This window comes from Desulfoluna spongiiphila (assembly GCF_900101345.1).
In the GTDB taxonomy this organism is placed as follows: Bacteria; Desulfobacterota; Desulfobacteria; order Desulfobacterales; family Desulfolunaceae; genus Desulfoluna; species Desulfoluna spongiiphila.
In genome coordinates, this window is record NZ_FMUX01000011.1 from 141,835 (window position 1) to 199,505 (window position 57,671).

Annotated in this window: 37 protein-coding genes and 1 tRNA gene (1 of these 38 running past the window's edge); 23 read left to right on the top strand and 15 right to left on the bottom strand. The window is 59.2% G+C overall.

Annotated features, from left to right (window positions below; genetic code table 11):
* The 7 genes from BLQ12_RS15555 to BLQ12_RS15585 all read left to right on the top strand — a co-directional run.
* On the top strand, positions 1–3,051 hold a 3,051-nt coding region (locus tag BLQ12_RS15555), incomplete at its 5' end, for an SDR family oxidoreductase (protein ID WP_175469851.1).
* A 1,209-nt stretch (positions 3,052–4,260) separates the two neighbouring features.
* Positions 4,261–4,695, top strand: a complete 435-nt coding sequence (locus BLQ12_RS15560; RefSeq protein WP_092211683.1) for a hypothetical protein — start codon at positions 4,261–4,263, stop codon at positions 4,693–4,695.
* A gap of 162 nt (positions 4,696–4,857) precedes the next feature.
* Positions 4,858–5,985: a sodium ion-translocating decarboxylase subunit beta gene (locus BLQ12_RS15565; RefSeq protein WP_092211685.1), complete on the top strand. Its 1,128-nt coding sequence runs from the start codon at positions 4,858–4,860 to the stop codon at positions 5,983–5,985.
* A gap of 213 nt (positions 5,986–6,198) precedes the next feature.
* Positions 6,199–7,752 (top strand): acyl-CoA carboxylase subunit beta, encoded by a 1,554-nt coding sequence (locus tag BLQ12_RS15570; protein ID WP_092211687.1) that lies wholly within the window; start codon positions 6,199–6,201, stop codon positions 7,750–7,752.
* A gap of 9 nt (positions 7,753–7,761) precedes the next feature.
* Positions 7,762–7,962 carry a hypothetical protein gene (locus BLQ12_RS15575; RefSeq protein ID WP_092211689.1) on the top strand — a complete coding sequence of 67 codons (201 nt, stop codon included), beginning with the start codon at positions 7,762–7,764 and terminating at the stop codon, positions 7,960–7,962.
* Between the two features lie 145 nt (positions 7,963–8,107).
* Positions 8,108–10,048 carry a biotin/lipoyl-containing protein gene (locus BLQ12_RS15580; RefSeq protein WP_092211691.1) on the top strand — a complete coding sequence of 647 codons (1,941 nt, stop codon included), beginning with the start codon at positions 8,108–8,110 and terminating at the stop codon, positions 10,046–10,048.
* Positions 10,049–10,907: 859 nt separating this feature from the next.
* On the top strand, positions 10,908–11,087 hold the full coding sequence (locus BLQ12_RS15585; RefSeq protein WP_092211693.1) for a hypothetical protein: 180 nt from the start codon (positions 10,908–10,910) through the stop codon (positions 11,085–11,087).
* 510 nt (positions 11,088–11,597) lie between these two features.
* On the opposite strand, the gene BLQ12_RS15590 is transcribed toward BLQ12_RS15585, so the two are convergent.
* The 4 genes from BLQ12_RS15590 to BLQ12_RS15600 form a co-directional block, all read right to left on the bottom strand.
* A complete protein-coding gene (locus tag BLQ12_RS15590) occupies positions 11,598–12,437 on the bottom strand; it encodes a methylenetetrahydrofolate reductase (protein ID WP_092211695.1) in 840 nt (279 codons plus the stop codon).
* A gap of 65 nt (positions 12,438–12,502) precedes the next feature.
* Complete coding sequence (locus tag BLQ12_RS27490; RefSeq protein ID WP_175469852.1) at positions 12,503–12,643, bottom strand: hypothetical protein; 141 nt, start codon at positions 12,641–12,643, stop codon at positions 12,503–12,505.
* 12 nt (positions 12,644–12,655) lie between these two features.
* Positions 12,656–14,290 carry a long-chain-fatty-acid--CoA ligase gene (locus BLQ12_RS15595; RefSeq protein WP_092211697.1) on the bottom strand — a complete coding sequence of 545 codons (1,635 nt, stop codon included), beginning with the start codon at positions 14,288–14,290 and terminating at the stop codon, positions 12,656–12,658.
* 436 nt (positions 14,291–14,726) lie between these two features.
* Complete coding sequence (locus tag BLQ12_RS15600; protein ID WP_092211699.1) at positions 14,727–15,509, bottom strand: acyl-[acyl-carrier-protein] thioesterase; 783 nt, start codon at positions 15,507–15,509, stop codon at positions 14,727–14,729.
* Positions 15,510–15,986: 477 nt separating this feature from the next.
* Here BLQ12_RS15600 and BLQ12_RS15605 point away from each other — a divergent pair, with 477 nt between their 5' ends.
* Positions 15,987–17,705, top strand: a complete 1,719-nt coding sequence (locus BLQ12_RS15605) for a SulP family inorganic anion transporter (protein ID WP_092211701.1) — start codon at positions 15,987–15,989, stop codon at positions 17,703–17,705.
* A 459-nt stretch (positions 17,706–18,164) separates the two neighbouring features.
* On the opposite strand, the gene BLQ12_RS15610 is transcribed toward BLQ12_RS15605, so the two are convergent.
* Complete coding sequence (locus tag BLQ12_RS15610) at positions 18,165–19,790, bottom strand: FAD-binding protein (protein WP_092211703.1); 1,626 nt, start codon at positions 19,788–19,790, stop codon at positions 18,165–18,167.
* Positions 19,791–20,344: 554 nt separating this feature from the next.
* Positions 20,345–20,941 (bottom strand): TetR/AcrR family transcriptional regulator, encoded by a 597-nt coding sequence (locus tag BLQ12_RS15615; protein WP_175469853.1) that lies wholly within the window; start codon positions 20,939–20,941, stop codon positions 20,345–20,347.
* A 194-nt stretch (positions 20,942–21,135) separates the two neighbouring features.
* Between BLQ12_RS15615 and BLQ12_RS15620 the strand changes: the two genes are divergently transcribed.
* The 9 genes from BLQ12_RS15620 to BLQ12_RS15660 all read left to right on the top strand — a co-directional run bounded on the left by BLQ12_RS15620 (position 21,136) and on the right by BLQ12_RS15660 (position 34,786).
* Positions 21,136–21,315, top strand: coding sequence for a hypothetical protein (locus BLQ12_RS15620; RefSeq protein ID WP_092211707.1), 180 nt, complete (start codon positions 21,136–21,138; stop codon positions 21,313–21,315).
* Positions 21,316–21,533: 218 nt separating this feature from the next.
* The gene (locus BLQ12_RS15625) at positions 21,534–22,535 is read left to right on the top strand and encodes a biotin--[acetyl-CoA-carboxylase] ligase (RefSeq protein WP_092211709.1); all 1,002 of its coding nucleotides are present in this window, start codon (positions 21,534–21,536) and stop codon (positions 22,533–22,535) included.
* 460 nt (positions 22,536–22,995) lie between these two features.
* Complete coding sequence (locus tag BLQ12_RS15630; RefSeq protein WP_092211711.1) at positions 22,996–24,657, top strand: methyl-accepting chemotaxis protein; 1,662 nt, start codon at positions 22,996–22,998, stop codon at positions 24,655–24,657.
* Between the two features lie 188 nt (positions 24,658–24,845).
* On the top strand, positions 24,846–26,057 hold the full coding sequence (locus BLQ12_RS15635; RefSeq protein WP_092211713.1) for an exonuclease SbcCD subunit D C-terminal domain-containing protein: 1,212 nt from the start codon (positions 24,846–24,848) through the stop codon (positions 26,055–26,057).
* Positions 26,054–27,472 (top strand): AAA family ATPase, encoded by a 1,419-nt coding sequence (locus BLQ12_RS15640; RefSeq protein WP_092211715.1) that lies wholly within the window; start codon positions 26,054–26,056, stop codon positions 27,470–27,472. Before BLQ12_RS15635 ends, BLQ12_RS15640 begins: the two co-directional genes overlap by 4 nt.
* The gene (locus BLQ12_RS15645) at positions 27,456–29,513 is read left to right on the top strand and encodes an SbcC/MukB-like Walker B domain-containing protein (protein WP_092211717.1); all 2,058 of its coding nucleotides are present in this window, start codon (positions 27,456–27,458) and stop codon (positions 29,511–29,513) included. The genes BLQ12_RS15640 and BLQ12_RS15645 overlap by 17 nt, the downstream gene beginning before the upstream one ends.
* A gap of 723 nt (positions 29,514–30,236) precedes the next feature.
* Complete coding sequence (gene recD2, locus BLQ12_RS15650; RefSeq protein WP_092211811.1) at positions 30,237–32,402, top strand: SF1B family DNA helicase RecD2; 2,166 nt, start codon at positions 30,237–30,239, stop codon at positions 32,400–32,402.
* Positions 32,403–32,943: 541 nt separating this feature from the next.
* A complete protein-coding gene (locus BLQ12_RS15655) occupies positions 32,944–33,708 on the top strand; it encodes a hypothetical protein (RefSeq protein WP_092211719.1) in 765 nt (254 codons plus the stop codon).
* A 496-nt stretch (positions 33,709–34,204) separates the two neighbouring features.
* Entirely contained in the window at positions 34,205–34,786 is a 582-nt protein-coding gene (locus tag BLQ12_RS15660; RefSeq protein WP_092211721.1) for a GyrI-like domain-containing protein, read from the top strand.
* 45 nt (positions 34,787–34,831) lie between these two features.
* On the opposite strand, the gene BLQ12_RS15665 is transcribed toward BLQ12_RS15660, so the two are convergent.
* The 5 genes from BLQ12_RS15665 to BLQ12_RS15685 form a co-directional block, all read right to left on the bottom strand.
* Positions 34,832–34,907, bottom strand: a tRNA-Val gene (locus BLQ12_RS15665).
* Between the two features lie 142 nt (positions 34,908–35,049).
* Positions 35,050–36,255: a hypothetical protein gene (locus BLQ12_RS15670; protein ID WP_092211723.1), complete on the bottom strand. Its 1,206-nt coding sequence runs from the start codon at positions 36,253–36,255 to the stop codon at positions 35,050–35,052.
* Between the two features lie 16 nt (positions 36,256–36,271).
* On the bottom strand, positions 36,272–37,252 hold the full coding sequence (locus BLQ12_RS15675; RefSeq protein ID WP_092211725.1) for a polyprenyl synthetase family protein: 981 nt from the start codon (positions 37,250–37,252) through the stop codon (positions 36,272–36,274).
* On the bottom strand, positions 37,249–38,583 hold the full coding sequence (gene rimO / locus BLQ12_RS15680; RefSeq protein WP_092211727.1) for a 30S ribosomal protein S12 methylthiotransferase RimO: 1,335 nt from the start codon (positions 38,581–38,583) through the stop codon (positions 37,249–37,251). The genes BLQ12_RS15675 and rimO overlap by 4 nt, the downstream gene beginning before the upstream one ends.
* 126 nt (positions 38,584–38,709) lie before the next feature.
* Entirely contained in the window at positions 38,710–39,531 is an 822-nt protein-coding gene (locus BLQ12_RS15685; protein WP_092211729.1) for a crotonase/enoyl-CoA hydratase family protein, read from the bottom strand.
* A 454-nt stretch (positions 39,532–39,985) separates the two neighbouring features.
* Between BLQ12_RS15685 and BLQ12_RS15690 the strand changes: the two genes are divergently transcribed.
* Both BLQ12_RS15690 and BLQ12_RS15695 read left to right on the top strand, forming a co-directional pair.
* Positions 39,986–41,008: a tRNA dihydrouridine synthase gene (locus BLQ12_RS15690; protein WP_092211731.1), complete on the top strand. Its 1,023-nt coding sequence runs from the start codon at positions 39,986–39,988 to the stop codon at positions 41,006–41,008.
* A gap of 204 nt (positions 41,009–41,212) precedes the next feature.
* The gene (locus BLQ12_RS15695; RefSeq protein ID WP_092211733.1) at positions 41,213–42,493 is read left to right on the top strand and encodes an HD domain-containing phosphohydrolase; all 1,281 of its coding nucleotides are present in this window, start codon (positions 41,213–41,215) and stop codon (positions 42,491–42,493) included.
* Positions 42,494–42,818: 325 nt separating this feature from the next.
* On the opposite strand, the gene BLQ12_RS15700 is transcribed toward BLQ12_RS15695, so the two are convergent.
* The 3 genes from BLQ12_RS15700 to BLQ12_RS15710 all read right to left on the bottom strand — a co-directional run bounded on the left by BLQ12_RS15700 (position 42,819) and on the right by BLQ12_RS15710 (position 47,340).
* Positions 42,819–44,114, bottom strand: coding sequence for a (Fe-S)-binding protein (locus BLQ12_RS15700; protein WP_092211735.1), 1,296 nt, complete (start codon positions 44,112–44,114; stop codon positions 42,819–42,821).
* A gap of 3 nt (positions 44,115–44,117) precedes the next feature.
* The gene (locus BLQ12_RS15705) at positions 44,118–45,500 is read right to left on the bottom strand and encodes an FAD-binding oxidoreductase (protein ID WP_175469854.1); all 1,383 of its coding nucleotides are present in this window, start codon (positions 45,498–45,500) and stop codon (positions 44,118–44,120) included.
* A gap of 145 nt (positions 45,501–45,645) precedes the next feature.
* Positions 45,646–47,340 (bottom strand): L-lactate permease, encoded by a 1,695-nt coding sequence (locus tag BLQ12_RS15710; RefSeq protein ID WP_092211737.1) that lies wholly within the window; start codon positions 47,338–47,340, stop codon positions 45,646–45,648.
* 948 nt (positions 47,341–48,288) lie between these two features.
* On the opposite strand from BLQ12_RS15710, the gene BLQ12_RS15715 reads away from it, so the two are divergent.
* The 4 genes from BLQ12_RS15715 (at position 48,289) to BLQ12_RS15735 (ending at position 54,967) form a co-directional block, all read left to right on the top strand.
* Positions 48,289–51,609 carry a PAS domain S-box protein gene (locus BLQ12_RS15715; RefSeq protein WP_175469855.1) on the top strand — a complete coding sequence of 1,107 codons (3,321 nt, stop codon included), beginning with the start codon at positions 48,289–48,291 and terminating at the stop codon, positions 51,607–51,609.
* The gene (locus BLQ12_RS15720) at positions 51,606–53,060 is read left to right on the top strand and encodes a sigma-54-dependent transcriptional regulator (RefSeq protein WP_092211741.1); all 1,455 of its coding nucleotides are present in this window, start codon (positions 51,606–51,608) and stop codon (positions 53,058–53,060) included. Before BLQ12_RS15715 ends, BLQ12_RS15720 begins: the two co-directional genes overlap by 4 nt.
* Before the next feature lie 866 nt (positions 53,061–53,926).
* Positions 53,927–54,229, top strand: coding sequence for a Dabb family protein (locus BLQ12_RS15730; RefSeq protein WP_092211745.1), 303 nt, complete (start codon positions 53,927–53,929; stop codon positions 54,227–54,229).
* A gap of 468 nt (positions 54,230–54,697) precedes the next feature.
* Positions 54,698–54,967 (top strand): hypothetical protein, encoded by a 270-nt coding sequence (locus BLQ12_RS15735; protein WP_092211746.1) that lies wholly within the window; start codon positions 54,698–54,700, stop codon positions 54,965–54,967.
* Positions 54,968–55,097: 130 nt separating this feature from the next.
* Here BLQ12_RS15735 and nifJ read toward each other — a convergent pair whose 3' ends face one another.
* Positions 55,098–57,671 carry the 3' portion of a pyruvate:ferredoxin (flavodoxin) oxidoreductase gene (nifJ, locus tag BLQ12_RS15740; RefSeq protein ID WP_092211748.1) on the bottom strand. 966 nt of this gene lie beyond the right edge of the window, so only the last 2,574 of its 3,540 coding nucleotides appear in the window; the start codon falls outside the window, past its right edge; it ends in the stop codon at positions 55,098–55,100.

Consider the following 57,671-nt stretch of genomic DNA (forward strand, 5'->3'; position numbering starts at 1 on the left):
CTTGAGGCCGACCTCGGCATCGACACCGTCAAGCAGGTGGAGGTCTTCGGCAAGATCTCCGCGGAATTCGGACTCGATGTCCCCGAAGATCTTCAGCTGAGAGACTTAAACACCATCGCCAAGCTGGCGGGCTACATCGCAGCTCAGGGGGGCGCGTCTGCCCCTGCTGCAGAAACTGCCACCGCAACGGACACGGCTCCGGCTGCCGAAGCCGCGCCTGCCACGAAAGAGGCACCCTCAGCCACCACCGCCACGGCGGTTGTCTCCGCCATCAAGGGCCTCATCGCCGATGAAACCGGCTACACCGTGGACATGCTCGACGACGGCCTCGACCTTGAAGCCGACCTCGGCATCGACACCGTGAAGCAGGTGGAGATCTTCGGCAAAATCTCAGCCCACTTCGGCCTCGATGTTCCCGAAGACCTGCAGCTCAGGGACTTGAACTCCATCGACAGCCTCGCCGGCTACGTGACCCAAAGGGCCCACATCGCCACACCGGCCCCTTCCGCACCTGCTGCGGCCACCGGCGTCACCGACCTCGACGTTCCGGCCTTTGAAGAGGGGGGCGTCAACCGATACGCCATCCGCGTCAAGCAGCTGGGGGATCGCGCCGGTGTCCATGTGGACCTTTCTAAAAAAACAATCCTGGTCACCCGGGACCGTCACGGCTTCGCAGACCAGGTCAAACTGGTTGTGGAAGCCCGGGGCGGCCGCGTCATCACCATCGGCACCGGAGACAGCACCTACGCCTGTGACCTCGCGGATCACGAGGCGCTTGTGGCCACCCTGGCCGAGATGAAAAAACGGGAACCCTCCGTGGACGGCCTCCTGCACCTGTCCGCCATGGACGGGTACCTGGAAAGCTGCCCCAGTGGCGTTGCCACAGATGCCGAAGCCTCCATCAAAGGGCTCTTCCTCATCCTGAGGGAACTCCGAGACTCGTTGAACCGCGAAGGGGCCCTCATCGGCGCCCTCTCCGTGGGCTCTGTGGTCTTCCCATACGGTGACGCAGGCGGCGCAGCAAGCAACCCGGCCTTTGCCGGAATCGCCGGCATGTTCAAGACCGTCAACAAGGAATTTGAGCACGCCCTGGTCCGGGTCATCGACCTGGCCCCCGGCATCACCGCAGCAGATGCCCGCATGGCAGCCGCCGCCTTCATGGGCGAGCTGACCAGCGGCAGCCGCCGCGTGGAGACGGGCCTTGAAAACGGCAGGCGCTTAGGGCTCAGGCTGGTGGCCGAATCCTCAGCCAAGGGCACCCCGCTCATGAAAGCCGGGGACACCGTGGTGGTCACCGGCGGCGCCCGCGGCATCACCTACGACATCCTGAAAAAAGTCGTGGCCCACGCCCCCTGCAACCTCGTGATCCTGGGCCGATCGGACATCGACGGCCTGGCCCCTGAGTTTGCCACAGGCGACCTCTCCGAAGGGGCGGTCATGGCCAAGCTCCGCGCCACCATGAAAGGGGCCAAACCCCTGGAGCTGAAACGCGCAGCCGGTAAGATCGTTAAGATCCGCGAGACCCGGGACAACCTCGACACCCTGAGGCAGGCGGCACAAAGCGTTGCCTACCACGCCGTGGACGCGGCAGACACTCAGGCCGTCACCAAGGCCATGGCAGGCTACCCCGTCATCGACGGAGTCATCCATGCCGCAGGCCTTGAAGAGAGCGCCATGATCGAGAAGAAAGAGCTCGCCTCCTTCAACCGGGTCTTCAACACCAAAATCAAGGGCGCAGAGAACCTCTTTAAAGGCTTAACCGGAAAAAACCCGCGCTTTGTCATCACCTTCTCTTCGGTGACGGCCCGCTTCGGCAACGAAGCCCAGGTGGACTACACCTGCGCCAACGACATGCTGGGCCGCATGGTACAGCGATTCGGAGCGGAAAAAGGCTGCATCGCCAAGATCATGGACTGGACAGCCTGGAGCGGCAGCGGCATGGCCGCCACCAACGACACCGTAAAAAAGGTCCTCGAATCCCGGGGCCTCACCTTCCTCCCCCTTGACCGGGGCGTGGACTTCTTCATGGGCGAGCTGGCAGGAACCGAGAGCTGTGAAAGCCTCTTCACCGGTCCGGACATCGCCTTTGACCGGGACTTCATGTTCGAGGAGATGGACGCCGCCGAGTTCGACCGGCAGACCCCCTTCATCGACGAGGTCAAGGCACAAAGCAACGACAAGATGGTCTTCACCCGGGTCCTGGACCTGAAGCGGGACCTCTTCCTCAAAGACCACAGCATGAAGGATGTGCCCATCTTCCTGGGCGCCACCGGCATCGAGACCATGGCCGAGGCGGGCTCCCGTCTCTTTTCACGGCCCAATGGACGCCTCGAAAGCGTGACGGACTTTTCCATCCCCTACGGCATCAAGATCCTCAAGGAGCGCCCCAAGGAGCTGGAAATTGAAACGGAGAAGAGCGACAAGGGCGAGGACGCCCTCAACTGCCGCATCACCTCCACCTTCAAAAAAGGGAAGATCACCGGAAAGACCACCCTCCACTACGAAGGGACCTTCCACTTCACCGACAAGCCCGTTGAGGACCGATTCTTCGAGCTTCCCGAGTTCACAAAAGTGAAACTCGACGGCACCGTGGACGATCTGGTCTATCACCCGGAGCGCCTCTTCATGCACGGATCCTTCCGAACCATCCGGGACATCGCCTCCTTTGACGGCGAGACTCTGGTGACCAAGGTGATCCACAATGGTGAACGCGAATTCTTCAAGGGCGAAACCCGCCCCGAATTCTTCACCGACGTCATCATGGTGGACGCCATGTTCCAGACCGGCGGGCTCTTTGAGTTCTTCACCACCAGCGAGCTGGTGCTGCCCTACGGCCTGGACAAGTTCGAGTTCGTCCGTCCCGTGGAGCGCGGCAAGGAGTACTACTGCATCACCCGGCGCGTGGCATCCGACGATCGAACCAACACCTACCGCATGGTCCTCACCGACCTGGCCGGCAAGGTCTACCTCGATCTCACCAACTTCCGCATGGTGAAACTCTCCCGGCTCGACGACCAGCACAAAATCAGCGGCAAAGTCTCCGCCGCCTGATCGTAAGCACATACCCCGGGACCGCACCCTGCGGTACCGGGGCCCCTTTCGAACCGCCCTTTCCCACCGGAGAGGGCGGTTCGTTGCTTATGGTTAAAGTGGACAGAAAAAACCTGCCTCCGGCGGCCAGGGGTTGATCCCCTGGACCCCAGGATACGAATCATCGCACGACCCGCATCATAAAGCCCGGCAGTATCCCATAACCAACATGGATTCCCGCCTTCGTGGGAAAGACGGTACAGAGTGTGATGCCCTTCGCACCTCCTCGTCTTCCCCGGCTGCCCGGGAAAAGGGGCCGATTGTATCGTTTTGCTGTCCGGCTCTTGCCACCTTTCGTATCGTCAAGTGACCGGGGCCCCATGCCCGGAATTACATGTTCCGTCTGTAGTATGGCGACCAAAGGTAATTCGCGGTTTTTATGGTCCTGGCCGAAACGATGACTAAGGCCTTAAACTTTTTGTAATTGCTCAGCTCCAAAAAACAGCCTCCGGCGGCAAGCTGTGCCACCTTGAAATCAGGTTGCGGATGCGTTTTGCCCCTCGCTTGTCGCGCCGTAGCCTATTGACGTTAATCGAATGGTGACTCATACGCCATGGGCGAAGACGGATTAAAAGTTTAGCCCCGGCAGGGCCGCCGGAGGCAAGCGGCCTAAGTATCACGTTCGAATGTGTTGAGAGACGTGTGCGATCCTGGGACCCTGCACCAAGAACGTTGATGTTATCACCCACTTGCGAGTATACTATAGTCCTGTTCAAGACCTGTTGGCCAAAGCTGGCCCATAACGCGCCGGCAGACGCCGAATCGTTGCATGGCAGGTTGCCTCTCTCACGACTATTCTTCACCACCACCTCAAATCCGGCCCGTTTCCCCCGCACTGAAAGCGCCCCGGCACGGGCGCAGCCTGACGTTGCGCATCGTGGATGCCCAGCAGGCTTGCATCTCTTCGGCCCCACCCTTTTTTTACGGCACTCGGTTTTACATTGGCACATAATATGCTTACTTTTACCTGTGACCTCACAAACGGCCTGATCATCTCCAGGAAAACGGACGAACACCCTCAAAGATACATCACAGATACGGGATGTTACCCACAAGAGAGACCCGCCACGAGGTTTTTGCCCTTGGATTATACGCATCAACACCCGATGCACATCATGTGCTCTCATATGCATGAGGCGCCTCGGGACCAACATTTTCGGAGAGTAACCGATGCAGATTGCGACACTTATTGAACAGGTTTCTGCACACAACGGCTGGAACATGGCCCTGGCAGGCATCATTATCGTTTTTTCATGTCTCGTCATCCTGGCGCTGGCAATCTCCCGCATCCATAAAATCCTAGAGATTCTGGAAAACCGGGACCAACTGCGCCTCAACATACGTCAGTTCTTTATGGGCCGCGAAAAGGAGAAGCAGGTAGCTTCTCTTCTGACCCCCACCCTGGAACTGGAAGCGGCTCGCTACAAGCGCCTCACCCCTTTCCTCGGAGACAGTTTCAGCCTCAAGGGGCTGATTCGTTTTGCCGAAGGCCGGGGCATCACCAACCCCCCGCCGGAAAAAATGGTTCGCCAGTTCCTTGAAGTGGGGCTTCTCAAGAAAGAGGTACGAAACCTCTTCACCTGGGAAGAATCCGCGGCCAAATAGCCCGGGCCACGCAGGGCTGACGCCCGCACCGCCCGACCCGAGACCAATCCGGCAACGCTTTGCCCCCGGGCTCCGTTGCCTCAAAAGGGATGAGAACGCGCACAGCCCGAAAAGCCCGTCACGCCCCCGGGAAGCGCCGACTCATGAAGACATAGACATCTTATGGAAGATCTGTTTCTACAGTTTTTGAACAACACCGGTTTTGCCCTGGTGGATTACCGCCAGATCATCATGCTCTGCGTGGGGTCCCTCTTCATCTACCTCGGCATCGCAAAGCACTACGAACCCCTGCTCCTCGTGCCCATCGGCTTCGGCATCCTCATGGGAAACATCCCCGTCCTTCACGGCATGGGACTCAGCATATACGAAGAGGGCAGCGTCTTGAGCTACCTCTACTACGGGGTGACCAAGGGGATCTATCCCCCCTTGATCTTCATGGGCATCGGCGCCATGACGGACTTTTCCACCATGCTGGCCCGCCCCTCCCTCATGCTTCTGGGAGCCGCGGCCCAGGCGGGCATCTTCATCACCTTTCTGGGGGCCCTCATGCTCGGGTTCACCCCGGGTGAAGCGGCCTCCATCGGCATCATCGGCGGTGCGGACGGCCCCACGGCCATCTTCCTCACCTCCAAGCTGGCGCCCAAGCTCATCGGCCCCATCGCCATCGCGGCTTACTCCTACATGGCACTGGTTCCGGTGATCCAGCCCCCCATCATGAAGCTTCTGACCACCAAAAAAGAGCGCCTCGTGAAGATGCGGGAGCCCCGCAAGGTTTCCAAAAAAGAGCGCATCATCTTTCCCATCGTCGGACTGATCCTGAGCTGCCTGCTGGCCCCTGCGGCCCTTCCCCTTCTGGGCATGCTCTTCCTGGGCAACCTCCTGAAGGAAGCCACCGTCACCGAACGCCTGGCCGAAGCCGCCCGAAACACTGTCATCGACACGGTGACCATCCTGCTCGGCATCACCGTGGGCGCGAGCACCCAGGGGGACATCTTCCTCACCAAGGAGTCCATCGGCATCTTTGTCCTGGGGGCCCTCTCCTTTGCCGTGGCCACGGCCTGCGGCCTGGTCTTCGCCAAGGGCATGAACCTCTTTCTCAAAGAGAAGATCAACCCCCTCATCGGCGCCGCCGGTGTATCGGCCGTGCCCGACTCGGCCCGGGTGGTTCACACCGTGGCCCAGCAGGAGGACCCCACGAACTTTCTGCTCATGCACGCCATGGCACCCAACATCTCAGGGGTCATCGGCTCCGCCATCGGTGCCGGGGTTCTCTGGAGTTTTCTCAACTAAAAATTCGCCCCGGCGTCCTTGCCGGGGCCAAACGTTTGCTCAATCTTATAACTGGGTTTGACACACTGGTTTTACAGGCGTTTCGATCCGCCTGCCTTGTGTTGGCTAACCACCTGCTTTCGGTTTATCGAACCATCCGAATAGTTTTTTGCGGAGCTTTTTCCAAAAGCGACCCGCCGAAGGCATACTGCAAGGAGCGAAAGACGTTCAATCATGAAAAAAGTCAGCGAAAAGATCCTCGATCTGAAACAACGAAAGCACCTCATCATGCAGATGGGGGGAAAAAAGGCGGTGGAAGCCCACAAGAACAAGGGCAAATTCACGGCCCGGGAGCGCCTGGACCTCTTTTTCGACCGCAACACCTTCCGTGAGGTGGACATGTTCGCCACCCACCGCTGCACCAACTACGGCATGGAAGAGGTTGAAATCGCCAGCGACGGCGTGGTCTGCGGTTACGGTCTGGTGGATGGTCGCCCGGTCTACGCCTATGCCCAGGACTTCACCTCCAGGGCGGGAAGCTTAGGAGAAGTCCAGGCCCGGAAGATATGCAAGGTGATGGACATGGCCATGAAGTCCGGGGTGCCCATCGTGGGCATCAACGACTCAGGCGGTGCCCGCATCCAGGAGGGCATCGACGCCCTGGCCGGTTTCGGAGAGATCTTCTTCCGAAACTCCGCCGCCTCCGGCGTGATCCCCCAGATCTCCGCCATCATGGGGCCCTCGGCAGGCGGTGCCGTCTACTCGCCGGCCATGACCGACTTCATCTTCATGGTGAAAAAGACCAGCCACATGTTCATCACCGGCCCTGAAGTCATCAAGTCGGTCACCGGAGAAGACGTGGACTTCGAGACCCTGGGCGGTGCCGATACCCACGCCAGCAAAAGCGGGGTGTGCCACTTTGCCTGCGAAGACGAGACCGAGGCCATCAGCGACATCCGAAAGCTGCTCTCCTACCTGCCCGCCAACAACATGGAGGATCCCCCCCTGGTCAAGGGCGAGGATTCCGGGCGCCGCTACATCCCCGAACTGGACACCATCATCCCGGACTCTCCCTCAGCGCCCTACGACATGCGCTCGGTGATCCGCCACCTTGTGGACGAAGGGTCCATTTTTGAGCCCCACATGGCCTTCGCCCCCAACATCATCACCTGCTTTGCACACCTGGGCGGACGAAGCATCGGGATCATCGCCAGCCAGCCCAACGTCCTGGCCGGCTGCCTGGACATCAACGCCTCGGACAAAGCCGCCCGGTTTATCCGGTTCTGCGATGCCTTCAACATCCCCATCCTCACCATCGCGGACGTCCCGGGCTTTCTCCCGGGTACCCAGCAGGAGTGGGGCGGCATCATCCGCCACGGCGCCAAGATGCTCTGGAGCTACGCCGAGGCCACCGTGCCCAAGCTCCTGCTCATCACCAGAAAAGACTACGGGGGTGCCTACATCGCCATGAGCTCCAAGCACCTGGGCACGGACTTTGCCTTTGCCTGGCCCTCGGCGGAGATCGCGGTCATGGGTGCCGAAGGCGCGGCCAACATCATCCACCGCCGGGAGATCAAGGACGCCCTGGACCCCGACGAAAAACGCCAGGAGAAGGTGGAGGAGTACCAGGACCTCTTCTCCAACCCCTACGTGGCAGCACAACGGGGCTACGTGGACTCGGTCATCATCCCCTCGGAGAGCCGGGTTCGACTTATGGAAGCCCTGGAGATCTGCTCCACCAAACGCGAGATGCGGCCGCCCAAAAAACACGGCAACATCCCCCTTTAAGGAGCTGTCATGGAGACCCAAGCAAGAAAGATAGTCGACATCAGGAAAAAAGCGGCCATCAGCGCTGTCCTCGCCCTCCTGGCCACCGAACAGGCAGAAGAGCCAGAACCCGTGGCGGTGGAGCGGTCCAACACCTGGGGCCAGTCCGGGCGAAGCCAGACCATGGAGCTGAGAAACCTCATGCAGCTGCGCTCCTTAGGGCGCAGGTAGAGGGGCCTCACACCACCGTGATGCCGTACGTTACAGTCACTCGTCACCGCGGGCCACGCCCGCCAGCGAAACCGTCGCGAGCCCCGCGGCAAAGGGGGATGCAGCCCTTTGCCGCCGGAGGCAACCATAGGAGCACAACGATAAAATGAGTCAGTCAACCATTCGCATATACGACACCTCGTTCACCGCCGGACAGGAGAGCCTCCTCTCCGGCCTCATGCGCACCTCTGAAATGGAACGCATCGCCCCTTTTCTCAACCGAGCCGGTCTCTACGCCGTGGAGGCGACCCGGGGGTTCTCCTTTAAAAACACCCTGGCCGAACTCAATGAAAACCCCTTCGGGCGCATCCGGGCCATCAAGCGGGCCATGTCCGAAACCCCCGTTGCCATGACCCTCTCGGCCCTTCACATGGCCGGACGGGCCGCCGCGCCCCTGGACCTGGTGCGGGCCTACTTAAGCAGCGCCTTCGATGCCGGGGTCTCCATCTTCCGCATCTTCGATCCCTTGAACGACCTGAGAAACCTCACCGTGCCCGTGGAGACCGCCAAAGGCCTTGGCGCCACGGCCGTGGCGGCCATCCTCATTCCCACCTCGGGAAAACGGACGCCCTTTGACGCCATCGCCGAAACCGCCAAACGCATCCAGGAAATCGGGGCCGACGCCGTCTGCCTCATGGACACCGAAGGGTTCCTCTGCCCGGACAGCGCCAGGAAACTGGTGGCCCGCGTCACCGAAACAGTCTCCATCCCCGTACACCTCTCCATCGTCAACACCGCCATGTGCGGTACGGCAGCGGCCCACGCCGCCTTTGAGGCCGGAGCAGCCGTTGTGGAAGCGGCCCTGTCCCCCTTTGCCGACGGCGGGGTGACCATCCCGTCTGAAGGCCTCATCAACTCGCTGAACATGGCCCGGGAAGGCGCCCTGGAGCCCTTGTGCGAAGGCGCCGCCCTCTTTGAAGAAGAGATCCGCCCCCGGCACCTCAGCACCCTGATGAAGCGTTCCAACCTCCACCTGCGCAGCCTGGCCCTTAAGTACCGCATCCCGGTGACCACCCTGCGCGTGGCTGTAAACCAGCTGGCAGAGATCGACAAATCCGACCTTCTGGAAAGGGTGGTGTCTGAAATTCTCGCCGTGCGAAACGACCTGGGCGACATCGCCTTAAAGTTTCCCCTGGACGAGATGGTCGTCACCCAGTCCATCAACAACATCGTCTTCGACAACGTGGAGGCCCGCTACTCCATTGCCACCACAGCGGTCAAGGACCACTGCTACGGCATGAACGGCCGCACCGTCTCCGCCATCGACGAGGCGATTTTAAAAACCGTCCTCGAAGGCTACCCCAGGGGCGAGACGCCCACCACCGCCTTTCCCCCGGAACTGCTGCCCCCCGCCCTCAAGGGCGAAGAAGGCCGAAGCCCCCTGGTCAACGGCCTGGAGGACGAGGTGATCATGGCCCTTTTCCCCGTGGAAGGGAAACGCCACCTGGAATGGCAGAAAGGGGTCAAGCGCATCCCGGAAGAGGCCAAGTTCCTCTCCCTGGAAGAGGCCCTGGAGCGAGCATCCATCGCAGAGAAAATCCTCGACGGGGACATGGACGCCCTGGCCCGGAAAAACAACGCCCCCGACCAGAGCCCCTACGCCCGGACCTTCAATGTCTTTGTGGGCGGCGATCACTTTGAGGTGGCCGTGGATGAAGTGGGGGGGCCCACCGTCCTCAGCCACACCCCGGCGGCAGCACCCGCAGCTCCGGTTGCCCCCGCTCCCGCTCCGGTACAGCCCCCGGCCCCTGCAGCTGCGCCGAAACCCGCGGCACCGGCCCCCAAGCCCGCCGCGCCCAAACCCGCTGCGCCAGCTCCTGCAGCAGGCGGTGCCGGTGCCACCCTCACCGCCCCCATGCCCGGCGTTGTGCTCCGCTATGAAAAACAGCCCGGCGACAAAGTGGAAAAAGGCGACGTGGTCGTGGTCCTCGAAGCCATGAAGATGGAAAACGTCCTCTCCGCCCCGGCCTCCGGGACCGTCGGCGTGCTCCCCTGCCGCGAAGGAGACACCGTCTCCACCGGCGATGTCCTCTGCGTCATCGAGTAACAGCCAGACCGAACGATAAAAAGCCCCCTGGAGCGACACTTCAGGGGGCTTTTTTGTTTTCGGGGTTAAAATCAGGAAAAAACAAAAGCAATGCCTCCGGCGGCGAGGTGTGCCACCTCGAAAGCAGGTTGCGAATTGCGCTTTCCCCTTCGTTCCTCAGGGAAAATCACATTCGCTATTGATTTTGATTGGTCTGAATCTGTTTTTAAAGCCTGTTTATTAAACTTTTTAAAAGTTTAGCCCCCGGCAGGGCCGCCGGAGGCACCTTTAACGTGATTGCCTCCGGCGGCAAGGGTGGCGGCCGCACCGGAGTGCGGTGCTCCGTTTCGGTCGATCATTTGCGATTGTTTTGAAGGTCGCGGCCCGAACGTCAATCAAGAATGAATAACACTCACGGCAAAATGAGCCACCTTGCAGTCTTAGGTCGGATGCCCTCAGCCCTTTTCCACCCCACTTTTTAACACCCTGAACTCACAGAACATTCGCCATTCATTTTTATCCTTTTACCGTACATGCCCGTCACCGGGTGCACACGGCATGCCCCTGCCTCCACCATGACCTGTTTTGTATCCCATTGATATCAAAGCTTATTTGTTTTTTGAGACCCCTTTGGCACACCTTTTGAGTCTATCACACAACGAAAGCAAGTGCTTAAGGGACCGGACCAGAGATCATTCTCTCCATGTGAGGACCGAACGTCTGATTTCGCCAATGGCCCCGACACTCAACCAGGCTGCACATGTGCCCGGTTTCCCGACCCAGGATATCCGGATAAATAAGGCCCGGAAGGCGCGCCGGGTGTTTAAGCGTCCTGACCCTGCCCAGGAAACCGGTCCACACAAAAAAAAGGAGATTCGCCATGTACGATATCGAAATCGGCAACACCGACCTGACGGTCCTGAAGAAGTACCTTGCCGACCTGAAAAAACGAACCGCCCTTAAAACGCATCGAAAAACACTGGGCAAGGTCAGGCGTCAGCTTGAACTCATTTTCTCAACCAAAAACCCCACACGCCCTGCCATTCCCTGGGGCTACTGATTCCACCCGGCCCGAGTGCGTTCCCACGTAAACGGAAAAAGGCCCGGCATAAAACGGATTCCCCCGTCTTATTACCAGGCCTTCCCCCCACTCTCTGTACGTGAAACGCATTCGGGCCCTTTCAAGACCCAACCCATCGTTGCCTCCGGCGGCCCTGCCGGGGACTAAGCTCTTGAAAAATTTAACAAACAGGCTTTAAGGTATTTTGCCAAAAGGGATTCGTCACCCTCACCGCCGGAATGATTCCGGGTAAAATCAAGCGAATCCCAAATGCCCTTCATCGTGTTTTTAGAAGAATAAAATGGGCCTCTCCTGCAAAAACGGTTGCCACATGCCACACATCACGCGAATGCCCTGTGAGCATTCGTATAACAGCGGCCTCCATGCATTCGCCATAGGGTTTCAAGGTGCCCCCACCTTGCCGCCGGAGGCATCGCTTTTGTTTTTTTCTTATCCCTTTTGACCCTGTGGTTCATCGGACTTTAACCATAGAAGGCAGGCTTTTTCCCGCTACTTTGAGGTTGGCCCAGTATTACCCTCCCTTGGCAACACCCCATGCAATATTTCAAAATGATCAAAGGGCGGCATGATGCACGCCCCGTGAAAGTGTTGCCGGGCGGTGGCCAAAAGGTCGCGGGTCAGGCGGATCCCTTCGGCCGTGGGATTCTCAGCCTTTGCCATGGCGCTCCTCACCTCCTCGGGGACTTCGATGCCGGAGACCTTGTGATGGAGAAAAGCAGCATGCCGGAAGGTTCGCAGGGGAAGGAGCCCTAAATGGGCGGGAATCCCCAGGGGGTTCAAGGCCTCTGCCAGGAGCTCGGCATCCCTTGCCGTGTAAACCGGCTGGGTCACCACAAACTGGGCACCGGCAGCCACCTTCTCCTTCAAGCGCTTCATCGCGATGCCCAGGCGCAGCTCGTCGGTGAAGGGGTTCATCACCACACCGGTGGTAAGACCGGCCTTTCTGGCCATCTTGATGAGATCTGTCAGGGAGATGTCCCGAACCGAACTGGTGATGCCTTTTTCGGCCAGGGGCACAAAGTCTCCGGTCATCACCAGTACGCTCTTGATACCAAGGGCCTTTGCCCCCCAGAGGATTCCCTGAAGGCTCAACCGATTGTGGTCCCGGGTGGTGACGTGGAGAGTGGCAGGACGTTTCAGCTCGTCCTGAAGGATCCGGCACAGGGAGAGGGCATCCATCCGAGGCTTGGCAACCGGGTTGGTGGCCACACTGAACCCGTTAAACGAAAGATCGTTGATCCCCTCCAGGGCCGCCAGCAGCGGCTCGGCATCGGCCCCGGATGGAGGCACCACCTCCACCACCACCTCAAACCTGTCGTGCGTCATCATACAGCTCCATTTCACTTGTGTGTGCGTACACGATTTCCATGGCAGGCGTCACCGTGGCCGTCGGATCAGAACCACTTCCGCCACTCCGGCCAGCCAAGCTCTTCGGCGCAGGTCAGCTCCCTTGTCACATCCTTCAAAAAAGCCCAGGTCTCACAAAGGTCCCGCAGGGGGCCCGGCCCTGACGTTGTCGACGTGTCCTGTTTCATGGCAACCCTCCTTTATCCAAAGGCACTGCGCATTCTCTTTTTGTCGAGTTTTCCCACACTGGTTTTGGGAATATCATCCACGAACTCAAAGGCATCGGGCACGCCGTACCTGGGAATATCCCCTTTTTCGGCGGCCCCTTTGAGATAGGCTTTCAGATCTTCGGGCCCCACGGCCCCCACGTATTCGGGTTTCAGGTGCACGATCATCATGGGCCTCTCCCCCCACTTTTCATGGGGCACCCCGATGGCCGCCGACTCCAGCACCGCCTCGTGTCTACTCAGGATGTTCTCTAAATCCAGGGAGGAGATCCACTCGCCCCCGGTTTTGATGACATCTTTCATGCGGTCCGTTATCTGAATGTACCCGTCCCCGTCGATCACCCCCACGTCGCCACTGTAGAGCCATCCGTCCCGCCACAACTCGGTGCTGCGTTCCTCGTCGGCCACATACCCCTGGGTCAGCCAGGGTGCCCGAAAGACAAGCTCTCCGGTTGAAACCCCGTCATGGGGCAGAAACCGGCCCACCTCGTCCACCACCTCCACCTCGGCAAGGGGAACAGGGCGTCCGGTTTTGACCACGGTGTCCATGAGGGTGTCGCGGTCCAGGCTCTCCCAGTCGGCACCCGGCATTCCCAGGCTGATGAGGGGGCAGGTCTCGGACATGCCGAAGCCGGCATAGGCTTTGATTCCCATCTTCCAGGCATCTTCGGCCAGGCCCCTCGGAAGCCGTGCCCCGCCGATGACCACCTTCCAGTGGGACAGGTCGAAGGAGGCAACCGCCGGGTTGGCCGTGATCATCTGGAGAATGGTGGGCACGCAGTGGGAAAAGGTCACCTTCTCGCCCACGATGAGCTTCAGGAGCATGGCCGGCTCGTACTTGCCGGGATACACCTGCTTTACCCCCAGCAGGGTGGCAAGGTAGGGCATGCCCCAGGCATGCACATGGAACATGGGCGTCAGGGGCATGTACACATCCCCTGAGCGGAACCGACCCACCGAATCGTAGGCCCCCACGGCAACGGCACCCGACAGGGTGTGGAGCACCAGCTGGCGATGGGTAAAGGAGACCCCCTTGGGATTTCCCGTGGTGCCCGTGGTATAAAACGTGGTGGCCACCGTGTCTTCATCCAGATCGGGAAACCCATGTTCGGGATCCCCCCCTTCAAGCAGGCCGTCATAATCCCCGGCAATGGGAAAAGAGGGGCTGAGGCGGCTCTCCCCTTCCTGCATCAGCACCACAGACTCCACCGTCTCCAAACGGGGCCGCATCGCCTCCAGCAGGGGAAGAAAATCGGTATTTACCATCAGCACCCGGGCACGGGCGTGGTTCACCGTGTAGACCATCTGCTCCAGGGAAAGCCGCCAGTTGACCATCTGGAGAACCGCCCCGGTCATGGGCACCCCGAAGAAGCATTCGAGGAAGCGGTGGCTGTCGTAATCCATCACCGCCACCACGTCCCCTTGCGTCACTCCCAGCCCCTGCAGTACAGATCCCAGGCGCCCGATGCGCCCCCGAAGGTCCCGGTACGTGAACCGAACCTGATCCCGATAAACAATTTCCTGCTCCGGTGAGTAAATAAGCGGCGTATTCAGTAGTTTCTTGATGATGAGGGGGTAGTCATACGGCTCGCCGGGCTGATAGACCATGGATGATCCTCCTGTGCCTGGGGGTGCATGCTTCTGTTAAAGATATGGTGGGAGAATGGGTGCCGAATTGCGATGAAAATGAATGCCTTAATCATAGGCAGAGAACTTTGCGCCTGTCAACCATGAGGTACAGCCATGGCATCACACGCATGTCGTAAACAGATCCGAAAAGGGGCCCCTGCTAAAAAAGCCTCCGGCAGCCCTGCCGGGAGCTAAACCTTTAAAAAGTTTAATAAACAGACCTTAAAAAGACATTTTGAATAAATTTTACTTTAAATACGGATATGATTTTCCCTGAGGCACGAAGGGAAAAGCGCATTCGCAAGCCGCTTTCAAGGTGGCACACCTTGCCGCCGGAGGCTGTTTTTTTGAGCTGAATAGTTACACGTGGCGATAGGTGACATTGTTTAGGGGGTATTTTCTTTTTTTCTGCGCCTTAACACAAAGAGCGGAGCTTTTCCGGGAGCTCAAAGGCGTCCATGGGTTGCCAGACCGTGCGCATGCGCATGAGCTCCCCTTCCCCGTCTTTGCCGGAGATACGATGAAGAAAGGCATTGTCCTCGGTCTCATCGACCTGGGCCTCGGAGACGACGGCCCTGCCCCGGGCGATCTCCCGGATAAAACGCACCTCCAGGCGGGTGGGAAGGTGATGGCCGAGAAAGGACTCGGGGAGGGCTTCAAGGGCCCACCCGATGTAAATGGAGTTGTTGACGTGGCGGTTGAAATCAAGGTCTGAGATCCGCACTCGAAAATCGGTGGTGTGGTCAGGGGCCTTCACCGGAAGGATCCGCTCGAAACTGTCGGGGATGGCCCCTCCCCCCGAGCGCTGTTCTGCAGAGAGGCAACGGCTCAGCCGGGTGGGCTTGCGGGTGGTGTAATCCATGACCACCCAGGCGCTGTTTCCGGTGATCAGGGTCTCGCCCCAGGCGTCTGTCACCCGGAACTCCCGCAGGTCGTAAAGGTCATTTAACGGTGACCGCCAGGAGGTCAGGGTCACCTCTTCGTTCCAGACAGGGTAACGAAGAATCCGCACCTGGTACTTAAGGAGCACCCAGGTATAATTCTGGGCCAACAGCTCGGCCGCGCTCATTCCAAGCTGGGCGGCGTGCTCACACCCACCGTCCTGAAACCAGTCAAAGAGGCTCTGCACCTTCAGCAGGGCCCGGGGGTCCACCTCGGAAAGCCTCACCTTCAATTTTCGAGTGAATATATCGGTCATGGCGTGTACGTTTCGCTCTAGGGTTTGGTAACTGTTCAGCTGTGAATTCTATGGTCAGCATCCGCTGTTTACCATACCCCATCTGCCTGAAGAATCAACAATAGTATGGCCCTGATTCCTCCTTGACATCCCCTGATGATGGCGTTACCTTAGCGGCGTCGTCTTGTTGGATACTTATTGATATTGATAGTATTCATAAGTATTTTTGATAGAACAAGCGGACCGTAACCCGCCCGAGCACCCCCGAGTGAGTCCCGCCTCCCGGGCCGTGCCGTGGATACGCCCCCCTTTGTATCAACCGCAACAAGCCCCATTCTAAAGGTTGTTATCCTTTGATTGGCCACGACCGAAGCAGCGCACAGCCGCTGCCCCGCGCCGCCACCTTGCCGCCTTGCCGTCACCGGCAACCCGACAGACCAATCAACCGATATGCATAACTCTAAAAACTGGTGATTGTCTTCTTCAAGGAGTTGTCAGATGTTTTCGCTTTTTGTTCCGGAATCGGTGCGTGCTATCAAAGAGGGGATCTCAAAAAAGATCCTCATGAGTGATATCATGGCCGGTGTCATCGTAGGTATCGTGGCCCTGCCCCTTGCCATCGCCTTTGCCATTGCATCCGGGGTCAAACCCGAACAGGGAATTTTCACGGCGGTTGTGGCCGGCTTTATCATCTCCTGTTTCGGAGGGAGCCGGGTCCAGATCGGCGGCCCCACCGGGGCCTTTATCATCGTGGTCTTCGACATCGTCGCCCAGTACGGCTACGAAGGCCTGGCCGTTGCCACCATGATGGCCGGCTTCATGCTCCTTGTGATGGGGATCTCCAAGCTCGGGGCCACCATCCGCTTTATCCCCTACCCCATGACGGTGGGCTTTACCAGCGGCATCGCCCTTATCATCTTTACCACCCAAATCCCGGACTTTTTCGGCCTCACCCTGGCCAACACCCCCGGGGACTTTATCGGCAAGCTGAGCGCCTATGCTCAGGGTATGGACTCCCTGAACATCCAGGCCCTTGCCGTGGGCGCGGTGACCCTTGCCATCCTTCTCTTCTGGCCCAAGGTCACTCGCAAGGTGCCGGGCTCTGTGGTGGCCATCATCGCCACCACCGTGCTCACCGCCCTCTTCGGCCTGGACGTGGCCACCATCGGGAGCCGCTTCGGCAGCGTCCCCTCGTGCCTGCCCTCTCCCTCCATTCCCACGGTCAACTGGGAGATGATCAAACAACTCAGCTCACCGGCCTTTACCATTGCCATGCTCGCCGCCATCGAATCCCTCCTCTCGGCGGTGGTGGCCGACGGGATGATCGGCAAACGGCACAACGCCAACATGGAGCTGGTGGCCCAGGGCCTGGCCAACATGGTGGTCCCCCTGTTCGGCGGCATCCCCGCCACCGGGGCCATCGCCCGAACCGCCACAAACATCAAAAGCGGCGGCACCACCCCCGTGGCCGGTATGGTCCATGCTGTGACCCTTCTTCTCATCCTCCTCTTCTTCGGCAAATGGGCGGTGCTTATCCCCATGGCCACCCTCTCGGCCATCCTGATGATGGTGGCCTACCACATGAGCGAATGGCGCTTTTTCGTCAAGCTCCTGAAAAGCCAGCCCGCCGATGTCGCCGTCATGCTGGTGACCTTCGGCCTCACCGTCTTTGTGGATCTCACCGTGGCCATTGAGGTGGGGGTGGTCATGGCCTCCCTGCTCTTCATGAACCGCATGGCCAACCTCACCAAAATCAAGCGCCGTACCGATGATTTTGAAAACGACCCCCACGCCCTGGCCTGCCGCAAGGTCCCCCGACGCGTGGAGATCTTTGAAATCAACGGCCCCTTTTTCTTCGGCGCGGCCAACCGCTTCAAAGACGCCCTTCGCGTGGTGCGCGAAAAACCCAAGGTACTCATCCTGCGCTGCCGGCACATCCTCATGATCGACGCCACCGCCTTAAGGGCCCTGGAAGAGATGGTGGAGGAGGCCCAGCGGGAAAAAACCCTGCTCATCCTCTCCGGCGTCCACGCCCAGCCCCTCATCTGCCTGGAGCAGTCGGGCCTCTATTACAAAATCGGCGAGGACAACATCTACGCCAACATCGACGACGCCTTAAACGGCGCACGACGGTTTCTCGGCCTCGAAGAGGTTCCCCGCCCCGTGCCCTTTGTCCCCACCGTCAGCCGGGAGATCGAAGCAATGGAAGGGCAGTAAAAAAACCAAAAAGCAAGCCTCCGGCGGCCAAGGGCTGAGCCCTTGGAACCCTGGTTGCGAATGCTCCATTCCTCGTTCATCGGAATGTCACATTCGCTGACGGGCTATGCCCGTAAAAAACCTTGCGGTACGTAGAAGCAGCCCGTTTATTACAGCCGAAGCATGGCACAGTCAGAATCAATACCAACAGGCCGTGGGTGATCCAAAGGATCGTCCACGGCCTGTTTTGGTATGCACAAAACGCCCGCATACAGCGAATAATACCTGATTTCGGAAATATCACGACACCGTATCCATCCCCTTACAAATCATGTGAAATGATCCATATAATCACCAACGGTGGTGGCGGGCGAAGCCCGCGGCGAACGCCCTTGCGCTTTGGCCCGAGGAACGAGGGACAAAGCGCAAGGGCAATATGCTTTCGAGGTGGCTCACCTCGCCGCCGGAGGCATGCTTTTCCTAAAGCCCCTTGCCACATATATGGTGGGCGGCGATGCGGCCCATGAGAACGCAGGAACCTAAAAAGGTGCCTTCAAGGGAGCCTTTGCCGTGGATGCCCCCGCCGCCGAAGCCGGCGGTTTCGCCGGCGGCGTAGAGGCCGCTGATGGGGGTCCCGTCCTGGCTCAGGACCCGGCAGGAGAGGTCGGTCTGGATGCCGCCGAGGCTTTTTCTGCTGAGGATAAACTCGCGTACGGCAATGAGGGGCCGGGCGCTGGGGGCGTCGATTTTCTGGAATTTACAGGTGCGCAGGCGATCGCCCCGGTAGGTACGGAAGTTGGCGATGCGGCGGAGCTGGTCGTCGTTAAAAAAAGCCGGGCCCCGGTCGATCTGGTCGTCGTAGGCTTTGACGGCCCCTTTCAGGGTATGACGATCCACGGTGAAGGGGTTGCCCATGTCATTCATTTTATCCACCATCTCATCCAGGGAGCCTGCGGTGATAAAATCCCTGGACTCCCCGATAAGCCGGTTCACCAGCTCGGTGTTGCCGAAGAGGAGTTCTTTAAGAAGGCGCACCTTGTTCTTGTAACGGAAGGCTTTCATGTGCTCGCTTCCGGAGATGGCAAGCTCCTTGATGGCGATCTTCCAGTTCATGAGCTGGAAGGAGTACTGGCCGGGCTGTCGGCAGATCTGTTTCACAAGGTAGCGGGTATCGGTGTAGCCCACGAGGGGAACCGGGTCCATGATGCGCTCGCCCAAAGCGTTAAACCACAGGGCGGAGCGGGGTGGCACCAGGCTGAGCCCTTTGTTGGGCATGTCGGCGTTGGGGTAATCCACGCCCGCTGCGTAGTGCCACTGCTTGTCCAGATGGGTGATGTTGGCGCCCACGGCCTCCGCGGCGTCGTGGACCAGGCCGTCCGCATAGCGATGGGAGCCGTTCAGCAGCTTCTCCGGCGGAGCGCCCCAGGGGGCGTACCAGTGCTCCCGGACCTTGGACAGGTCACCGCCGCACATGCCGCCTGCGGCAAGAATCACCGCATCACCCGTGGCGGAAAAGGGCTCCCGGCTCCCCTCCAGAGACCCGCTGACGCCGGTAATGGTTCCCGCGCTGACGTCCAGGGCCTCCACCTTGCAACCGAAGTGAACCTCCAGGTTTCCCCGTTTGTGATGGGCCCTCAACCAGCCTTGGATGCCCTCAATGATCCCGAACCCCGTCCCCCAGGCTATGTGCCAGCGGGGCACCGAATTGCCGGGTTTAAAGAGCCCCCGCTCCGGCCAGTTGACCACGGGAAGGAAGATGACCTTTCGGTCCTTGAGAAACTCATGGATGATATCCCCGGATCGGTGCACGTAAAGCTCGGCCCATTTCCGGGGCCAATGGGCGTCCTCTTCAAAATCGGCACAGCTCAGCCAGTCGGAGAGGGCAAGCTCCGGGGAATCCCGGATCCCGTTCTTACGCTGCAGGGGCGTGTCCACCATCATCACCCCGCCAAAGGACTCCTTGGCCAGCCCCCCGAACCGCTCCGGCACATCCCGGTCCAGGATCACGACCCTTCGCCCCAGATCGAGCAGCTCACAGGCGGCGGTCATCCCCGCCAGGCCGCCCCCGACAATCACCACATCTGCTTGAAACCTTCTGTGCGCCATCGTTCCCCCTTGTCCGAATCTGTTTGGTTAGGGACGTCAAAGAAACACACCGAAAATAAGCCCAAAAAAGGCCTTCTATGGGTAAAGTTTGATGAATCATAGGGTCAAGAGGGCTCAAGAAAAAACAAAAGCGATGCCTCCGGCGGCGAGGTGTGCCACCTCGAAAGCAGATTGCGAATGCGTTTTGCCCCTCGTTCCTCGGGTCAAATCACATCCGCCTTTAAAAACTTTATTCAAAAAGAGCCATTAAGACCTGTTTATTAAACTTTTTAAATAGTTAGCTTTCGGCAGGGCCGCCGGAGGAATCTTTAACCTGGCTGCCTCAGGCAGCAAGGTGGGCCGCCTTGAAAGCAGGTTGCAAATGCGATTTCCCCCTGCCACACCAAAACAGACCACACAGTCTGTTTATGGATTGTCACAGCCTGAGCCTGTAAAGTCAAGAAGTTATCCTTCTTTTTTGAACATTGTTCTATATAGCGAACCACTAATTTCGTCTTCAGTAGTACCGGAAACCAGGGAGGTGGCCATTCAACGGCATCTCCGGGGCAGTTTATTTACGGAAGGGAGACAGCTTCATTTCGGATGATGGCGGCCCAGGCGCGCCGCAAGTGGCGGAAATGGTCCGGTCGGTCCAGGGAGAGGGATTGAAGGGCCATGCCCCGCAAAAGATAAAGGGAGAGGTCCAGAAGATCTTTGGCCCGGGCGTAGACAGCCGGGTCGGGGAGTTGTGAACGCCAGATGGCGTCCAGTTCGTCGAAAAAGCCTTCGATAACAGGCGTCAGGCGGGTCCGCAGCTCAACATCGGTGCGGCAGGCCACGTTGAACTCCACCCAGACATCCCGGTAGGGCCCTTGATAAAACCGGCTCCAGACCTCCTCCAGGAGAGCCTCCACATCAAAGGACTCGGAGGCAAGGCGGTCCCCCACCCCATGGGCCTCCTCAAGGGCAATGGACAAAAGGGCTTCAGCGCTGTCCGCCACCATGGCCCGCTTGGTTTCGTAATGATGACTCCAGGCCCCGCGGGAGACGCCGGCCCGCTCCAGGATCCGGGAGAGGCTGGCCCCTGCGTAGCCGTGATCCTGAAGGCACGACAGGGTCGCGTCCACCAGTTTTTTCCGTGTCCTTAGACTCCGCTCCTGCTGGGTGCTCATGGGTTCGGCCTTCACGTGGGGATCACGTTGCCCTTTCCGGGGGTTGTGTGATAAGTAGCTCGAAGAGAGTGCGGCAGGTCCATGCCACGCATGGAAGGGCTGAAGCATGGGAAACGGAGACGCGTCCGTCTCCCGGTCCGAGGCGCTGCCGCAGACAAACCTTTATATATTTAGAGATACAGGAAACACACCCCATGGGCAATAAGAAGAGCAAGAAGAATAAAGTGGATCCGGAGCGCGAAATGGCTCTGGAGGCCCTTCCCCCCAACGTCCGGAAAAGCCTCACCGATGAGGAAGTGGATCTCTTTCTCAACGCCGAGGTCTGGCCGGAAGAGATGTGCGAAAAGCTCAACGAGTTCCTCAGCCCGGAGTAAGGGACCCGCTTCTCCCCGATTTCAGTTTCACCGTCGCTTCCCCGCCGGCCCCACGGGCCCGGCGAAGCGTCCCGGGGCTCGAAGCTGTGAGCATGGCCCGGCAACGCCCTTGAAATCCCATGCCTTGAACATGGGCAGATCAAGGAGCGGTGTGACGGGTTTTGTGTCCCCCTCCAGGCCCATCCCCACGCAACACCTTTCACCCCATCGGAGCCACCATGACGTTGTCAGGAAAACGCCAAGACCTTCTTTCGGCTATGCGTTCCCGCACCGGCCACTGGATCTCGGGAGAAGAACTCAGCGGCGAGCTCGGCATCAGCCGCGCCGCCATCTCCAAGCACATCGCCGCCATCAAAACGCTGGGCTACGCCATCTCCTCGGCGCCTGGCAAGGGGTACCTCCTCACCGAAGCCCCCGACCTTCTCCTTGCCCAAGAGATTCTCCTCGGCCTTGACACCTCCGTCATGGGAAAAAACGGCATCGTCCACCACCACCTCACCGACTCCACCAACACCCGTGCAAGGGACCTGGCCCGAGACGGCGCCCCCGAGGGCACCCTCGTGGTGGCCGAAGCCCAGAGCGCCGGTCGTGGCCGCAAAGGGCGTTCCTGGCTGGCCAGGCCCGGCGAAGGCCTCCTCTTCTCCCTTGTCCTGCGACCCGACATGGAGCCCTCCCGCGCCGCCCTGATCACCCTGATGACGGCCGTCTCCGTTGCCGAGGCCCTCATCAACGAGACCGGCATCAACGCCCGCATCAAGTGGCCCAACGACATCCTGGTGGGGGGCAAAAAACTCGCCGGCATCCTCACGGAAATGAGCATGGAACTCGACGCCGTGGACTATGTCATCACCGGCCTGGGTCTCAACGTCAACACCCCGGCCAAGGCCTTTTCCCCCGAAATCACCGACATCGCCACCTCGGTCATGGCCGAGTCCGCCTCCGCCTTTTCCCGGGTCGCCCTCCTTCAGGCCATCCTCTCCCGCTTTGAAACCCACTACCAGACCCTGACAACCCGGGGGCCGGAGACCATCCTCGCCCGGTGGAAGGAACTCTCGGATATCGTGGGCCGGAGGGTCCGTGTCTCCATGATGCGCGAAGAGATCGAGGGACAGGTGACGGACATCGATGCGGACGGCGTCCTTCTGGTGCAAACCGAGGCCGGGGATGCCCTGCGGATTCTCTCCGGGGATGTCACCTACCTCGACCCCTGTGAACGATAGCCTGATACAGGTCCCGACCGGTACCCCCTGAGACAGGTTGACCTCTGCACCGAACGATCGCTCTATAGAGTCGCTGTTCCACATAGAGAATCTCTATTCACTACCCGATTGTAATTACTTATCAATCCACAAGTTGGCGTGACGGTGCAGATTTGCACACATATTTTTCTTTGACAAAAACCGTCGCTATACTTTACCTTCTTTACAATCTAGGAATATTAAGACTGAATCACTCTTTATTTGAATGTATTCAGAAAATCATGCATTTTGTGCGTGATTAAAGAATTACGTCAAACAGAACCAAATTTACGAGCATAATGAGCAATTCCAACACGCTTTTTCGCCGTAAATTATTATAGGTATACATATATAGCCAAAAACTCAATTACCCTTTGAGGCTAAGTAATAGAGCCTACACCATATTCCTTGAATATTATTTCAGAAGTGTAAGGAGGAACACATGTGGCAGTCGCTCAGCACAGGGAAAAAAATCTGGTGCAGTCTTTTAATCCTCATGGCAGGCTACGCCATCACCACAGGCGTCGGGCTCATCGGCGGTTATGCCATGCGGGGGGAGCTGAATCAGGTCTCAAAAACCATGTTCCCTGCAGCCATGGAATCCTTGAGTACCCTGGCCCAGTTCAAAGGGCAGGTCAAACTCTACGGTGACGCCGTCATGGCCGGGGACACCGAACTTTTGGACGAAGCGGGACAGCGTGCCGATGAGGTCCTTGCACACCTCGACACCATCGCCGGGCTGGACCCGGAGGCCGCGGAAGAGGCACAGGCCCTGGCCGCCCGAATCCAAGCCTTCACGGCCAAGGCCCTTTCCATCTACACCCGGGTGGCCGAAGACTTCGAAGGAACCGACACCGAAGCAGCCCAGCAATCCCTTGCCCTGGCCGATGAAACCAGAAACCTCACCGAAGCCCTTGCCAACCTCTCAAAATCCCGCTCCGAAGCCCTTCAGAACCGACTCCACGAGGTGGGCCAGGAGGCCGGTTACCAGCAGATAATGAACCTGGCCCTCTTTATCGTGGTGGTGGTTGCCACCATCCTCTTCAACCTGATCATCATCCGAAAGTTCATCACCGGACCTCTCTCCGACACCGTGGCCATGGTCAAAGACATTGCCCAGGGGGAAGGGGACCTGACCAAGCGCCTCACCGTCCACAGCAAAGATGACGTGGGCGAACTGGCCTACTGGATGAACCAGTTCATAGAAAACCTCCAAGGCATGATCGCCCGCATTGCCGACAACGCAACCTCTTTGAACGGATCAGCCGAAGAGCTCACCCGCCTCTCCGGAAACCTCAAAGAAGGAGCCCACGGGGTAAAATCCAAGTCCGATGCCGTCTCTTCCGCTTCGGACCAGATGAAGGGCAACATGGACTCCGTGGCCGCCGCCATGGAGCAGGCCTCCACCAGCACCACGGCCGTGGCCGCATCCACCGAAGAGATGACAGCCACCATCCGGACCATTGCAGAGAGCTCGGACAAGGCCCGTGAAATCACCCTGGAAGCCGTCACCCAGTCCCGCACCGCCACCGAACGCGTCGGTGAGCTCGGCACCCAGGCCGAAGCCATCGGCAAGGTCACAGAGGCCATCACCGACATCTCCGAGCAGACCAACCTGCTGGCCTTGAACGCCACCATTGAGGCGGCCCGCGCCGGTGAATACGGCAAAGGGTTTGCCGTGGTAGCCGCCGAGATCAAGGACCTCGCCCGCCAGACCGCCGACGCCACCCGGGACATCCGGGACACCATCGTCAACATCCAGACCTCCACCCAGGCCACCATCGGCGACATCGAAGGAATCTCAGGCGTCATCGACAAGACCAGCGCCATCGTCTCGGAAATCGCCTCCTCCGTGGATTCCCAGGCCCAGACCACCCAGGGCATTGCCGACAACGTCACCCAGATCTCAAGCGGCCTGTCCGAGATCAACGAAAACGTTGCCGCCACCTCCAGCCTCTCCACCACCATCGCCAGAGACATCGAGGACGTGAGCCACGCCTCAGGAGACATGAACGACAGCTGCGCCCGCTCCGATGAGGGGGTCTCCAGCATCCTGGCCATGAGCGAGAACCTCACCACCATGGTGGGCCGGTTCAGAATCTGACCCGCGGCGCATGGTGCCTACTGCGGCAAGGTAACCACCTTGCCGCAGGAGGCGACAATCCCCACAGATGCCTCACCTGTTCCTGCGCGTTTGACACCCCTTCCCCATGCTGCTACTCCTGGGTATCAACAAAACGATGAGACCTACCCCCCAGGGATTTTCCGCACTGAATTTGGAGCAAGGCATCCATGAACATCATCCACACCTCGGACTGGCACCTTGGCCAGCATTTCTTCGACCGGGACCGCTTTGAAGAGCACGACGCGTTTTTACGCTTTCTCCTAAAGACCATCGAAACCCGCCAGGTGGACCTGCTCATTGTGTCCGGCGACATCTTTGACACGGCCAACCCGCCCCGGGAGGCCGAGCGCATGTACTACCAGTTCCTCACCCGCCTTGGGGCCCTGGGGACCTGTGCTGCCGTCATTGTCGGGGGCAACCACGACTCGGCCCCCCACCTGGATGCCCCGGCCACCATACTTGAAACCCTGAATATAAAGGTGGTGGGCGCCCTGCCCGACAACACCGAAGAGGCGGTCTTCCATGTGCCCTGCCAGCGGGATGACACCGATCCCGGGGTGTGGGTGGCGGCTGTCCCCTATCTAAGGGACCGGGACGTGAGAAAGGCGGTGGCGGGCGAGAGCTTTGACGAGCTGTCGGCGCGGACCCGCGCCGGAATAAGGGCGGCCTACGCAAAGATCGCAGAAATGGCCCAAGCCAGAAGCAAGGGCACCCCGGTCATCGGCACCGGGCACCTTACGGCCCTGGGCTCTTCCGTGTCCGATTCGGAGCGCACCATCCACATCGGCAACCTGGGCAGCATCTCAGGCGGAGATTTTCCCGACGCCTTCGATTACGTGGCCCTGGGCCACATCCACACCCCCCAGGCCGTGGGAGGCAAGGAGACCATCCGGTACTCGGGTAGCCCCATGGCCTTGAGCTTCAGCGAAGCAAGCCACCCCAAGGAAATTCGGCTTATCAACACGGCAGGCGGAACCCTCACCCAGGAGCCCGTCGCCGTCCCGACATTCCGCCCCCTGCTGCGCTTCAAGGGAGAGGCCGACACCCTGAAGGAGAACCTGACGCACCTTGAGGCAAGTGATGGGGGCATGACCCCCTGGGTGGAACTCACCGTGGAAGGGAGCCTTCCCTCCACCACCCTCAACGAAGAGCTGAGAACCCTGGCAGGGGAACACGGCGCAGAAGTCCTCAAGGTGGGCCTCGATACCTCGCACCGCCCCGCCGCGGAACTTTCCCCGGGGGATGTCTCCATCAGCGAGTTGAAACCCGAAGAGGTCTTTCAACGCCGCCTGGAAGCCTATGAAGGCGACGTACCCGCCGACACCCTGGGCCAGTGTTTCGCCCATCTTCTCACCCTGGCCCAGGAGGCGGAAAAATGAAAATCCTCCACCTTGCCTTCCAGAATCTCAACTCCCTGAAAGGCCGCTTTGACATCGACTTTTCCCACGGCTCCCTGGCCGAGGCGGGCATTTTTGCCATCACCGGCCCCACAGGCTCCGGCAAGACCACCATCCTGGATGCCATCACCCTGGCCCTCTTCGGCAAGGCCGCCCGGTATGACGACAACAAGCGAAACAACCCCGAAAACATGATGAGCCGCGGCACCGGAGAATGTTTTGCCGAAGTGAGCTTTGAATGCGGAAAAGGGATCTATTCGGCCAGGTGGGACCTGTCCAGGGCACGGAAAAAGCCCGACGGCCGAATCCAGGGGACCAAGCGCCAGCTGGCCGACGCCTCCGGCGATGTCCTGGAGACAAAAATCAGGCTGGTGGATGAGGCTGTCACCGAGCTCACGGGCCTCGATTACCACCGGTTTCTCCGGTCCGTGCTCCTCGCCCAGGGACGGTTCAAAGAGTTCCTCGACGCCGGGATCAACGACCGGGGGGAACTCCTGGAGCGCATCACCGGTACCGAGATCTATTCGGAGCTGAGCATCCTGGCCCACGAAGCGGCAAGGGAAAAAGAGGAGGCCCTCAAAGACGCCCGAACCGCAGCCAACCTCATCTCCCTTCTCTCCGAGGAAGACCTGAAAAGTCTCGCCGAAGAGCACGACACCCAGGCCCGCCTGAAACAGACCCTGGAAGCTGAGCTGGGAACCGTCACCGGCCGACTGGAGTGCCACACCGCATGGGTAAAGGCAACGGCAGAAAAAGAGACCATCCAGACAGAGCAGAAGACGTGGCAGGAACAAAACACAGGCTTTCAACCGCAACGGGAAAAGCTGGAACGCCACCAGGCGGCTGCGCCCCTTGCCGGGGACCTGAAAATCTGGGCGTCAAAAAATATAACCCTGACCGCCCTCAAAAACCAGCTGGCACAACTTCAAACAAATCACACCAACGCCCGAAACGATACGGCCACGGCCTTTGCATCGGCGGTTGCGGCCTGCACAAAACAAATTCGCGCAATTGAGGCCAGGAGAGGCAAAGGCCTCGCTCAAAAAGAGGCCCTCACGGTTGACATAGCCACCATTGAAGCATGGCAAGGCGCCCACAGCAGCGATGAGTCCATTGAAAACGCGCTTTCCAGGCTGCGCGGTAACGCCGAAGAGATTCGGTCCATGGCCCAGGGGCTGATAGAAGCGGACAAAGCAGCGGCCCTTACCCGACAAAGCATGGATCGCCTCCAAAAAGAGGTCGCCCAGGCCAATGCCGATGAAGCCCAATTAAAAAAAAGAACTGACCGAAAAAGAGAGTTCCGTAAAAAAACTCACCGCAGATCTTGCGGCCCTCAAGCCCAAAACCGAATGGATCAGAAAGAAGGAGACGGCAGAAGGGATGCGCAGTCTCCTTGAAGAGCTCACCCGCCTCACCGACGCCCACCTCACCCTCCGTGCGGAACAAGACGCGCTAAAGGCAAAGCGATCAGAACAGGAGACCGAAAAAAAACGCCTGGACGCTGAAGCTACCGAACTGTGCAAATCCCTGGAGACCGAACGAAGGATCCTTTCCGATAAAGAGCTGCTGCATACCCAGGCCGCCGTGATAGCCAGCCTGGAGGAGAAAAGGGCCCAGCTCGTACCCGGAGAGGCGTGCCCCTTGTGCGGGGCCACAGACCATCCCTTTGCTGACAAAGACCTCCTGAAACCCTCGGACACCGAAGCCGCCTGCAAGACGCAGAAAAAAGCGGTGGTCGCCCTGGAGAAAAAAGAACGGGGCTGTGAAAAAAAAATCACCGCCGCAACCGCCACCCTCACCGGCCTTGATGCGCAGCTCAAAGGCCAGGAGAAGAAAGCCAAAGAGACAGCCGAAACCTTCTCCCGCATCACCTCTGAACAGAAAATCGAAATGACCATTGGTGACCGGCCGGGCCTTGCCGAACTGGCATCCAAAAACAAGGACGAGCTCGAATCCATCGGCCGTCAGATCAGCAGCATCGAAGCCCTGGAGGCCAAGCTCAACGCAGCCGAAAAAACGTGCATCGCAGCCCGCGGACGCAGCGAGGCCTGTGCAGCCCGGCTCGTTCAGCTGAACAACTCCCTTTCCGACACCACCTCCCGGCTTAAGGAACAAAACACTCACCAGGCGCGCCTCAAAGAGGACACCCACCAGGCCCTAACCGCCTTTGGGCAGGCCCTGGCCCCGTGGGAGCTCTCGGCAGCATCCACCGAAGACGCATCCAAAGCCCTTGCATCCCTGGAAAGCCGGGCCGCAACCTGGCGCTCAAAGGTGGAAAAACTGACAACAGCCCGGCATACACTGGCCACCACCGAGGCAGGCCTTGCCACCCTTGCCGATCACATCACCCGCATTGACACAGAACGCACCGAATGGACCGATAAAAGCGCCCCCTTCAGTGACATCGAAATTGAGCCCCCTGAGGTGCCCGACACCCTCCTGGCAGAGCCCGCACGGCGCGCCCTCTGTGACAAAGCCCTTTCCGCCCTTTCTGTCCTTGCCACGCGAATCTCTGCCACCGAAAATGAGCTGGCCGGCGGTGAAAAAACACGTGAAGCGTTTCACGTGGAACTGACCGCCAATGCTATAAAACGAGGATTTGCGGACATTGAAGCCCTGGAGTCGGCGCTGCTGGAGGAACAAGCCCTGGCAGGCCTCCAAGCCGAAAGCCAGCGCCTCGAAACCCAGAAAGTCCGCCTGGAGGCCCTGACCCGCCAGACCGAAGAGGCCCTCGCCCGACTCGCCGATGAAAAAACGCCCACAGACGAAGAGGCCGCAGAACTCATCCGGCTCAAGCAGGAAAAAGAAAAAGAACGGGACAACCTGTTGAAACGCACGGGCGAAATAGGCGCCGCCCTTGCCGCAGACAAAAAAGCCCGTAGCGACCAGGCCGATCAGCTCGCAAGCATAAAAACCCTGGAAGCCGAAGCCCGCCCCTGGCTGGTTCTGAAAGACCTCATCGGCTCCTCCAACGGCAGCAAGTTTTCCACCTTTGCCCAGGGCCTCACCCTGGCCCAGCTGGTGGGCCTGGCCAACCGGCACCTCGTCACCTTGAACCCCCGTTACGAGATCCAGCGAATCCCGGGGGAAGACCTGGAACTCGAAATCATCGACCGTTACCAGGCGAACGCCGTGCGCCCCACCAAGAGCCTCTCCGGCGGCGAGTCCTTTCTCGTGAGCCTCGCCCTCGCCCTGGGGCTCTCGGAAATGGCAGGCCGGAAAACCCGCATCGAAAGCCTCTTCATCGACGAAGGGTTCGGAAGCCTCGACTCCGACACCCTGGACACGGCCCTGGCCGCCCTGGAAAACCTGCGCCTGTCAAGCCGCACCATCGGCGTCATCTCCCACGTGGAACTCCTCAAAAACCGCCTGGGAACCCAGATCGAAGTGACCCGCACAGCCGACGGCCACGCAACGTTGGAGATTGTGGATGGCTAACAGAGCAAAAAAAGCCTCCGGCGGCCAAGGGATAAATCCCCTGGACCCCAGGGTCGCGAATGCTCCCGCCCTTCGTTCCTCAGGCCGATCCCATCCGCTGACGGGCGGTGCCCGTGGTATGTTCGTAATAGACACGGGCGCAGGCGGATTCCTCGGGTCAAATCACATCCGCCTTTCAAACAAACGTGGCCCTGATCATCATTCGGACCATCGGCGTATTTACACCACCCCCCGAACACCCTTGCCCCTGGAGCGCCGCACTCCTGTGCGGCACGGGTAACGACGGACTAAATGCCGCACCGGAGTGCGGCGCTCCGTTTCGGTCGATCTTTCATGTTTGCCTCCGGTGGCCCTGCCGGGAGACAAGCCTTTGACAAGTTTGATATACAGGCCTTACAAACGACGTGGACCTTCCCGAAAATATTCGACGAACCTACGGCAAAAGGCGATGCAACCGGAAAGTTTTTGCGGAGCTTTTTTCAAAAAGCGACCCGTCGGAGGTAAGCTGAATAGTAACTTTTCATTTTCCTCTTCCCTTGAATATTGGCATTCCGCCGACTATATGGTCTATTGAAGCATAACGGATAACGATCCAAATCCACCAACAACCACGGGCGAAGCCCGTTAGGGAATGTAATGAGCCTGAGGAACGAGGGCGAAAGAGCATTCCCGAACCTGGGTTCCAAGGGCTCAGCCCTTGGCCGCCGGAGGCTGCTTTTCATCATGACCGAAACCCTTTGTGGAGAGATTGTTCGCACCACGTTTACCAGTGAAGAGACGGGGTTTACCATTGCCAGGGTAAAGGTGAAGGGGCGTGGTGAAGTGACCATGGTGGGCCCGCTCATGGGGCCACCGGACGGCACCTTTATTGAAGCGTTGGGGCGGTTTGAATCCCATTCCCAGTATGGGTTGCAGTTCAAGGTGGACACTTTCTCCACGGCCCTGCCGGTGACGTCCCATGGCATCGAGAAATACCTGTCTTCCAAGGCAATCCACGGCATCGGGCCGAAGATGGCCGAAAGGCTTGTGGCGGCTTTTGGGACCAAGACCCTGGAGGTCATCGACAAGGAACCGGAAAAGCTTCTGGACGTGGAGGGCATCGGCAAAAAAAAGGCCGAGCAGATCCTCACCGGCTGGGAAGAGCAGATGGACGTGCGCCAGGTGATGGTGTTTCTCCACTCCCACGGGGTGGGATCGGCCTTTGCCACCCGAATCGTGAAGGCCTTCGGGAAAAAGGCAGTGTCTGTTGTGACGAGGAACCCCTACGCCCTGGCCACGGAGGTGGCGGGCATCGGGTTTCTCACGGCGGACCGCATCGCGCGCTCCACCGGATTTGCCATGGACGCCCCCCAGAGGATCCATGCAGGGCTTCTCTATGTACTCTCCCACGCCACGGACGAAGGCCATCTTTTCCTGCCCGCAGACCAGCTGATGCAAAAAGCCGTGGAGCTTCTCCAGCTCCCTGCCGAGCCCATCGGTCAGGGCATCGCCCACCTTGCCGAACACGAAAAGGTGATCACCAAAAAGGTGGACAACCCCGACATCGGAGAGGCCGTCTACCTGCCCTGGCTCTTTCACTCGGAGCGGGGCATCGCCAACACCCTCGCCCAGGTGGCACGGGGAACAAAATTTCCGGTATTCGAGGATCCCCAAGGGGAGGTGGCCGCCATGGAAAAACGCCTCTCCATCCGGCTTGCCCCCCGCCAGCGGGAGGCGGTGCAGGGGGCCCTCACCGCCAAGGCCATGGTCATCACCGGCGGCCCGGGCACGGGCAAGACCACCATCATAAAAGCCATCCTGAAAATCTACCACAAGGCCGGAGCCCGGATGCTCCTGGCCGCCCCCACCGGGCGCGCGGCCAAGCGCATGACCGAGTCCACGGGATTTCCCGCCAAGACCATCCACCGGCTCCTCGAATTCAGCTTTCAAAAAGGGGGGTTTCAGAGAAACCGGGAAAACCCTCTCTCCTGTGACGTCCTCGTCGTGGACGAGGCCTCCATGATCGACGTGCCCCTGATGTTCAACCTGCTCAAGGCCGTACCCGACACCGCCACCCTCATCTTGGTGGGGGACGTCCACCAGCTCCCCCCCGTGGGACCCGGCAACGTACTCAGGGACATCATCGCCTCCAAATGCATCCCGGTCACCACCCTGACGGAGATCTTCCGGCAGGCGGAAAAAAGCCTCATCGTGGTCAACGCCCACCGCATCAACAAAGGGGAGAAACCCTTTTCCGGAAGCCGGGAGCCGGGGGGGGATTTTTTCATCATCGAGAGAAACGACCCCGAGGCCGTGGCCCGCACCATCGTAGAGCTTGTGGCCCGGCGGATCCCGCGGCGCTTCAACCTGAATCCCATGGAAGATATTCAGCTCCTCACCCCCATGCACCGGGGCTCTCTGGGAGGCGAGCGCCTCAACCAGCTCCTTCAGGACACCCTCAACCCCAGGCCCCCGGGTGCCCAGGAAGAGACCGGGTTCAAGTTCCGCATGGGGGACAAGGTGATGCAGCTTAAAAACAACTACGACAAAGACGTCTTCAACGGAGACATCGGCCGCGTCGTCGACGCAGACCCGGCCGCAAAGCGCGTCACCGCACGGTTCGACGACAACCAGGTCTCTTACGAAGCCGCCGAACTGGACGAGATCACCCTGGCCTACGCCGTCTCCATCCACAAATCCCAGGGATCGGAGTACCCGGCCGTTGTCATCCCCGTCTCCACCCAGCATCAGATCATGCTCCAGCGAAACCTCATCTATACCGGCATCACCCGGGGCAAAGAGCTCGTGGTCCTCGTGGGATCCTACAAGGCCCTGGCCATCGCCGTCCGTACCAACAAGACCATCAAGCGCTTTACCCGCTTGACGGAGCTGCTTCAGATGGGCGGATAACAATTCCTTCTATGGTTAAAATCGGGTCAGCCACAGAGGGCTCTGAAAAAACAAAAGCAATGCCTCCGGCGGCGGGGTGTGCCACCTCGAGAGCAGGTTGCCAATGCGCTTTCCCCCTCGTTCCTCGGGGAAAATCACATTCGCCTTTGATTTTGATTGGCCTGAATCTGTTTTTAAAGCCTGTTTATTAAACTTTTTAAAAGTTTAGCCCCCGGCAGGGCCGCCGGAGGCAGCTTTAACTTGGCTGCCTTCGGCGGCGAGGTGTGCTACCTCGAAAGCTGGTTGCGAATGCGCTTTCCCCTTCGTTCCTCAGGGAAAATCACATTCGCTTTTGATTTTGATTGGCCTGATTTTGCTTTTTAAAGCCTGTTTATTAAACTTTTTAAACGTTTAGCCCCCGGCAGGGCCGCCGGAGGCAGCTTTAACTTGGCTGCCTTCGGCGGCGAGGTGTGCTACCTCGAAAGCTGGTTGCGAATGCGCTTTCCCCTTCGTTCCTCGGGGAAAATCACATTCGCTTAGGGATGACTTTGAAAGGCTGACCATGAACCCCATTTTTTTTACCCTCTTCCGACACGCCCTCAGAAGCCTGCTCAGACTCCGGGTGTTCTTTTTGCGCATACGGAAAAAGGGCCCCCACGGGGAAGCTCCTCACCACCTGTCCCCCACGGAACTGAAGGCGCTCGGAGATAAGGATGCCCGGTTCACCCGTCTCCTTGCCACCCGCACGCCCCAGGTCACCGAGTCTTCCTGTTCGGCGGCGGCCGTGGCCTGCGTTCTCAATGCCATGGGCCCAGGAGAAAGGCCACGGGTCGAAAACCAGATGGATCTTCTGGAGACGATTCGTGCCGGGCGTTGGAAAGAACGTCTCTCACCGGAGGGATGGGAAGGCCGCCGGGGGCTTCCCCTGGAAGTGCTGGGGGAGGTGGTACCTGCGGCCCTTACCTACCACGGCATCCACGCCCTCACTGAGGTGGTGCCCTTTTACCCGGAAGAGACCCTGGAAACACGCATGGCACGGGCCGGAACCCTCCTGGATCGGTTTGCCAACACCCCCGGCCTCTACCTCATCGCCCACTTCGACCAGGGGGCCTTCCTGCCGGTACTCACCATCCCCCATATATCGCCGGTGGGCCGCTGGAACCCCGAGGCCCAGACCGTCCTTATGCTGGACGTGGATCCCGACCAGCCCACCCCCTACGAGGTCTCCCTGGCCCGGTTTGCCGACGGCATCGCCAGCGACTACGGAGGCCTCCTTAAACCCTACGGATACAGCCACGGCGGCCTGGTGGTCATCACGGCTGAATAAAAAATAGGGGAAAGCCTCCGGCGGCCAGGGAATAAATCCCCTGGACCCCAAATTCGCAAAGGCTCCGTCCCTTCGTTCCTCAGGGACGTCACATTTGCTGACGGGCTACGCCCGTAAGGTTGTTCGGGCAAAAAAACCTCATAAAATTCCCAGAAGAATAAAAGGGGTCTCTCCTGCATAAACGGTTGCCGAGTGTCACACATCACGCGAATACCCACGTAACCACCTGAATAACGACAACCTTTATGCATTCGCCGCAGGGTTTCAAGATGTCCCACCTTGCCGCCGAAGACGGGGTTTCCCCCGGATTACCCATAGAAGGCTTCCTTTTTGGGCGGCCTGTTGTTTTACTGGTCCCCACCTAGATGTTGTGATAAAGGATATTTGCATCTGCTTTCAATGGAATCAGGAATAAAAGGCGGGTGCGAAACCTCACCGGCACAACGGGTTAAGGCCCGACAGCCGGGCCCCATCCACCCACAATGAGGAAAAACGGATGAAACCGATACTCTCCGTAACGCTCATCGCCCTGGCCGCCATTGTCGCCATCCTCTCCTGGTACGGCCTCTTTGCAAAAGTCACCTTCTCCGAGCAGACGATATCCCCCTTCAGCTTTGCCTATAAAAAACAGACGGGCAATTACCGCCAGAGCGGCCGTGCCATGAATGAACTATACGTGGAGCTTGGTGAAGAAGGCATCTCCACCACAAAGGGAGTGGGGCTGTACTACGACAACCCGAGAAAAGTAGCGGTTAAAAACCTGCGCTCCCTGGCAGGATGCATCCTGCCTGAAGAGAGTTCGGAAAAATGGGGAGAGCTCAGGACGAACTACCTGGTGGGCAGCCTGCCCGGTGCGACCCTTCCCGTGGTCACCTTCCCCTACAAGGGAAAACTTTCCGTGGTCCTAGGGACCTTGAGGGTCTACCCCAAAATCAATGCATGGTTTAAAAACCACCCCGAGCAGTTGGGGCCGGTCATGGAGATTTACGATATATCCAAAGGAGAGATCCGGTACGTGGTGACCCGGCCCATGGGAGGGGAGGTGCTCGATGCCCTCTGGCGGGCTGAACTGCCTTAGGCAATAAAAAAAGGGATCCAGTAAACTGGATCCCTTTAATATGCGTGGTAGGCACGATCAGACTTGAACTGATGACTTCTACCGTGTCGGGGTAGCGCTCTACCAACTGAGCTACGCGCCTTCAGGTGTTACCTGTAAAAACAAGATACATTTAGCAGCGAAGGGCCGGCAGTGTCAAGGGGAAAAATACCGAGGCGCCCGAAAAACCGACCGCCCCTGGCGCTGTCTCCCCTAACCCCTCTTCGGCAAAGGGAGATATGCCCCTACTGCATGAAGGTGTTTTTCCCTCCGGCCACCATGTCCACCTTGATGTGATCCCTGGAGACCTCGGAGAGGGTGATGGAAAACCCTTTGTAAGTCCGGGACAGAAGCTGTTCGGCAAGCAGCTTGCCCTCCCCGGTAAAGTTCACCACCATCACGGCGCGTTCGATGCGGCGCTCCCGGGGCCTTACCGAAATCACCCCTTTGAGCCCTTCCATCTCACGGGAAAGCTGGGTGAAGTTTTCGAAAAAATTGGTCCCTTCCACCACCACCTCGATCATGGTGGTACGGCTCTTCTTCTCCTTCATGGCATCGACGATAAGGGCAGACAGATCCCGACCGGCATCCCGGGCAGCGTCTGTCATGGCCCGCGTACTGACCTTGCCGGGATCGGTGCCCACGGCCACGCTCGCCCTCAGGACCCCGTCGGTGGCCCGGTCCGTGCCCACAACAAACCCTTCAAGCTCAACGGAAGCCCTGAAAGACCGCTCATCTCCCATGATATTTCCGGAAGGCTCGGTCCAGGCCCTTCCCACCACCACCACGTCGGCGCCGAAGGCAGCACCGATGCGCAGGGCTTCATCCCGATGAACCAGTCCATCCGGCCCCAAAGGCGCCGCGTCATCAATAATCGCCCGATGGGGAAGCACCTCAAATCCGCGCTTGGCCATGGTCCCTGCGATGGCCTCGTCGGAGACCGTGGCGATATAGGACATGCCGGGGCCCCACCAGTAATCAAAGGTGGTGCTGTCCGGAAGCTTTTCGGAGACCAGAAACAGCAACTTGGGCTTGTCGCTGCCCTCAAGGACAATGCCCGAGGAGGTCAGCCGCTCTTCCAGGCGGTCCATGGCCACGGAGGCCTCCACGGCCACATGGTAATAGCTGCCGAAGCGCCGCTCCGCCACCACCTTGTACCCGTCGATGTAGGTTGCAGGAGTCTCCGTGAGAATCTCGGTCACGGCCTCAAAGTGTGCGGCAACGGCCCTGTCCGAGAGGATATAAAACAGCGCCTCTTCCACGGCGGTATTCAGGCCCTCTTTCACCGCCTTGTCCTTGGCGTCAGGAATGTTGCTGCGGGATATCACGCCCTTGCCCAAAGCGAGAAACACCTTGAGAGACTCCCCTGTCTCCGCACGCAGGGTGCAGGGACGCGTCAGGGAGAGGGCCAGAAGCATCATCATCGTCCATGAAAAGATCCGTTTATGCATCAGCATGCTCCATCGTTTATGATTTACGTCCCAGGCTGTAGTCCCCCACGAGAAGCAACAGCTCTTTTTCCCGGCTGTGGGGAAGCCCGGCCAAAGCGTCCTTGGCGAGCCCCACATGATCATGGGCGCAACGCTCTGTGTATCCGATGCCGTCAAGCTCTGTAAGCAGGGAGACCAGCTCGGAAAACGCCTCCACCGTGAAATCGGGGTCGGCCATGATGGCCTCCATGCGCTCTTTCTCTCCGTTGGAAGCCTTGGAGAGGGCATAAATAACGGGCAGGGTGAGTTTGCCCTCCCGAAGATCCGCCCCCGGCTCCTTCCCCAGGCTGGCCAGGTCGGCGGTGTAGTCCAACAGGTCGTCGGCCATCTGAAAGGCCATGCCAATGTGCCAGCCGTAGCGCCCCAGGGCGTCCACCACCTCGTCGGGCTGACCGGCCAGGTGAGCGCCCGTCACGCAGGCCCCTTTAAGGAGCACAGCGGTCTTGCGTTCGATGACATCCAGGTACTCGGCCTCGGTGAGGTCCATGCGGCCCTTGTTGTACAGCTGCTGGATCTCTCCCTGGCTCATGGCCTCGGTGATCCCGCAGATCTCATCGATGATGGCAAAATTGCGGGTCTCGGCCGTCAGGGTGAGGCAGCGGGCGAGGATAAAATCCCCGGTGAGGACCGCCTCGGGGGCTCCGTACACCCCGTGGGCGGCGGGCTTGCCCCGGCGCATCACCGCCTCGTCCACCAGATCGTCGTGGATGAGGGTGGCGGCGTGGAGGTACTCAAAGAGCACGGAATAACGGGCAAGGTCCTGCCGATCGGACCCGCAGGCCCGTGCGGCAAGGATCATCAGCAAGGGGCGAAGGCGTTTCCCCCCGGAGAACAGAAGGTGGCCCGCCACCTCCCCGGCCAGTTCGGCCCAGGGGTTCAAATTCTCTTTCAATGCGGCTTCGATGGAAGAGAGCTCTGCGGCCACCTCGCCCAAAATCCTCGCCTTCAAATCACTCATACCACTTCTCCTGACAAATCGTAGACAATGGCGTCCGTGATGCGGACGTCGACAAAGGCGCCGATGGTAAGCCCTTCACCGTAGACAAAGGTCATGCCGTCCACTTCCGGGGCCTGGAAAAAGGTGCGGCCGATGAAAACGCCCTCTTCGGGGTTCTCCTCGATGAGCACCTTGGTGACCATGCCCACCCGCGCCATGTTCCGCCGGGCCGAGATCTCCTCCTGGGCGGCCATGATGGTGTCCTGGCGCACCTGGGCGATCTCTTCGTCCACGTGGCCGGGCAGGGCGTGGGAGGCCTGCTCTTCGGAATCGGAATAGGTAAAGACACCCAGGTGGTCGAACTCCACCTCGGTGATAAAATCCAGAAGGGACTGAAAATCCTCTTCCGTCTCCCCGGGAAACCCCACGATCACCGTGGTGCGCAGGGCCACGCCCGGAACCTCCTCGCGAAGCCGGGTAAAAAGGGCCTTCAAATCCGCCTGGGTGTAGTGGCGCCCCATCTTCTTGATGATGGGGTCCGAGGCGTGCTGAATGGGGATGTCAAAGTAGGCACAGACGTTCTCTTTGTCTGCGGCCAGCTTGATGGTGGCGTCATCCAGGGTGTCGGGAAAGGCGTAGAGAAAACGGATCCACTTGCCGGGGGCCTGGTCGGAGAGGACCTCCAGAACCTCGGCGAGCTTGCCGGGTTCCCCTAAGTCTTCCCCGTAATCGGTGGTGCTCTCGGCCACGAGGTTCAGCTCCTGAACGCCCGCGTCCAGAAGGCGCCCGGCTTCGGCCGTGATGTCTGCAACGGACCGGCTGCGGTACCGCCCCCTGAGGCTGGGAATGATGCAGTAGGTGCAGTGCCTGCTGCAGCCTTCGGCGATCTTGAGGTAGGCCAGGGCCCCTGTGGTGGTGATGCGCGGCGAATGGGTACGGGCCGGTGAGGTGCTGTTGGGATCGGGAAACAGGCAGGTGGCCTTTCCCACGCGCCCGTCCACGGCCATGAGCCGGTTGATCTCTTCGGCAATGCGCTCGTAGCCGCCGGTGCCGATGAACAGGTCCACCTCGGGAAGCTCGGGAATGGCGTCTTCCTTGAACCGCTGGGGAAGGCAGCCCGCCACCACCAGGTAGCGGCAGGTTCCCTTGGCTTTGTACTCCGCCATCTCCAGGATGGTGTCGATGGATTCGTCCACGGCGGACGTAATGAAGCTGCAGGTGTTGATGATGATGACATCCGCCTCTTCCGGTGAATCGATGATGGTGCAACGGGCCTCTGTGAGGTGGCCCAGCATCACTTCGCTGTCGACGAGGTTGCGCGCGCAACCCAAGCTGACCAGGTAAATGTTCATGGGATCTAAAAAAAACTCCTGAGGCAATGGCCGTCCCGGAAACACGTCGGGTCACCCGTCCGCTCTCTCCTTCCCTGGAAAGGACGGACGGGGACCGCCTGTAAGTCCGGCGGCATGCCGTGTGGGCTAGTTGCCCGTAAAAACCGGTTTTCGTTTTTCCGCAAAGGCGGTAAAGGCTTCTATCAAATCGTGCGACGGAATGATGTTGGAACTGATGGAGGCCACGTACTTGAGCCCATCGGCCACGGAGGCTTCGGTGCCGTGGTTGAGAACGTCCTTGGAGGCCTGAACCGCAATGGGCGGGTTGGCGGCAATGCCGTCGGCCATGGCCTGGGCCCCTGCAAACAGGGCGTCGGCATCCTCAAACACCTCGTTGACCAGATTGACGTCCAGGGCGCGGCGGGAGTCGATGGTTTTGGCGGTATAGGCCATCTCCCGGGTCACCCCCTGGCCCACGATAAAGGGCAGGCGCTGGAGAACGCCCACGTCGGCCACAAAACCGATGGCGGTCTCCTTGAGACAGAAGGTGGCGTCCTCCGTGCAGAGACGAATGTCACAGGCGGTCACAAAGTCGAGGCCGGCACCGATACAAAAGCCATGAATGGCCGCGATGACGGGCTTGCGGCACTTCTCCATGGCGCTCATGGTCTCCTGGAGGGGGTAGATCTTCTTGAGAAGCTTCCACTTGAGGCCACCCTTCTGCTCATTTTCCATGAGCTCGGGCATGGACCCCACCATACCGATCAGGTCGATGCCGGCGCAGAAGGCGTCCCCCTTGCCGGCCACCACAATAACGCGGACCTCGGGGTCCTCGTCCAGCTCCTTGAAAACAGCCGGGGAATCCATCCAGGCGTCCTGGTTCATGGCGTTCTTCTTGTCCGCCCTGTTAAACCATACCCAGGCCACATGGCCTTTTTTTTCCACCAGATAGTACTTGCTTTCACTCATCTCTTCCTTGCTCCTTCTCTGTCGTTACACCAGAATCTTCACGTATCTATATCACCAGAGTCGTATCCACTCATGCCAAACGAAGGTCGAAGGTATCCCGCCACTATAGTACACTATCTAACCAAGATCAATCGGCATCCATCTTCCCGCACACCCTCGAATATGCTAAGGTTCGCGAATGCTCCTCCCCCCGTACCTCGGGGGGTCACATTCACTTACGGGCTGCGCCCGTGGAGAGGGCCGATGCTCCCTGACAAGGATGGTACGACGACATCCCGGTGAGATGCGTGTGCCGCCAGTGGATCGTCTTTTGAAAAAATGAGGAGCCGAACAAACGTTTTTTTTAACCTGTTTATCAAACTTTTCAAAAGTTTGGCCCCCGGCAGGGCCGCCGGAGGCATGCGTTGACCATAACCCCAATAAAGAGAGACGTCGCCACACGGCAACACGAGCTATGACCACCATACCTGAAACCATAAAAACCCCCATCACCATCGGGGGCAAAGAGATCCCCAACCGCCTCTTCCTGGCCCCCCTGGCCGGTCTCGGCCACGTGGCCATGCGGCAGATCATCGACGAGTTCGGCAGCTGCGGCCTCTTCTTCTCGGAGATGTGCAGCGCCAGGGCCCTGCCCGGAGAAAACCGGCTCATCTCCCCCATGTTCCGCTGGCGGGACCAAGAGGCAAAACGCCTTGTCATGCAGATCGTGGGTGCCGCCCCCCTGGATATGGCCCTTGCCGCCGAGCGCATCGAAAAAGAGGGTCTTTTCGGAGTGGACATCAACTTCGGCTGCTCCGTGGCCGGTATCTGCAAAAAAGAGAGCGGCGCCGCCGTCCTCAGGGATCCCGACCGGGCCGAAGCCATCGTCCGGGAGGTCCGCAACGCCACCACCCTGCCCCTGTTCGTCAAGTACCGCACGGGCTGGACAGACGACCCCGTCTTTGCAGCAGACATGGCAAGGCGATTTGAAGACGCCGGTGCCGACGCCCTGGTCTTTCACCCCAGGGTCTCCCCGGACCGCCGCAGTCGTCCGCCCAAGTGGCAGCACATAAAGGCCGTGAAAGAAAGCGTTGCCATCCCCGTCTTCGGCAACGGCAACGTCTTCACCCCGGCGGACCTTGCCCGCATGGTCGATACCACCGGCTGCGACGGGGTCTCCCTGGGGCGCATCGCCATCGCCCGCCCCTTTGTCTTTGCCGAAATGCTGGAAGGAAAAACCTTCGGCCCCGAGATCTACCCCCAGGTGGCCCTGCGCTTCCTCGACCTGGTGGAAGAGGCCTTCGATGCCGGCTACGCCGTGCGCCTGTTCAAGAAATTCGTCCTCTACTTTGCCGCCAACTTCAAATTCGGTCACCCCGTATTCAAACAGCTCGCCTACGCCGATACCCTGGACGGCCTGAGGGAAAACGTCCATCAGACCTTTGCCGAACCCCTGGACCTGGCCTCCACCCCCAATCTCAACCTCTTTACAGGGTAAATACATTTCACACAGGCTTGCGTGTCTTTGGCCCTGAAGATACGAAGCCTGTGCAGGTGGGCAATGCTCACAAACCGCTATTTTCACCTGAGGATCGACGAAAAATTAAGGAAAAACGTTCAGCCCCGGGCAGGGTGATCCGATAAAAAAGGTATTCGCTGATAACCAACCCCCTTTTTGGGGAACTGCCTGGAGCCTTACCCCATGTTGCGTGAAATCTACGTTGACTTAAACAACGTCTTTCTCTCCCTGTCCGACGCCATCGACCTTGCCAATCCGAGCATCGCCTGCCACCAGATGCGCTGCGCCTACATCGTCTGGCAGTTGGGAAAAACTGCCAAATTGTCCAAGGAACGTATCAAGCGGCTCTACATGGCGGCCCTTCTCCACGACATCGGGGCCATGACGCCCAAGGACAAAATACGGCTCCACACCTTTGAGGAATCGGACATCCTGGCCCACTGCCTCAGGGGAGAGGTACTTTTCCAGTCCGTGCCCCTGCTGGCGCCTGCCGCGCCCCTTATCCGACACCACCACCGGAACTGGAGCGACTGCGAAGCCCCCATCGGCGACCCGGACGTCCTCGACGCCCAGATCCTTCACCTGGCGGACTGGGTGGAACGGCTGATCCGACGCGACGCCTTCATCCTCAGCCAGATGGAGGTCATCACCACACAGATCCGTACCATGGAGCACACCGTCTTTCACCCGGACGTCGTCGAGCTCTTCATCCGCACCTCGGACCGGGAAGAATTCTGGCTGGACCTCTCCTCCACACGACTCTACGGGCTTCTGCTAAGAAACGGCCCCTTGCGGTCCATCGAGACCCCCTTTGAAGACATCGCCTCCATTGCCCGGGTCATACAGAAACTCATCGACTTCCGGTCCCCCTTCACCGCCACCCACTCCGCGGGCGTGGCCGAGTGTGCCGCCCTTCTCACCGAACACTTCGGCTACATGGAGACCGAAGTGAGGCTCATGCGCCTGGCAGGCCACTTCCACGACCTGGGCAAGCTCATCATCCCCAACGCCATCCTGGAAAAGCCGGGCAAACTCACCCGGGAAGAGTTTCAGGTGATGAAGCAGCACACCTATTTTACCTACGAGGTACTCAACTCCATCGATCGCCTGGAGCGGGTGGCCGAATGGGCGGCCTTCCACCACGAAAAACTCGACGGCACCGGCTACCCCTTCCGCGTGAGGGCCGAAAAGATCAACACCGGCGCCCGCATCATGGCCGTGGCCGATATCTTCACCGCCCTCACCGAAGACCGCCCCTACCGCGCCGGCATGCCCCTGGACAAAGCCCTGGGCATCCTGAAAAACCAGGCGGACAATGGCAAAATCGAGCCCAGGGTGGTGAGCCTTTTGGGCGACCACGCCAAAGAGATCTCCCAACAAGTCAAAGCCACACAGCTCGAATCCATGCGCTTCTACACCGAACACTTCACCGACGCCGTCCTCGCCGAACACCAGGTGGCCTAGGCCAGAAAAAACAAAAGCCATGCCTCCGGCGGCGAGGTGAGCCACCTCGAAAGCTGATTGCCATTGCGCTTCGCCCTTCGTTCCTCAGGGCAAATCACAATGGCGTTCTTTGCGGGCGAAGCCCGCCAGGGAATGCGATGGGCCTGAGGAACGAAGGCCCGAGAGCATTCCCGAACCTGGGGTGAAGGGGATTTATCCCCTGCCCGCCGGAGGCGATTTTTTCCTTTTTTTTTTGCCACCAACAAAAAACCCCCGCCCTTGTGTTGACAGGAGCGGGGGTTTTTCTATCCGGCACAAAGCCGGTGGTGACGTCTTTTGTTAAGGCCTACAGGGCGTCGGCGTAGAGTTCGATGACGTGTTTGACGGCCACGTGGTCGTGGCCTTGGGAGAGCATGTCCGTCATCTGCATCATGCAGGCGGGGCACCCGGTGGTGACCACGTCGGCACCGGTGGCGAGGATATTCTCCCGCTTGCGGCCGCCGATGCGGCTGGAGGTGTCGTAGTGGGCCAGGTTGAAGCTGCCGCCGTTGCCGCAGCAGGTGTCGGCTTCGTTCATCTCCACAAACTCGTAGCCGGGCAGGCCTTTGAGGATGGCCCGGGGTTCTTCCGAGACACCGATGGACTTTTTCAGGTGGCAGGGGTCGTGCCAGGTGACGGTTTTGGTCGTTCCCTTGCCGGCCTGCGCCGCAAGGTCCACGTCAAAGTGTTTGACGAGGAACTCGCTGATATCCATGGTGCGGTTGGCGATGCGCTCGGCCTTTTTCTCCGCCTCAGGGGAGATCTTGGCCGCCATCTTGGGCCAGAGCTTCTTGATGGTGGAGGTGCAGGTGGCGCAGGGGGTGACCAGCACGTCGTAGTTGCCGCTGGAAAAGGGTTTCAGGTTGTGCTTGAGGAGCTTTAAGAAACTCTCCTCGTCACCGGAGGCCAGGGTGGGGATCCCGCAGCAGCCCTGATTCTTGGGCAGGTAGATCCCGCAACCGTGGTGTTCCAGCACCTTGATCACGGCATGGCCCACCTGGGGGAGCATCTTGTCCACCACGCAGCCCGGGTAGAAGGCCACGCGGATGTTCGCGGTGCCCTTACCCGTGTCCATGCCCGAGTAGTCCTTGCGGAAAGGCCGCTTGGCAAGGGGCATGAAGTGACGGTCCCCGATGAGGGGGGACATGATCTTGGAGCAGGAGGTCCCCAGGAAGGGATCGGCCTGGCTGGTCATGATCCCCTGGAACTTCGAGCCCATGGACAGGAGGCCGGAAAAGAGCCTCGGATGGACCAGGGTCCTTCTGAAGATCGCCTTCTTCATGGGAGAAAGGCCGATATACCCCGTCAGGATGGCGCGGGCCTTGATAAAGATATCGGTGATCTTCACCCCGCTGGGACAATTGGCCTCGCAGGAGCCGCACAGGAGGCATTTCTCCAAACGATCCTTGACCTCCACGGGGCTGTCGATCATCCGCTTGGCCAGGCTGTCGATCAAGGCCAGCTTGCCCCTGGCCACGTCCCCTTCCAGCATGGAGTCCTTGAACACGGGACACACGGACTGGCACATCCCGCAGCGCATACAGGTCACCAGCAGGTCGTCCAGTTCGGCAAGGGAGGTCCGGAGATTGGCTATGTCTTTCATGGGTTAATCTCCTATCACCTTGCCGGGGTTGAGAATCCCTTTCGGATCCACCGCCTGCTTGATCTTGTGGAAATAGGTGAGGGATCTCTCCCCCACCTCCCGGGCCATAAAACCGGCCTTGGCAATGCCGATGCCGTGCTCCCCGGAGAGGGTGCCCCCCATCTTCAGGGCCAGATCGAAAATATCCTCGATGGCGGACTCCACCTTGTGCCACTCTTTCTCGTTTCGGCGATCACATAAGATGGTGGGATGCAGGTTGCCGTCCCCGGCGTGGCCGAAGGTGCCGATGGAAAGGTTGTATTTTGCGGCCACGGTGTCCAGGCCCCGCACCATCTCGGGAACCTTGCTGCGAGGCACGGTGGCGTCTTCAAGGACCAGGGTGGGCTTGAGCTTGGCCAGGGCGGAGAGGGCCGCTCTTCGGGCTTCCCACACCTTGTTCTTCTCCGCTTCGTCCTTGGCCACCTGGATGCGGCTGGCGTTGTGCTGCTTGCAGATCTCCTCCACCTTGGCGGCGTCATCGGCCACCTGGCCTGCGTGACCGTCCACCTCAATAAGCAGCAGGGCCTGGGCCTCGGTGGGCAGTCCCGCCTTGGCGTAGTCCTCCACGGCACGGATGGTGAAGTTGTCCATGAACTCCAGGGTACACGGCACAATCTTGGCGGCGATGATGGCGGCCACAGACTCTGTGGCATCGGCCACGCTGTCGTAGACGGCCATCATGGATTTGGAAGCGCTGGGGGGAGGCACGAGCTTCAAGGTGATCTCGTTAAAGACCCCCAGGGTCCCCTCGGAGGCGACCATGAGGCCCCCCACATTGTATCCGGTGACACACTTCACGGTCTTGGAACCGGTCTTGACCAGGTTGCCTCCGGCATCAAAAAAATCCATGCCCATGAGGTAATCTTTGGTAACGCCGTATTTGAGGCCGCGCAGGCCCCCTGCGTTTTCCGCCACGTTCCCCGCCAGGGTGGAGACCTTCTGGCTGCCGGGGTCCGGGGGATAAAAGAGTCCCCTGGCGGCAACGGCGGCAGCAAAATCCGCGGTGACCACGCCGGGCTGGACAATGGCGTACATGTCCGCCTCGTTGATCTCGATGATCTTGTTCATGGCGTTGGTCAGGATCACCACGCCGTTTTTCAAGGGGATGGTCCCCCCGGACAGGTTGGTTCCGGCACCGCGCACGGTGACGGGGATGCCGTTTTCGCCGCACAGGCGGATGGCACTGCCCAGCTGCTCGCTGGACTCGGGCCTGAGGACCAGCGCGGGCATGACAGGATCCAGCACGGCGGCATCGTATGCGTAATTCATGCGAGTGACTTCGTCACTCATCACGTTCTTCTCACCCAACAGGGCCTCGAACTCTTTTTTCAAATTCCCGGAAATCATATAGCCCCCTCCCACAGGTTCGTTATGTTTCTTATCGGTTTTTATCTCACAATTCAGGTCCGAACATGAAAAGGGGGACCCTGCCGGACCAAGCCTGGTGGGGTCCCCCTTGTTGTTCTCTTTTTATGAATGCTGTGCCGCCGGTTTAGAAGACCCCGGGGAACAGAACGTAGCAGAAGAGGCTGCCTATTGTCCCTGCCATGATGCCGTAGAGCACCAGCGGAATCATGGTGCGTCGGATGATGGTGCCTTCCATGCCCACCAGACCTACGGTGGCGGAAACCGCAACCACGTTGTGGACACAGATCATGTTCCCCATGGCACCGCCCACGCCCTGAAGGGCGACAACGATCTCACGGCTGGCACCGATGGTGGTGGCCAGGCCATACTGGAAATCGGCAAAGAGAAGGTCGGAAACAGTACAGGAGCCGGTGATAAAAGACCCCAGAGCACCGACGTACGATGCAAACATGGGCCATGTCTTCCCGGTAATGGACGCCACAGCCTCTGCCATGGTCAAAGGCAAGGAGCTGTAGCCCATGACGTTGTGACCGGACTGCTTCATGATCTCCACCATGGCCACAGCAAAAAGCATGGCGATGGTGGGGTTTTTCATACGGATAAAGCTCTCTTTCCATGCACCGATGGCTTTGTCTGCAGGAATTTTGTGGAGAGCGATGGTGATGAGGGCCACCAGCATGAAAGGAATCGTACCGGGCAGGTAAAGGAGCTTGGTGGCGAAATTGACGCTTTCATACCCCAGGATATGGGGAAAGCTGATCACCCACGAGGTGACCCACCCCTTAAAGGGCAGGGAACTTAAACGGGTAAGCACCAGGATCACGGCAATAAGAACATAGGGCATCCAGGCCATGAGCTGGCTCATGCGGGGTTTAAGATCCGTTTTACCGGGCTCGATTTCACCGACCCAATCCTTGTCCCAGGAAGCGCGCTCACCAAAATCCCAGATCTCTTCAGGCATGAAGAGCCCTTTTTTAGCAGCGGTCACAACGATACCGAGGCTTACGAGGCCACCGATAAGAGAGGGGAACTCAACGCCCACCAGAAAGGCTGTGGAGAGGTACACAACGTCGAAGGTAACGGCGGTGAAGAGAGCAAACTTCCAGGCGCCCAGGCCTTCACTCCATTTCTTGTTCTTGCCGAAAAAACGGGTCAAAAAGCAGATGACGAAGACAAGAAGGAAGCAGGCGATAATGGCGTGGGTGATGGCGGCCCACTGGCCCACGTGCTTGAGGAACTCATCAAAGGTGGCGAAACCGGTTTCGACGGATCCGTCGGCCAGCACTTTTTCAATGGGGGTCCGAAGGGTCTTAAAACCGAACCAGACCGGGGTACCGACGGCACCAAAGGTCACGGGAACAGAGTTAAAAATCAGACACACACACACCGCCGCCAAGGCGGGGAAACCCAGCCCCAGCAGCAAAGGGGCCGCGATGGCTGCCGGCGTGCCGAAACCTGCGGCGCCTTCGATAAAGGCACCAAAGGTAAACGCAATGATGATGGTCTGGATTCGCCGGTCCCGGGAGATCCCCAGAAACCCGTAACTGATCGTCTCCATGGCCCCACTGACCTGCATGGTGTACAGGATAATGATGGCACCGAAGACGATAATCAACACGTTAACGGCACTTCCAAAACCCGCAAGGGTCGAAGCCGCAACGAAGCCAGCCGGCATTTTCCAGATGATCATGGCGATGAGGGCACAGGCGGCCCAGGCTAAAGGCATCGCCTTGGTGGCAGGCCATTTCATACCAACCATAAAGATCAGTACGATAGCAATGGGAATAAAGGCAATGAGTGCTAATACTCCTAACGACATTTCAAATCCCCCTAACTTTAGATTTGAGTGCGATGAACCCTGAAATTACAGGGCATGTTTGGTACCCACGTTCACCCGCCTACATGCCGGTCCGGCACTATTCAGTAAGAAAGGAATGCAGATAGAACCACAAAACGCTGCTTTGGGGAGATTACAATTTCCGTGCCTGAGCCCCGTGCTTTTTTTTTTCGCCTTATCCGGCGCGATGTTAGCCGTGGTCGGCAGTTGAATATCGTCCCGTGGGTGTAACGGTGTTCCCCCCAAAAACGCCCCGCCCTTTCCCAAAAAACAAACCGGTCTGACCAATCTCCGGGGTTTTCGACACTTGGGCTGGTTCGGAAAAAAGGACGTGTACACACAGCCCCCCTGTGCCTGTGTGCCATGCCTCCGTCCCTGCCCATGGCTGCGCAGGGGGCACGAAAAAAGTATCAATCATCTGGTTTTACAGGGGTTGCCCGTCCCATTACGATCCAGCACGTGAGGGCACCGGGCCTTCCGGGCACCGGCTGCGGGAGGCCCTAAGATCGGGTCCTTTTTTAAAGACTTCGTTCGGAATGAGGAACCGCGCCCTTCCCGCCCCATTCGGGGTGGTGTAAGGTGAAAAGGAACCTCACGGGTTGACAGGGGGACATGCGCACCCTTTGGACGGATCAACGCCACCAGAATGCTCCCGCTGTGCCGGGGGAACGCCCTTCGGCCGTATCGAACGGCTGGCATGGATCTTGATAGTGCTTGATAGTGCTAGTGGCAGGTTGATCAGGGATGGAAAAAGGCGTTGGAGGCAGAGGAGCCGCAGGGTCGAGATCATAAAATCAGGTACCGCCATCGGCGTTCCGGTCTTATTTGTTCATAATACCCTGATTCGTTGGAAAAAGATCCACCTTAATTTAAGGAGACCCCCAGCATGTTCTCCGGTACACGAACCCTCTCAGCAGGAAAGGAATGATCATGAAGCGTGCGATGTTATCCTGGATTGCGGGTGCTGCTGCGCTCTTCATGTTCGCCCTGCCGGCCATGGCCGGTAAAACCAATGTGCTGATCCTGAATTCCTATGAAAACGGCTACGCGTGGTCCGACAAGATCGTTGAGGGGATCCGGGCCGTTTTTTCGGAGAGCGGCGTGTCCATCGAATTGCAGGTGGAGTACATGGACTCCAAGAGGTACCGGGGGGAAGCCGTGGAAGAGACCCTGCTGGCCCTGTACCGCCACAAGCTCACCTTTTTTCGCCCCGATATCGTCATCGCGTCGGACAACAACGCCTTCCGCTTCGCCGTCACCCACCGCCAGGCCCTCTTTCCGGAGGTGCCCCTCGTCTTCTGCGGGGTGAACAACTACACCCCGGAGCTGCTCCAGGGCCAGGCAAAGATCACGGGCGTGGCCGAGTCCGTGGATATCTCGGGCAACATCAACATCGCCCTCAAGCTCCACCCCACGCGCAACCGCATCGTGGTGATCACCGACTCGTCGGCCACAGGGGTGGCGGTGAGCAGTGAGATCCGCAAGGCTTACCCCGACCGGGACCGCCAGCTTCGCATCGAATTCATCAACATGGCCAACCGGGACAACCTCTTTCAAACGGTGCGGCAGGCCACCGACGACACCATCTTCTTTTTCATCCCCCAGTACAGCGCAGGGGACGGCACCTTTTACGGCACCATGGGCGGCCGGATGGCAAGCGGGCGCCTCCACGGGGAGACCGCGGCCCACATGGCCCTGGAGATCCTCAGCGGCACTCCGGTCTCCGAGCTTCCCGTCTCCTTTGAAGCCCAATACAGCTGGATTTTCGACTACAATCAGCTGAAAAAATTCAACATCCCCATGTCAACCCTGCCGGACGAGGCGGAAATCCTCAACATGCCCCAGCCCTTCTACCGGCTGAACCGGGAACTTTTCTGGGTGCTCGTGGTCAGTTTTGCCACCCTCACCGTGGTTCTGGTCTTTCTGGTCATCAACATCATCATGCGGCGCCGGGTGGAAGACGACCTGAAAGACCAGCTCTCCTTTCTGGAGATCTTCATGGAGACCGTGCCCATCCCCATCTACGTCAAGGACCTGGCCGGCCACTACCAGGGCGTGAACCGGGAGTTTGAAAAATGGTTCGGGGTCACCCGGTCCGAGATCCTGGGCCACACCGACGAGCTCTTCTACCCCGAGAAGGTCCCGCCCCTCTCCGATGAGAGCGACTCCCATTTAACGGCCGAAAACGGAATCCGGGTCTACCACTCCCGCATCTTCAAGCACGGCAGCGACAACCACCACGTCATTTTGCACAAGGCCACCTACCGCAACGCCAAAAACGAAATCTGCGGGCTCGTGGGCGCCATCCTGGACATCAACGACATGAAGCGGGCCCAGTCCGACCTCCAGAAGGCCGAAGAGCGTTACCGCAGCATCTTCGAAAACGCCACCAAGGGGATCTTCCTTGCCGATCTTTCCGGGCGGATCCTAAATATCAACAACGCCTTTGCCCAGATGCTCGGTTACTCAGGGCGCAAAGAGGCCCTGACCCACATCGACAAAATCGAAAACCACTACGCCACCGAAGATACCCGCAAAAAACTGCGGGAGATGATCCGCATCGGAAACGACATCCAGGGCCTTGAGATCGAGTTTTTCACCATCACCGGCGAAAAGCGATGGGCCTCTTTAAACGCCACCCTGGTGAGAAACAAAAAAGGGGAGCTGGAGCACATCGAGGGCATCGGCGAGGACATCACCCAGAGAAAACAGGCGGAGATCGCCATGGAAGAGTCCAAGGACAAGCTCCAGATCGTCCTGGACAACATCCCCCAGCTTGTCTACTGGCAGGACCCCTCCCTCACCTACGTGGGCGGAAACCGTTCCTTCAAGCTCTTCTACGGCCTGGACCCCGCCAAAAACGTGGATGTCACCTACACGGACCTTATGGCCGAGCCCGAGGACATCCGCACCTCCTGCGAGGTGGACCGCTCCGTCATCCAGTTCGGGACCCCGCGCTACCGTATCCGGCGCAACATCAAAAAGCTCAACGGCAAGGAGGTGTGCCTGGAGATCAACAAGATCCCCTTGAGCGACGAACACGGCCACGTCTCAGGTATCCTGGGCACGGCCGAGGACATCACCAAAAAGGTGAACCTTGAAAAACAGCTCGTGCAGTCCCAGAAAATGGAGGCCCTGGGCACCCTCTCCGGGGGCATCGCCCACGACTTCAACAACATCCTGACCTCCATCATCAACTCCACGGAGCTGGCCCTGGAGGATATCGACCCCGAGGCCATGGCCGCCGACGACCTGAGGCGGGTCCTCAAGGCCAGCTCCCGGGGCAGCGAGCTGGTCAACCGCATCCTGGCCTTCAGCCGCCCGTCCCGGGAGGAACACCAGATCGTCAACGTCACCGACGTGGTGGGCGAGGCCCTCTCCCTGTTCCGCTCCACCATCCCGGGGAACATCGAGCTCAGCGAGGTCAAAAAGTGCTCCGAGTGCATCTGTCTGGCCGCTCCCACCCAGCTGCACCAGATCATCATGAACCTGTGCACCAACTCCTTTCACGCCATGAAAACCGGGGGAGGCACCATCACCGTCTCCGTGGCACCGGCCGAGGTGGACGAGCACCTGGCCGACCTGCTCAGCATCCAGCCCGGGGACTACTGCCGCATCACGGTCTCGGACAACGGCCCCGGCATCCCTTCAGAGCTCATGGACAAGATCTTCGCCCCCTTCTTCACCACCAAGGAGAAAGGGGGGGGAACAGGCCTTGGCCTTGCCGTGGTTCATGGTATACTCAAAGGGCACCGCGGAGGCATCCACGTCAGCAGCCTTCCCGGCATCGAGACAACCTTCGACATCTACCTGCCGAGGACGGAAAAACCCGATGTGCCCGCAGCCAAGCGTGCCGCACTGCCATCCTCCGGCAAGGGCACCATCTTGTTTGTGGAGGACGACGAAGAGCAGCAGCAGACGGTTCCCCGGGTCCTGGAGCGCCTGGGATACCAGGTGCTGGTGGCCGGTGACGCCGCCATGGCCCTTGCCATGGTCACCGCCCAGACCGAGGCCATCGACCTGGTCATCACCGACTTTGACATGCCCGGCGACAACGGCTTTGTCCTGGCTGCCAAGCTCTGCAACATCGCCCCTGCCTGCCCCGTCATCATTGTCTCGGGCCGCCAGAAAAGCCTTTCCATGGATCGCACGGACAACGTCCGAAGCGTCCTGATCAAACCCTACAACCGCCAGAGCCTGTCCGAGGCCATCAACACCGTCCTGCACCAGGAGCCCAAGGAGATCCCATGACCACCACCATCCTCATCATCGACGACGACATCGAGTTCTGTGAAACCATGGAAAGCCTCGTGGGGAGGATGGACCACCGCTGCGTCACCGCCCACACCCTCAAGGAGGGCTCGGACTTCCTTGCCGGAAACGAGGTGGACGTGGTCTTCCTCGACGTGCGCCTCCCCGACGGCAACGGCCTCACGGCCCTTCCCCTCATCAAGAAAGCCCCTTCCGAGCCCGAGGTGATCATCTTGACCGGCCAGGGCGACCCGGACGGTGCCGAGCTGGCCATCCAGGGCGGGGTCTGGGACTACCTGGTCAAGCCCACCTCCATCAAGCAGACCCGCCTGAGCCTCTCAAGGGCCCTTAAGTACCGGGAGGAGAAACAGGCCGAGACCCCGGTGGCCCTGAACCTGGACAACATCATCGGGGTGAGCCCTTCCATGCGCAAATGCTTTGACCTGGTGGCCAAGGCCGCCGTCTCCAACTCCCAGGTGCTCATCACCGGGGAGACGGGCACGGGCAAAGAGCTCTTCGCCCGGACCATCCACGAAAACAGCCCCCGGGCCGGGCACAACTTTGTCATCGTGGACTGCGCCTCCCTCACCGAGACCCTCTTGGAAAGCACCCTCTTCGGACACCGCAAAGGGGCCTTCACCGGCGCGGACGCCGACCGCACCGGCCTGGTGAAGGTGGCCGACGGCGGAACCCTCTTCCTAGACGAGGTGGGGGACATGCCCCTGTCCATCCAGCGCTCCTTTCTGCGGGTGCTCCAGGAAAAGCGCTTCCGCCCCGTGGGCCAGACCCAGGAGGTGACCAGCAACTTCCGGCTCATCGCCGCCACCAACCGCAACCTGGAAGAGATGGTGGAAAAAGGCCAGTTCCGCCGCGACCTCCTCTTCCGCCTCTGGGCCGTCCACCTGGAGCTGCCCCCTTTAAGGGACCGAAAAGGGGACATCAAGCGCCTGGCCATGTTCTTTGTGGACCACCTCTGCGAAGAGTACGGGGTTCCCAACAAAGGCTTTGACGCCGAATTCTTCGAGACCCTCTCCGCCTACAAATGGCCCGGCAACATCCGGGAGCTCTTCAACGTCCTGGAGATGGCCTTCATCAACTCGGGACGCACCAGCACCCTTTATGCCATGGACCTTCCCAGCAACATCCGCATCAAGGTGGCCAAAGCCACCCTCAGCCGGGAGTCGGCGAGCACCGCCGCCCCCGCTGCGGGGGACGCCAACCCCCCGGTGAGCCGCATCCTTTCGGAGACCGAGGCGGAGGTGAGCCGCCGCTTCGGAAGCCGCATCCCGGAGATCAAGGAGTTCAAGGGCGTCATGGAAGAGCAGTACCTGAAGGAACTCATCCGCCACACCGGGGGCAACGCAAAAAAAATCATGCAGATCTCCGGGCTCTCCAAGTCCCATTTTTACACCCTCCTTAAAAAAAAGGAGATCTCCATCTCTTCGGATTAGGGCCTCCAGGCCCGGTCCTGAAGCGCGCAAGGCCCCTTGAGCACCCTTTGTCCCCGGAGTCGGCCCGGGGTGCCATCCTCCATGGGGCCCCACACGGCTTTCGGGTTCCGCTTTGCCCTGGCGTGCTCTGAGAGCACCGCCGATACAGGGTTTACAAAGATCGGTGCCAGCAGAAAAACCGCCGTTTTCCCTTCGGACGGAGTTCTGTATTTCGGACTTTCGGTCCTATTTTTCATAAGATGAGGGAAAAACCGGCCCTGCTTTTCCGGCGTATGGGAACCCCCATACTCCCAATACCTTACCAATCAAACCGTTACATTTTTCTATTGTATATGGCACAATATTTGTATATTAAAAGAAGCAACCTGTTAGATTCTCTTTCTCCTGCTGGGTTTAACAGTGTTACACAGAAATACTCCAAAACTGCGTCTGATGCGGGGGTCCCGTCCGGGACCCCCGCATCAATCTCTCTGTTCAACACCCCATGCGCAGCGTCCCAAACCCTCAGCCGTCATCTTTGTGCAACACCACCGAAAGGCGCATCTTCCGCGGCACCGCCGCATTCCACTTTGCCGCCCGACGAGCACGGCTGGACCCATGAACCAGAGAATAAGGCCCCTTCACGGAGCCAGAGACCATAGCACCAGAAAACCACGACCTTCGACTTCCGTGGGTTCCCTTCAGCCGGGGAACCTGAAGCCCGGCATCTCCCTTCGGCCCATCCCCTTGGCGTCCAGCGGTTGATGCCGGGCTTCATCATTTCAGTGCCAGAGGAACCGTACCCCACGGATCGTGACCAGGCGAAAATGGTACATACGCCCAATCAGCCGGGGAAAATGCCCCGCTTTTTATTGACAGGAGGAACCATGCTCAAACACATTGTGATGCTCAAGCTCAAAGAGGAAGCCAAAGGGGCCAGCGCCGCAGAAAACGCCGAAAAGCTTAAAACCATGCTCGACGCCCTGGTGGGCAGGATCGATGAGATCCGGGCCTTTGAAGTGGGCGTCAACATCTTCTCCGGAAGCCAGACCGCCCACCTCTGCCTCTACTCCGAATTCGACGATGAAGAGGCCCTCAACCGCTACGCCAACCACCCCGAACACCAGCGGGTCGTGGCCTTCATCCAGCAGGTGATGAGCGAGCGCCGGGTGGTGGATTACCACGTCTGATCCCTCCCCCTTCTTCCTGACACACCGGGGCTCAAAGGAAAAAAGCCAAACGATACCTCCGGCGGCCAGGGGATGATCCCCTGGGCCCCAGAATGTGAATCATCTCGCCCCTCGTTCCTCGGGGCGAGATGATTCACGAAGGATTCCGTAAACCCCAGGAAAAACCTGTTTAGCAACCTTTTTAAAAGGTTGGCCCCCGGCAGGGCCGCCGGAGGCTTTTCCGGTGGCATGCCCTGCGCCCCACCCGTTGATTCCCTTTTTTTTCAGCTTTTGCTGCGCACGCAAAACCCCCGCCCCCCAAGGGTCACCAGAGAATTATCCCATCATTTTGTTGCAGTGCAACATTTTTATTCTTGACATGATTTCTGGTTGCATTACATTGTTTATCGAAACAATACAAAGACGTTACCGATCACACATACCCCAAGTTATCCATCCCTAATCCATCCATTATAACGGAGGTGCAGCATGAGCGAAGCCACCAGTTTTATCCGGAAGGCTTATGAATTCAACAAAAACGGTTTTGAAAATGCCTACAATGCCATGGGGTCCTTCCAGGAGCAGGCGGAAGAGGTCACCCTCCGCCTCATCGGCGACAACCCCCTGTTCCCCGAGCCCGCCAAAAAGATCGTAAAAAGCGGTTTTGATGCCTGCAAGCAGGGCCGCGAGTCCTTCAAGGGCCAGGTCACCAAAAGCCAGAAGGCCTTCGAGGACCTGCTCACCACGGCCAACCTCTGATGCGTTGATCCTTTTTTAGCCGGCCCTTTTCCGCCCAAACAAAAAAAGCCGCCTTCCCGGAATTCGGGAGGGCGGCTTTTTTTTATTCAAAGCGCATCGGATGATGCGCTTTTTTTACGCGGTGTTCGTCTTACTTGGCGTCCATGTCGCGATCGGCGAGGTGCTTGTACATCTCGTACTTTTTGACCATGTCCTCTTCGATCTTGGCGCGAAGGGTCTTGGACTCTTCGGGGAAGCTCTTTTCCAGAGCGGCGTAACGGTTCTCACCGCCCAGGAACTCCTGGATGGTGCCGTTGGGCGCCTTGGACTCGAGGATGAAGGGGTTCTTGCCCTCTTCCGCAAGGAGGGGGTTGAACCTGTAGAGGGGCCAGTAGCCACACTCAACAGCCAGCTTGGACTCTTCCTGGGTTTTGCCCATGCCTTTTTTGATGCCGTGGTTGATGCACGGAGCATACGCGATCACCAGTGAGGGACCGGGGTAGGCTTCGGCTTCCAGCAGGGCTTTGAGGGTCTGCTGCTTGTTGGCACCCATGGAGATGTAGGCCACATAGACGTAGCCGTAGCTCATGGCGATGGCGCCGAGGTCTTTTTTGGAGACCTTCTTGCCGGAAGCGGCAAACTTGGCGATGGAACCGGTGGGGGTGGCCTTGGAGCACTGACCGCCGGTGTTGGAGTAGACTTCGGTATCCATCACGAAGATGTTGATGTCTTCCCCGGAAGCCAGGACGTGATCCACGCCGCCGAATCCGATGTCGTATGCCCAGCCGTCCCCACCGAAGACCCAGAAGGACTTCTTGGTGAAGAGGTCGGCCTGTGCCGCGATCTCGTCGATCAGTTCGTTTTCGAGGGGCTCGACAACGAGGAGGGCTTCCATGGTCTGGCCGGCTCGCTTGGAACCTTCGGCATCGTCCATGTTCTCTACCCACTCGCCCATGGCGGCCTTGAGCTCTTCGGAGATCTCAAGTTCCATGGCGGCAACGATCTGGTTCTTCAGGGCGTTGCGGCGATGGGTAATGGCCACCTGCTTGCCGTAACCAAACTCTGCAGCGTCCTCAAAGAGGGAGTTGCCCCAGGTGGGACCGAAACCGTCTTTGTTGACACAGTAGGGTGAAGAGGGAGCCGAAGCAGCCCAGATGGAGGAGCACCCGGTGGCGTTGGCCACAAACATGCGGTCCCCGAAGAGCTGGGTGATGAGCTTGACGTAGGGTGTCTCGCCACAACCGGCGCACGCACCGGAGAACTCGAGGAGGGGTTTCTGGAGCTGGCTGCCCTTGACGCTGGTCTTGGGCATGACCTCATCCTTGAACTCAATGGTCTCGGAGAACTCGTGGTTGGGCACCTCAACGGCGGTCTGGGTCGCCAGGGGCTTCATGACCAGGGCAGGCGTCTTGGCAGGGCAGATATCGGCGCAGTTGCCGCAACCCAGACAGTCCAGGGTGTTGACCTGGATACGGAACTTGAACTTCTCTTTGAGTTCCTTGCCCATGGCAGGCAGGGTGGTGAACCCTTCGGGAGCGCCTTCCAGCTCTTCATCCGTGGCCAGAACAGGCAGGATGGAGGCGTGGGGGCAAACAAAGGAGCACTGGTTGCACTGGATGCAGTTTTCAGCGATCCACTCGGGAACCTCGATGGCCACGCCGCGTTTTTCGTACTGGCTGGTGGCAACGGGGAAGATGCCGTCGGGCTCGAAGGCGCTGACGGGCAGGGTGTCCCCTTTCTGGGCCAGGATGGGCTTCATCACCTCGGTGACGAACTCGGGCAGGTCGGCCTGGGCGGGCTTCTCAAGCTCGGCTTCGGCCCATGCTTCGGGAACAGCCACTTCCACGAGCTTGTCCATGGCCTGATCCACGGCTTCGATGTTCATGTTGACGATCTTGTCGCCCTTCTTGCCGTAGGTCTTTTTGATGTCGTCCTTGAGGTAGGCGATGGCCTCATCAATGGGAAGCACGTTGGCCAGCTTGAAGAAGGCAGTCTGCATGACCATGTTGATGCGGTTGCGCAGGCCCACTTCACCGGCAATCTTCACCGCGTCGATGGTGTAGAATTTGATCTTCTTGGTAGCCAGGGTGCGCTTCATGCTGCCGGGGAGACGGGCGTCCATCTCATCGGCGCTCCAGGAGGAGTTGAGCACAAAGGTGCCGCCTTCTTTGATCCCTTCCAGCACATCGTACTGGTTCACATAGGCAGGCACGTGGCAGCCCACGTAATCGGGGGCAGTGACCAGGTAGGTGGAGCGGATGGGCGTGTCACCGAAACGCAGGTGAGACACGGTGATACCGCCGGACTTCTTGGAGTCGTAGGAGAAGTAACCCTGGGCGAACTTCTCGGTGTTGTCACCGATGATCTTGATGGCACTCTTGTTGGCGCCGACGGTGCCGTCGGAACCAAGGCCCCAGAACTTGGTCTGGACTGTGCCTTCGGCATCGGGGTGAATCTCGTCCACCACGTCAAGGGAGGTGTAGGAGACGTCGTCCTTGATGCCCACGGTGAAGTGGTTCTTGGGAGAGGTGGCCTTCATGTTGTCGTAGACGGCCTTCACCATGGAGGGGGTGAACTCCTTGGAACCGAGGCCGTAACGACCGGCGGTGATCTGGGGAGTCAGGACGTTGCTCTCCATGAAAGCGGTGCAGACGTCGAGGTAGAGGGGATCGCCGATGGCGCCGCGCTCTTTGGTACGGTCCAGAACGGTGATGCGGTCGCAGGT

What these genes read in the sequence shown, in the direction of transcription:
- BLQ12_RS15615 (WP_175469853.1), bottom strand. Translation starts at nt 20,941, where the DNA reads ATGAGCACCCAGCAGGAGCGGAGTCTAAGGACACGGAAAAAACTGGTG.
- recD2 (WP_092211811.1), top strand. Translation starts at nt 30,237, where the DNA reads ATGACCGAAACCCTTTGTGGAGAGATTGTTCGCACCACGTTTACCAGT.
- BLQ12_RS15705 (WP_175469854.1), bottom strand. Translation starts at nt 45,500, where the DNA reads ATGATTTCCGGGAATTTGAAAAAAGAGTTCGAGGCCCTGTTGGGTGAG.
- BLQ12_RS15710 (WP_092211737.1), bottom strand. Translation starts at nt 47,340, where the DNA reads ATGTCGTTAGGAGTATTAGCACTCATTGCCTTTATTCCCATTGCTATC.
- rimO (WP_092211727.1), bottom strand. Translation starts at nt 38,583, where the DNA reads ATGAACATTTACCTGGTCAGCTTGGGTTGCGCGCGCAACCTCGTCGAC.
- BLQ12_RS15670 (WP_092211723.1), bottom strand. Translation starts at nt 36,255, where the DNA reads ATGCATAAACGGATCTTTTCATGGACGATGATGATGCTTCTGGCCCTC.
- BLQ12_RS15730 (WP_092211745.1), top strand. Translation starts at nt 53,927, where the DNA reads ATGCTCAAACACATTGTGATGCTCAAGCTCAAAGAGGAAGCCAAAGGG.
- BLQ12_RS15610 (WP_092211703.1), bottom strand. Translation starts at nt 19,790, where the DNA reads ATGGCGCACAGAAGGTTTCAAGCAGATGTGGTGATTGTCGGGGGCGGC.
- BLQ12_RS15715 (WP_175469855.1), top strand. Translation starts at nt 48,289, where the DNA reads ATGAAGCGTGCGATGTTATCCTGGATTGCGGGTGCTGCTGCGCTCTTC.
- BLQ12_RS15630 (WP_092211711.1), top strand. Translation starts at nt 22,996, where the DNA reads ATGTGGCAGTCGCTCAGCACAGGGAAAAAAATCTGGTGCAGTCTTTTA.
- BLQ12_RS15585 (WP_092211693.1), top strand. Translation starts at nt 10,908, where the DNA reads ATGTACGATATCGAAATCGGCAACACCGACCTGACGGTCCTGAAGAAG.
- BLQ12_RS15635 (WP_092211713.1), top strand. Translation starts at nt 24,846, where the DNA reads ATGAACATCATCCACACCTCGGACTGGCACCTTGGCCAGCATTTCTTC.
- BLQ12_RS15560 (WP_092211683.1), top strand. Translation starts at nt 4,261, where the DNA reads ATGCAGATTGCGACACTTATTGAACAGGTTTCTGCACACAACGGCTGG.
- BLQ12_RS15660 (WP_092211721.1), top strand. Translation starts at nt 34,205, where the DNA reads ATGAAACCGATACTCTCCGTAACGCTCATCGCCCTGGCCGCCATTGTC.
- BLQ12_RS15690 (WP_092211731.1), top strand. Translation starts at nt 39,986, where the DNA reads ATGACCACCATACCTGAAACCATAAAAACCCCCATCACCATCGGGGGC.
- BLQ12_RS15600 (WP_092211699.1), bottom strand. Translation starts at nt 15,509, where the DNA reads ATGACCGATATATTCACTCGAAAATTGAAGGTGAGGCTTTCCGAGGTG.
- BLQ12_RS15675 (WP_092211725.1), bottom strand. Translation starts at nt 37,252, where the DNA reads ATGAGTGATTTGAAGGCGAGGATTTTGGGCGAGGTGGCCGCAGAGCTC.
- BLQ12_RS15655 (WP_092211719.1), top strand. Translation starts at nt 32,944, where the DNA reads ATGAACCCCATTTTTTTTACCCTCTTCCGACACGCCCTCAGAAGCCTG.
- BLQ12_RS15645 (WP_092211717.1), top strand. Translation starts at nt 27,456, where the DNA reads ATGCGCAGTCTCCTTGAAGAGCTCACCCGCCTCACCGACGCCCACCTC.
- BLQ12_RS15735 (WP_092211746.1), top strand. Translation starts at nt 54,698, where the DNA reads ATGAGCGAAGCCACCAGTTTTATCCGGAAGGCTTATGAATTCAACAAA.
- BLQ12_RS15595 (WP_092211697.1), bottom strand. Translation starts at nt 14,290, where the DNA reads ATGGTCTATCAGCCCGGCGAGCCGTATGACTACCCCCTCATCATCAAG.
- BLQ12_RS15700 (WP_092211735.1), bottom strand. Translation starts at nt 44,114, where the DNA reads ATGAAAGACATAGCCAATCTCCGGACCTCCCTTGCCGAACTGGACGAC.
- BLQ12_RS15620 (WP_092211707.1), top strand. Translation starts at nt 21,136, where the DNA reads ATGGGCAATAAGAAGAGCAAGAAGAATAAAGTGGATCCGGAGCGCGAA.
- BLQ12_RS15570 (WP_092211687.1), top strand. Translation starts at nt 6,199, where the DNA reads ATGAAAAAAGTCAGCGAAAAGATCCTCGATCTGAAACAACGAAAGCAC.
- BLQ12_RS27490 (WP_175469852.1), bottom strand. Translation starts at nt 12,643, where the DNA reads ATGAAACAGGACACGTCGACAACGTCAGGGCCGGGCCCCCTGCGGGAC.
- BLQ12_RS15695 (WP_092211733.1), top strand. Translation starts at nt 41,213, where the DNA reads ATGTTGCGTGAAATCTACGTTGACTTAAACAACGTCTTTCTCTCCCTG.
- BLQ12_RS15685 (WP_092211729.1), bottom strand. Translation starts at nt 39,531, where the DNA reads ATGAGTGAAAGCAAGTACTATCTGGTGGAAAAAAAAGGCCATGTGGCC.
- BLQ12_RS15575 (WP_092211689.1), top strand. Translation starts at nt 7,762, where the DNA reads ATGGAGACCCAAGCAAGAAAGATAGTCGACATCAGGAAAAAAGCGGCC.
- BLQ12_RS15580 (WP_092211691.1), top strand. Translation starts at nt 8,108, where the DNA reads ATGAGTCAGTCAACCATTCGCATATACGACACCTCGTTCACCGCCGGA.
- BLQ12_RS15565 (WP_092211685.1), top strand. Translation starts at nt 4,858, where the DNA reads ATGGAAGATCTGTTTCTACAGTTTTTGAACAACACCGGTTTTGCCCTG.
- BLQ12_RS15640 (WP_092211715.1), top strand. Translation starts at nt 26,054, where the DNA reads ATGAAAATCCTCCACCTTGCCTTCCAGAATCTCAACTCCCTGAAAGGC.
- BLQ12_RS15605 (WP_092211701.1), top strand. Translation starts at nt 15,987, where the DNA reads ATGTTTTCGCTTTTTGTTCCGGAATCGGTGCGTGCTATCAAAGAGGGG.
- BLQ12_RS15720 (WP_092211741.1), top strand. Translation starts at nt 51,606, where the DNA reads ATGACCACCACCATCCTCATCATCGACGACGACATCGAGTTCTGTGAA.
- BLQ12_RS15625 (WP_092211709.1), top strand. Translation starts at nt 21,534, where the DNA reads ATGACGTTGTCAGGAAAACGCCAAGACCTTCTTTCGGCTATGCGTTCC.
- BLQ12_RS15590 (WP_092211695.1), bottom strand. Translation starts at nt 12,437, where the DNA reads ATGATGACGCACGACAGGTTTGAGGTGGTGGTGGAGGTGGTGCCTCCA.